This window comes from Burkholderia sp. Bp9099 (assembly GCF_003857805.1).
GTDB lineage: Bacteria > Pseudomonadota > Gammaproteobacteria > Burkholderiales > Burkholderiaceae > Burkholderia.
Window position 1 is genome coordinate 54296 of sequence record NZ_QTPU01000015.1, and the last position, 56611, is coordinate 110906.

Genomic DNA, 56611 nt, shown 5'->3' on the forward strand with positions numbered 1-56611 from the left:
TCCTGGCAGGTGAGCCATGCGAAGCGAACGCGGTGGTTGGCCTCGTCGGCATCCGGAGCCGTGCGCGCGACGCCGGTGGCACTCACGTCGCCGCCGGCGACGAACCGGTAGTGGTACGTGAGATTCGGTGCGAGCTGCGTTACCTTCGCGCGCACGGTGAAGTCATAGGTGGCGCGTGCTCCCAACGGGACGCTGGCGACGAGCGTCGAGAAATCCGGCCGCGTCGATACTTCGAGTCGTAACGGGATCGTGTGCGCGACGCCTTTCGCGCGGTGCCGCGCGTTCTCGGCGACGGGCACGCAGCGCGTCCAGAACACGACGGAGCGATCGCGCGGATCACCGCTGGCGACGCCTTGCGGGAACCGATACCTGCCCTTGCGCGCGGTGCCGGCAGATCGGGCCGACAGCGGAACGACGAGCGTACCGGTGGCTGCCGCAACCGTGAAAAAGGTCGACGACTTGAGGAAATGGCGGCGATCCATCGATCCTCCCGATCGACATACCAAGGATGCCAGGAGAGGAGCGTCGCGACGCAGCAGTACGCGATCGCGTCGCTCGCCCTGCAATCCGGAACATCGGCACGACGTTGCCGTCAGGCGGCGAATACGACTTCGATGTGCCCTTCGACTTCGGACTGACGGTCAGGCCCGACGACGATCTGCACGTCGCGTCCGAGCTTCGCCAGACATTCGAGCATCTTCGTTTCGCTCACGCCGCGAAACTGCCCGCGCAGCATGTTCGACAGCTTCGGCTGCGTCATGCCGAGCAACCGGGCCGCCTGCTGCTGCGTCCATTTGCGTGCCTTGATGATCTCCGCGATCTTGGCGGCGAGTTGAGCCTTCACGCGCATTTCGTCGGCATCGCGCATGCCCAGATCAGCGTAGACGTTCCCGCTGCCCGGTTCGATTTCGATCATCGTCTTGCTCCTTGTGCGTGTGCTTCGGCTGCTTTCAGGCGTGCGCGGACGAGATCGCCGTCCGGCTTCGGCGTCGCGATGCCGCACGATGATTTCTTCTGGAAGCAGTGCAGCACGTAGACGCTGCTCCCGAGCTTCACCGTGTAGACGGCGCGGTACGTGCCGTTGTCTTCCGATTCCACGATCTCGAGCACGCCGGCCGATCCGAACCCTCGCAACGGTTTCGCCTGCTCGTGCTTGCGTCCGGTCTGCGCCAGATAGAGCGCATAACCGAACGTGTCCTGCACGGCTTCGGGCATCGCTTTGAGGTCCTTGCGCGCCGAACCGAGCCAGTACAGCGGTTTGATGTACGGATCCATCGATGAATTTATCCCTATTTGGGTATATTTTCAAGGTGCGCGCAGGAACCCGGTGCGACCGTTCGCATGCGGTGTGAGGGCGGGGCAGGCTGGAGGTGAACGCCGACGGGCGATGCCGGCGGCACCGCGGTGCGTGTTGACGAAGGCGAGCGCGCGCGTGATCTTCCGGCCGATGGCCGTTCCTTCACATCTTTGCGTCGCGGGGAGGCCGGGGCAATTCAGCCGTTCGACAGAGGGCGATCGATTTGGGGCGATGACGGCGGGAAGCGGGTTGTTCGTTGCCGAAGAACGGCGATCGTACGTGCGTGCGTGTCGCGCCGGACGATCAATCGTCCTTGCCCCATCGCCACCCGGGCTTCTCGCCCTTGAGCCAGCAAACGGCAGTCAGCAGCGCGACCAGTACCACGATGCAGGCACCGTATGCGATCGGCGATTGGTGCGGCGGCACCAGCCACGCGCTCGCGATGATCCCGGTCGCGAACAGCAGCAGCACGACCCAACCTTGCCATGCGACAGGCAAACCCCATCCCCAGCCGTTGCGCTTCGCGGGAAACCAGATCTTCTTGCCGTTCGAGGTCATGCGTCCTCCTTCGATCAATGAACGCGGCGTAGCGCCAACGGCGCGGTGAAGTCGAAGTCGTGCATCACCAGGCGTTCGGTACGGTTCCCACCGCCACCAATGCTATCCTCTCGTCCGCTCATCCAGCGTCACCCAGCGAGATTCAATCATGACCCGACTGATCAAGCGCGCGTCCGCCGAGGCGCGCGCGTTCAAAAAACGCAAGCCGTCCGCCTACAACGGCTCCGAACAGCTCCAGCCGCCGCGCGTGAAGCGCCGCCCGGAGATCGACGAACACGACGACGTGCCCGTCCTCGACGCACCGCGCAAGCCGCGCTTCGCGCCCGTCACGTTCTCGGAAGAGCGCGGCGTGCGCTTCCTGCACTTCGGTACCGAATGGGTGCAGGGCGCGATGCGGATTTCGAAGCCGCTCGCCATCGAGCTCGAATACGCGCAGCAGATGATGGCGTGGCTGCTGTTCCTCGAAACGCCCGAGCGGATCGTCCAGCTCGGGCTCGGCACCGGCGCGCTGACGAAGTTCTCGCACCGCTTCCTGCCGCACGCGAAGGTCGAGGCCGTCGAACTGAACCCGGCCGTGATCGTCGCCGCACGCACGATGTTCGCGCTGCCGCCCGACGACGCACGCCTCGTCGTGCACGAAGCCGACGCGTGGGACTTCGTCAACGATCCGGCCAACCGCGGCACGACGGGCGCACTGCAGATCGACCTGTACGACGCGACCGCACGCGGCCCGGTGCTCGACAGCGTCGCGTTCTATCGCGCGGTGCGCGGCTGCCTCGCCGACGCGGGCATCGCGACGATCAACCTGTTCGGCGACCATCCGAGCTTCGTGCGCAACATGAAGCACCTGAACGCGGCGTTCGACCATCGCGTGATCGCGCTGCCCGAAGTGCACGACGGCAACCGGATCGCGATCGCGTTCTCGGGCCCCGCGCTCGACGTGTCGTTCGCGCAGCTGGAAGCCCGCGCGAAACTGATCGAGGACACGCTGAAGCTGCCCGCGCGCAAGTGGGTGAAAGCTTTGAAAGAAACGATCGGCGCACGCGAATCCTCGTTCGCGATCTGACGCTCATGCGCCGGCCGCATGCCGGTGCAACCGCATGACTGGGGGCGGATCACCTCGGGTTCGCCCCCGCTTGACCGCGCGTTCGCGGCTCCTATACTGGCGCGAAGCCAGGGGAGCCGCAGCTTACCCGTTTTGCCGCTCCTCTCGCCGCCGCACCCGCTTGACAAGATCGATAACCGGGAAAGATGAGGAGACGTCATGGCTCACGATGCCGACGCCAATCGGGCCGCCAAGCGCTGGCTCTGGCTGCTGGTACTACCGCTGATCGCGATGGTGTGGGTACCGTCGTACAGCAAGATCGAACCGCAATGGTTCGGATTTCCGTTCTTCTACTGGTACCAGCTCCTTTGGGTCTTCATTAGCGCGGTGATTACCGCGTTCGTCTATTTCAAGACCAAGAACGCGTGGAAGGCGAGCGGCCCGCAGGGAGGTGCGCGATGAATCTCGGCGCGACCTTCGTTTTCGTGCTCCTGTTCATCGGTGTCACGATCATCGGTTTCCTGGCCGCCAACTGGCGGCGCGGCGATCTCGCCCATCTCGACGAATGGGGCCTCGGCGGCCGCCGCTTCGGCACGATCGTCACGTGGTTCCTGCTCGGCGGCGACCTCTACACGGCCTATACGTTCGTCGCGGTGCCCGCGCTCGTGTTCGGCGCCGGCGCGATGGGCTTCTTCGCGCTGCCGTACACGATCCTGATCTACCCGTTCGCGTTCGTCGTGTTCCCGAAGCTGTGGAGCATCGCGAAGCGTCACGGCTACGTGACGGCCGCCGACTTCGTGAACGCACGCTACGGCAGCCGGATGCTCGCGCTCGCGATCGCGGTGACGGGCATCCTCGCGACGATGCCCTACATCGCGCTGCAGCTCGTCGGCATCGAAGTCGTGATCGGCGCGCTCGGCTTCGACACGACGGGCTTCGTCGGCGACCTGCCGCTGATCATCGCGTTCGCGATCCTCGCCGCGTACACGTACACGTCGGGGCTGCGCGCGCCCGCGATGATCGCGATCGTGAAGGACATCCTGATCTACATCACGATCGCCGCGGCGGTCATCGTGATCCCGGCGAAGCTCGGCGGCTTCGGCCACATCTTCGCGAGCGTGCCGCCCGCGAAGCTGCTGCTGAAGGCGCCGGACGCGGCGAGCCTGAACGGCTACAGCGCGTACGTGACGCTCGCGATCGGCTCGGCGCTCGCGCTGTTCCTGTATCCGCACTCGGTCACGGCGATCCTGTCGTCGTCGTCCGGCAACTCGATCCGCCGCAACATGGCGATGCTGCCCGCGTACTCGTTCGTGCTCGGCCTGCTCGCGCTGCTCGGCTACATGGCGCTTGCAGCGGGCGTGAAGGACATGCCGCAGTACGCGCCGTACTTCAAGGCGTTCGGCCCGAACTTCGCGGTGCCCGCGCTGTTCCTCGAGTATTTCCCGTCGTGGTTCGTCGGCGTCGCGTTCGCGGCGATCGGCATCGGCGCGCTGGTGCCGGCGGCGATCATGTCGATCGCGGCCGCGAACCTCTATACGCGCAACATCCACCGCGAGTTCATCAACCGCGACATGACGCACGACCAGGAGACGCACGTCGCGAAGCTCACGTCGCTGATCGTGAAGGTCGGCGCGGTCGCGTTCATCCTCGGGCTGCCGCTCACCTATGCGATCCAGCTGCAGCTGCTCGGCGGGATCTGGATCATCCAGACGCTGCCCGCGATCGTGCTCGGCCTTTACACGCGGCTGCTCGACCATCGCGGCCTGCTGGCCGGCTGGGCGGCAGGCATCGTGTGCGGCACGTGGATGGCGGTGTCGCTGAAGCTCGCGAGCTCGATCTTCACGATCCACCTGTTCGGCCTCGCGATTCCCGGCTACGCGGCCGTGTGGTCGCTGGTCGTGAACCTGGTGGTGGCGGTGGCGGTGAGCGTGCTGGTGCGCGCGATGGGCATGGCGCATGCGGAGGATCGCACGCGGCCGGAGGACTATCTCGACGTCGTCGAGGGTTGATGCGGGCGGCGCGGCCGCGTGTCGCGGGCCGCGCATCGCGCAGCGGCAACGACGCCCGTCACTGCGAAGTGGCGGGCGTTTTCGCGGGTGTCAGCCCTGCGCGCGTTTCACGAGATCCTCGCGTTGCGACAGGTCTTCGACGTTGACCATCCAGTGCACGCCGAAACGGTCCTTCGCCATCCCGAAGCCGAGCGCCCAGAATGTCTTGCCGAACGGCATCGTCACTTCGCCGCCGTCGGCGAGCGCATTGAACAACTTCTGGCCTTCCTCGACCGTCGCCGGGTTCAGCGACAGCGAATAGCCGGCATGCGCGGCGCCGGCCGGCTGGCTGCAGTCGCCGTCCGAGCACATGATCATCGAGTCGCCGATCGTGAAGCTCGCATGCATCACCTTGTCGGCCATCTCGGGCGTGATCGCGTGTTCGGGATTCGGCGGCGCATCCTTGAAGCGCATCTTGAACATCGTCTTCGCGCCGAGCGCCTTTTCGTAGAACTGAAGGGCCTCTTCCGCGCGGCCGTAGAACGTCAGATACGGTTGGACTTGCATCGTTGTCTCCTGTTGACCGGGCCGGCGTGTCGGTGCCGGCGCGGGTACTTCCAAGATTGACCGGGAAGAGCACGCCGGGATGCGGCCGGCGCACTCGTGACGTGGATTGTAGTGCGCGCGTCTGACGATGGAATGAAAAATAAAAACGGCCGCGAACACGCGGTTCGCGGCCGTTCGTCACGCTGCTGACGGCTGTTGTCAGGGTTGCTGACAGTTCAACTGCCGGCCGTCACGTCAGGTGCGGCGTGGTTCAGCGCAGCCCGTCGATCAGCTTTTCGAGCTTCACCGCATCGGCGGCGAACACGCGGATGCCTTCGGACAGCTTTTCGGTCGCCATCGCTTCGTCGTTCAGCTGGAAGCGGAACGACGCCTCGTCGATCGCGACGCGCTCGGTCGGCTTGTCCTGCAGCGCGTCCGGCGACAGCTTGCGCGCCACCGTTTCGGTGCTGTCGTGCAGCTTCTGCAGCAAATCGGGGCTGATCGTCAGCAGGTCGCAGCCCGCGAGCTCGGTGATCTGGCTCGTCGTGCGGAAGCTCGCGCCCATCACTTCGGTGTTGTAGCCGAACGTCTTGTAGTAGGTGTAGATGCGGCGCACCGACTGCACGCCCGGATCGTTCGCACCGCCGTTCTTCGCTTCATCCCAGTCGGCGCCGGCCTGCTTCTTGTACCAGTCGTAGATGCGGCCGACGAACGGCGAGATCAGTTGCGCGCCGGCTTCCGCGCACGCGGCGGCCTGCACGAGCGAGAAAAGCAGGGTCATGTTGCACTTGATCCCTTCCTTCTGCAGCACCTCGGCCGCGCGAATGCCTTCCCACGTCGACGCGAGCTTGATCAGGATGCGCTCGCGGCCGACGCCGGCGGCCTCGTACAGTGCGATGAGTTCGCGACCCTTGTCGATCGAGCGCTGCGTGTCGAACGACAGGCGCGCATCGACCTCGGTCGACACGCGGCCCGGAATCAGCTTCAGGATCTCGGTGCCGAATGCGATCAGCAGGCGGTCGATGATGAAATCGGTGCTTTCGTTGCGATGATCGCGGACGGTTTTCTCGAGGATCGGCTTGTACGCGTCCTTCTGGACGGCCTTCAGGATCAGCGACGGGTTCGTGGTCGCATCCTGCGGCTTGTATTGCGCAAGCTGCTGGAAATCGCCCGTGTCGGCGACGACGGTCGTGTACTGCTTCAGCTGGTCGAGTGCGGTAGTCATGGCGATTCGGAAGAAGGGCGCGGCGCGCCGGGTTCTCACGGGCCGCGCGAGCGCGGCGGCGAAGCGAGGCGGCGCCGGGCGCCGCCTTCGATCCATCATTTTAGGCCCGATTCGTGTCGGGCACGTTTTGGCGGGTCCGGCGCCTGCCGTGGCGGGCGTCGCGCCGCATCACGCGGGGCGACGCGCGTTCAGGATCACCTGCGTGACGATCCCCGCGACGAGGCCCCAGAACGCCGAGCCGATCGACAACAGCGTCAGACCCGACGCGGTGACCATGAACGTGACGAGCGCGGCTTCGCGCTGCTTCACGTCCTGCATCGCGTTCGCGAGCCCGCTCATGATCGAGCCGAACAGCGCGAGCGCGGCGACCGACACGACGAGCGCCTTCGGCAGTGCCGCGAACAGCGCGGCGATCGTCGCGCCGAAGATCCCGGCGATCAGGTAGAACGTGCCGCACCACACGGCGGCCGTGTAGCGCTTCGCGTGATCCTCGTGCGCTTCGGGGCCCGTGCAGATCGCCGCGGTGATCGCCGCGAGGTTCACGCCGTGCGAGCCGAACGGCGCGAGCAGCAGCGACGCGAGGCCGGTGGACGCGATCAGCGGCGACGACGGGGTCGAATAGCCGTCCGCGCGCAGCACCGCGATGCCCGGCACGTTCTGCGACGCCATCGCGACGACGAACAGCGGAATGCCGATGCTGACGATCGACGCGATCGAGAACGCGGGCATCGTGAACACGGGTTGCGCGAGCGCGATGTGGAAGCGGCTGAAGTCGAGCAGCCCGAGGCCGCCGGCCGCCACGGTGCCGACGAGCAGCGTCGTGACGATCGCGTAGCGCGGCGCGAGCCGCTTGACGATCAGGTAGGTGAAGAACATCGCGAGCACGAGCGCGGTCTGGAACTGCGCGGCGCGGAAGATCTCGATGCCGATCTCGAACAGGATGCCCGCGAGCAGGGCGGCAGCGATGCCGGCCGGAATGCGCCGCATCAGCGTGTCGAACAGCCCGCTCAGGCCGACCGCGGTCAGCAGCAGTGCGCACACGACGAACGCGCCGATGGCTTCGGGATACGGTACGCCGGGCAGCGACGCGATCAGCAGCGCGGCGCCGGGCGTCGACCACGCGACCACGACGGGCGCGCGAAAGCGCAGCGACAGGCCGATCGTCGTCAGCGCCATGCCGATCGACAGCGCCCAGATCCACGACGAGATCTGCGCGTCGGTCAGGTGCGCGGCGCGGCCGGCCTGGAACATCAGCACGAGCGAGCTCGTGTAGCCCGTCATCATCGCGACGAAGCCGGCGACGAGCGCCGAGACGGACGTATCGGTGAAAAAGCGGCGGCCGCCGGCGCGGCCAGCGCTCTCGGTGGGCGAAGGGTTCATGCTATCTCCGGGGGAGGCCGCCTGGACGCGGCCTTCGTGTCTGCAGGGTGGGTTCGTTACTTGCTGAGTGCGCGCATCGCGGTTTCGAGGCCCGCGAGCGTGAGCGGGTACATGCGCTGACCGAGCACGTCGCGAATGATCGAGACCGATTGCCGGTATTCCCATAGCCGCTCGGGCTCCGGGTTCAGCCAGGCATGGTGGGGGAACTGGTCGGCGAGGCGGCGCAGCCAGACGGCGCCGGCTTCCGGATTGTTGTATTCGACCGAGCCGCCGGGTTGCAGCACCTCGTACGGGCTCATCGTCGCGTCGCCGACGAAGATCAGCTTGTAGTCGGGCGTGAACTTGTGCAGCACGTCCCACGTCGCGGTGCGCTCCGCGTGGCGGCGGCGGTTGTTCTTCCACAGGTGGTCGTACACGCAGTTGTGGAAGTAGTAGAACTCCAGGTGCTTGAACTCGGCCTTCGCGGCCGAGAACAGCTCCTCGGTGCGCTTGATGTGGTCGTCCATCGAGCCGCCGACGTCGAGCAGCATCAGCACCTTCACGTTGTTGTGGCGCTCGGGCACCATCCGCAGGTCGAGCCAGCCGGCGTTCGCGGCCGTGCTGCGGATCGTGCCGGGCAGGTCGAGCTCCTCGGCCGCGCCTTCGCGCGCGAAGCGGCGCAGGCGCCGCAGCGCGACCTTGATGTTGCGCGTGCCGATCTCGACGGAATCGTCGTAGTCGCGATAGGCGCGCGCTTCCCACACCTTGACCGCGGTGCGGTTGCCGTTCGACGGGCCGCCGATGCGCATGCCTTCGGGGTTGTAGCCGCCGTGCCCGAACGGCGACGTGCCGCCGGTGCCGATCCACTTGTTGCCGCCTTCGTGGCGTTCCTTCTGCTCGTCGAGCAGTTCCTTCAGGCGCTCCATCAGCTTGTCGAGGCCGCCCATCGCTTCGATCTGCGCCTTTTCCTCCGGCGACAGCTCGCGCTCGAGGCGTTTCTCGAGCCAGTCGAGCGGAACGTCGAACGCCTCGGAAGGCAGGGCGGACACGCCGTGGAAATACGCGCCGAACGCCTGGTCGAACTTGTCGAAGTACTGCTCGTCCTTGACGAGCGTCATCCGCGCGAGGAAGTAGAACGCGTCGATCGACGGCGAGATCAGCCCGGCCTTCAGCGATTCGAGCAGCGTCAGGTATTCCTTCACCGAGACGGGCAGCTTGGCTGCGCGCAGCGCGTAGAAGAAATTGAGCAGCATGGCCGGGCCTTCGCGGGTGGGTTACCGGTTGTGCCGGTTCATGTAGACGAGCCGCTCGAGCAGGCTCAGATCCTGCTCGTTCTTCAGCAGCGCGCCCGCGAGCGGCGGCACGATCTGCTTCGCGTCGACGCCGCGCAGCGCGTCGGCCGGGATGTTCTCGGCGAGCAGCAGCTTCAGCCAGTCGAGCAGCTCGGACGTCGACGGCTTCTTCTTCAGCCCCGACACGGCGCGCAGCTCGAAGAAGCTCTCGAGCGCCGCGCGCAGCAGTTCCTCGCGGATGTCCGGGAAGTGGACCGCGACGATCTGCTGCATCGTCGACGGATCGGGAAACTGGATGTAGTGGAAGAAGCAGCGGCGCAGGAATGCGTCGGGCAGCTCCTTCTCGTTGTTCGACGTGATGATCACGAGCGGGCGGTGCTTCGCGCGCACGGTCTCGCGCGTCTCGTACACGTGGAATTCCATCCGGTCGAGCTCGCGCAGCAGGTCGTTCGGGAATTCGATGTCGGCCTTGTCGATCTCGTCGATCAGCAGCACGCTCGGGTGCTCGGCGTCGAACGCCTGCCACAGCACGCCCTTCACGATGTAGTTCGCGATGTCCTTCACGCGCGCGTCGCCGAGCTGCGAGTCGCGCAGCCGCGACACGGCGTCGTATTCGTACAGGCCCTGCTGCGCCTTCGTCGTCGACTTGATGTGCCACTGCAGCAGCGGCATGTCGAGCGCGGCCGCCACTTCCTCGGCGAGCATGGTCTTGCCGGTGCCGGGCTCGCCCTTGATCAGCAGCGGGCGCTGCAGCGTCAGCGCGGCATTGACCGCGAGCTTCAGGTCGTCGGTGGCGACGTAGTGCGAGGATCCTTCGAAACGCATGGCGGCGCTCTTTCCTGGTCGCAAAAAAACCCAGTATAAGTCAGAAGGGCTGTCCGGTTGGGCCGGGGCCGCGTATCGTTGCGGGGCTGCGGCGGGGCGGACCGGGGCGCCGTATGGACGCATTCCCCGCCGACGCGGTACAATCTGGCCGTTTTTTTTGGCCTGCGTGGCGACCGACAAGCAAAACGGCGCGGGCCGTTGCCGCTTCGGCGCCAGTTTCCCCTCAAGCTAGGTTACAAGAGCTATGAACAAATTCGTCGGCAAACACGTCGTTGTCGCAGCGCTCGTGGCGCTCGCGGGCAGCGCGCAGGCGGCCGGTGTGGTCGGCAACCCGAAGGACGGGGCAAGCAAGGCCGCCATGTGTATCGGTTGCCACGGCATCCAGGATTACCGCGCGGCGTATCCGGAGGTCTACCGGGTGCCCGTCCTCGGCGGCCAGAACCAGCAATACCTCGAGAACGCGCTGAAGGCCTACCGCAAGAAAGATCGTCACTTCCCGTCGATGAACGCGATCGCCGGTTCGCTGACGGACCAGGACATCGCGGATCTGGCGGCTTACTACGCCGTCCAGAAGGCCGACACGAAGGACAATCCCTACAAGTAAAGCGCGCGCCGCCGATCTGACCGGCGGGACAGGAGCATTCATGAACAACGCATTCAAGACGGCGGCGGTTGCACTGGCGGCCGGCCTCGCGATCGGTACCGCGCATGCGGCGGACACCACGAAGGGCAAGGAGCTGGTCGAGTCGCACAACTGCGCGGCCTGCCACGGCGCGCAGCTGAACAAGCCGATCAACGCAGAATATCCGCGCCTCGCGGGCCAGCACGCCGACTACCTCGTGTGGGCGATGCGCCAGTACCAGATGGGGCTGACGAACCCGCTGCTCGGTCGCAACAACGCGATCATGCAGGCGCAGGTGCAGAACCTGTCGGTCAGCGACATGAAGGACATCGCGGCCTACATCGAGTCGCTTAAAGAGACGGATCTCGTCTTCAAGAAGTAAGCGCGCCGGACCTTGCCGGTCCGTGCAGCCGGAATACCCCGCCGCGGCGGGGTATTTTTTTGTCCGCGGCGCTCAGTCGCGCGACGCGCGGCGCAGGATGCGCTGCAGGTACGCGTCCGTATCGGGCGGCGTGCCGGTGCGCTGCGCTTCCCAGATCGTCTCGCCGAGGCACTCCATGATCATGTGCTGCGCCTCGTGGGTCGAGTCGAGCTTCGCGGCCAGCTTGTCGTGCGCGGCGCGAATGCCGGGCGGCTGGTCGATCGACAGCTGCTCGCTGATCGCGAGGTGCATCGACAGATGCAGGAACGGGTTCGTGCGGCCTTCCTCGGGCGTGTAGTTGCGCGCGGCGGCGCCGTCGGCGTCCGCGAGGTCGTCGTGGTATTCCGGATGCTCGACGATCCAGTCGGCTGCCATCGCTTCCAGCGGCGTCAGGATCTCGCCGGCGCGCTGCTTGCGCCAGGTCTCGGTGAAAAAGCGACGGACTTCGTCGCGACTCGGATTGAACATGGTGGGGAAACGTCGTGATTCGGGCGGCGTCATGCCGCGTCGCGCATTGTACGCCGGGTCGGCGCGCGGCGCTGGCGGCGGGTGGGGCCGGCGGGGCGCTTGCGGCGCGCAGCGGATGCATCGGGCACATCAGGCATATCAGGCATATCAGGCATATCGGGAGATCGGGAGATCGGGCATCGGGCATCGGGCCGATAGGTGCGGGCCGGCGCGGCGCCGGCCGCCGCGCAACGGGTAAGCGCGGGCTAGGCTGCCGGCCGCCGCGCCGCTACACTCCGACGATTCCCGTCGTCGCGCTCGCACCGCTCCATCATGTCCGCCACCGTCCGCTCATCGTCCGCCGCGCTACAGGGCGCGCTCTATGTCGCGTTGTCCGCCGCCGCCTTCGGCGCGATGGCGATCTTCGGCCGCTATGCGTATGCGGCCGGCGTCGACGTGCTCGGGCTGCTGATCGTGCGCTTCGCGATCGGCGGCGCGATCCTTGCCGCGATCGCGCGGCACCGCCGCGTCGCATGGCCGCGCGGCCGCACGCTCGCGCCGCTCGTGGCGATGGGGGCGCTCGGCTACGTCGGGCAGTCGTTCTGCTATTTCAGTGCGCTCCAGCATGCGCAGGCGAGCCTCGTCGCATTGCTGCTGTACCTGTATCCGGCCTTTGTCACGCTGCTGGCCGCATGGTGGCTCGGCGAGCGCCTCACGCGCGCGAAGGCGGTCGCGCTCGTGCTCTGCGTCGCGGGCTCCGCGCTGATGGTCGGCGGCGGCCACGGCGAGCCGCTCGGCATCGCGCTCGCGCTGGCCGCCGCGGTGATCTATTCGCTGTACATCGTCGGCGGCACGAAGGCGACGCGCGGCGTCGATCCGCTCGCGACGACCGCCGTCATCTGCCTGTCGGCGACCGCGACGCTCGTCGCGATCGCGATCGTGCGGACCGCGGCGTTCGGTGCGCCGCCGCGCTGGCCGGCGACGGCTGCCGGCTGGGCGTCGATGCTCGCGATCGCCTTGGTGTCGACGGTCGCCGCGATGCTCGCGTTCTTCGCCGGGCTCGAGCGGCTGGGGGCCGCGCGCACGTCGATGCTGTCGACGCTCGAGCCGGTCGTGACGGTCGCGCTCGCGGCGCTGCTGTTCGGCGAGGCGCTGTCGCCGTTGCAGTGGATCGGCGGCGTCGCGATCCTCGCGGCCGTGCTCGCGCTCGTGCGCGCGGGCGGCGCGGCGGCCGACGACGCGACGGCGACGTCCAACGCATAGCAGGGCAGGGACAAGCCGCGGGCGCCGCAATGGCGTCCGCTGGTCGTGCCGCGCGCTGCCCGCGCGCACGAGCGGCACGAGCGGCCGCGTGCAGTGCGTCAGCCGCGGCTGACGCTCACTCGTTCGGCGGCGGCGTCTTCGGCCGGAATTCGCACAGCGGCTCGATCACGCAGTGCCAGCATTCGGGCTTGCGCGCCTTGCACACATAGCGTCCGTGCAGGATCAGCCAGTGATGCGCGTCCTGCAGGAATTCCTTCGGCGTGAACTTCTCGAGCGCGGCCTCCACGGCCCGCACGTCCTTGCCCGGCGCGAGCCCCGTGCGGTTCGCGACGCGGAAGATGTGCGTGTCGACCGCGATCGTCGGCTGGCCGAACGCAGTGTTCAGCACGACGTTCGCGGTCTTGCGGCCGACGCCTGGCAGGCTCTCGAGCGCTTCGCGATCGGCCGGCACCTCGCCGTCGTAGCGCTCGAGCAGGATGTTGCACGTCGCGATCACGTTCTTGGCCTTGGTGCGGTACAGGCCGATCGTCTTGATGTAGTCGGCGACGCCTTCTTCACCGAGCGCGACGATTTGTCGCGGGGTGTTCGCGACCGGGAACATCTTGCGCATCGCCTTGTTGACCGACACGTCGGTCGCCTGCGCGGACAGCATCACCGCGATCAGCAACTCGAACGGCGTCGTGTATTCGAGCTCGGTGGTCGGATGCGGATTGAGGCTTTGCAGCGTTTCGTAGATCGCGTGTCGTTTCGTGGCGTTCATGGACGGTTCTTGTCGGGCGGCGCGGACGGGCCGTTCCGGTCGTCGTGGTTCGGATCGTCGCGGGTGTCGCCGGCGGCCTCGGCGTCGCGCTGCGCCTGCTGTTCGGCGAGCCGCTTGCGGCGGGCTTCGGCCGCGTCGATCTGCGCCTGCACGGCCGCGCTCACGCCTTCGGTGTTCTTCGGCCCGGCGCCTTGCCCGGACAGTTCTTCCTTCTTCTTGCGTGCGCGTTCGAGCGCGGCGGCGATGATCGCGCGCTTCTTCGCGTCGGCGTCGTCGGCCGGGGCAGCGCCCGGTGCGCCCGGCTGTTCCGCGGCCGGCGCAGCCTTGGCCGCGCCGGCGCCGGCGCTGGCCGCGCGGCGGGCGGCGGCGCGCGCCTCGGCGGCCTCGCGTTCGCGACGCTGGCGCGCGAGCCGGCGGTCGTGGCGCTCGCGCGCGGCGTCCGCCTGTTCCTGCGACCACGCGTCCCAGCCGGTGCGCTCGTCGGTCACGGGGACCATCGCGATGCAGTCGACCGGGCAGGGCGGTACGCACAGGTCGCAGCCCGTGCACAGCGATTCGACGATCGTGTGCATCTGTTTCGGTGCGCCGATGATCGCGTCGACCGGGCACGCCTGCATGCACAGCGTGCAGCCGATGCACAGGCTTTCGTCGATGAACGCGACGGCGCGCGGATGCTCGGCGCCGTTGACGGGATTCAGCGGGATCACGGGCTTGCCGAGCAGGCGCGCGAGGCGTGCGATGCCTTCGGCGCCGCCGGGCGGGCACTGGTTGTAGTTCGCGTCGCCGGCGGCGATCGCTTCGGCGTACGGACGGCAGCCGTTATAGCCGCACTTCGTGCATTGCGTCTGGGGAAGCAGATCTTCGATGCGATCCGCGAGGGTCTTGGAATCAGTCACGGTGACAACGGGCGCAGCAGCGCCGAATGGCTCTCGGCCGCGTCTGGCGCGGCCGGAAAGGTTTGCCAAACCTTGATTATCGCCGATTTCCCGCATTGCGCTGGACGCTGTCTGTGCGCATAATCGAACCGCTTTTTTGCAGGGGCTCAGCAGGAGGGCGGCCGCATGCGGCGCGCTCGTTCCAGGGCAGCCGGCGCCGAGGCGGTGGGGGTGCCGGTCCGGATCAGGATCACGCGGCTCACATAGCAAAACGCCACCATGAATCAGCCAAAAATCAAAAGAGATCCTGAAGGTACACGCCGCCGCATCCTGATGGCGGCAGCCGAAGAGTTCGCGGGTGGAGGGCTGTTCGGCGCACGTGTCGACCAGATCGCGCGCCGGGCCGAGACCAACGAGCGCATGCTCTATTACTACTTCGGCAGCAAGGAGCAGCTGTTTACGGCCGTGCTCGAACACGCGTTCTCCGCGCTGACCGAGGCCGAGCGCGTGCTCGACCTGGATGGCGTGGCGCCCGTCGAGGCCGTCACGCGGCTCGCGCATTTCGTGTGGGACTACTACCGCGATCATCCCGAGCTGCTGCGGCTCATCAACAACGAGAACCTGCACGAAGCGCGCTACCTGCACAAGTCGACGCGGATCCGCGAGATGATGTCGCCGATCGTCGCGAAGCTCGGCAACGTGCTGATGCGCGGCCAGAAAGCCGGGCTGTTCCGCAGCGACGTCGATCCGCTGCGCTTCTACGTGACGCTGTCGGGGCTCGGCTATTACATCGTGTCGAACCGCTTCACGCTCGCCGCGACGCTCGGCCGCGACTTCAGCGAAGCCGACGAGCGCGCGGAGATGGTCAGGATGAACACCGAGTTGCTGCTCGCGTATCTGCTGCGGCGCTGAGTCGACGAACCGTCGAACCGACGCGCCGATGAACCGACGCGTCGATGAATCGATGAGTCGCCGCGAGCGCGACCGCCGGATAAAAAAACGCCGCCGTGCGCAAGCACCGGCGGCGTTTTTGCGTCGGGACGCGGTGCGTCAGGCGGCCTTGCGCGCCCGCGCGGGCTTGGCGCGCGTGCTGCCTGCGCGTTTCGCGGCAGGTGCGGCCTTCGCGACGGCCGTCCTGGCGGGTGCGACCGTCACGGCCGGCGCTTTCGGGCGAGTGCGCTTCGCGGCGGTGGCGCGCGCCGTCGTTTCAGGCTGCGGCGTGGCGGCCGGCACGGCGCCGATCGTGGTCGCGTCCTGTGCATCGGGAGGCAACTTCGTCGTGCCGTTCTTCGGTTCCGGCGCATGCTCGCGGATGAAGTCGCGCAACTGCGGATAGATGATCGTGCGCCAGCGGCGGCCCGAAAAGATCCCGTAGTGACCGCACTTCTCGGCGGTCAGGCTGCGGCGGTCGTCCTGCGGGATGCCCGTGCACAGCTCATGCGCGACGTGCGTCTGGCCGCTGCCCGAGATGTCGTCGAGTTCACCCTCGATCGTCATCAGCGCGGTGTGCTTGATGTCCTGCGGACGCACGCGCTCGCCTGCGACATCCCACGTGCCTTCCGCGAGCCGGAATTCCTGGAACACGACGCGGATCGTCTCGAGGTAGTACTCGGCCGCCATGTCGAGCACCGCGTTGTACTCGTCGTAGAAGCGGCGGTGCGCCTCGGCGTCGTCCTCGTCGCCGCGCAGCAGGCTCTGGTAGAAGTCCCAGTGCGATTGCGCGTGACGTTCCGGGTTCATCGCGACGAAGCCCGTGTGCTGCAGGAAGCCCGGATACACGTGGCGGCCTTCGCCCGGATAGTTCGCGGGCACCGTGTGGATCACGTTGTTCTCGAACCACGCGGTCGAGTGTTGCGTAGCCAGCGAATTCACCGACGTCGGGCTGCGGCGCGCGTCGATCGGGCCGCCCATCATCGTCATCGTGAGCGGCGTGTCCTCGCCGCGGCTCGCCATCAGCGAGATTGCCGCGAGCACCGGCACGGTCGGCTGGCACACGGAGATCACGTGCAGGTTGCGCGCGCCGATGTGGCGGATGAATTCCTGGATGTACGCGATGTAGTCGTGCAGGTGGAACGGGCCGACCTCGACCGGCACCATCCGCGCATCGATCCAGTCGGTGATGTACACCTTGTGATCCTGCAGCAGCGTGCGCACGGTGTCGCGCAGCAGCGTCGAGTGGTGGCCCGACAGCGGCGCGCAGACCAGCACGACCGGCTCGTCCTTCAGCTGCGTGACGGCATCGGCGTCGTCCGAATAGCGCTTGAAACGCAGCAGCCGGCAGAACGGCTTCTCGATGATCGTCTGCTCGACGATCGGGATGTTGTGGCCGTCCTTGACGATCTGGTGAATGTTGAATTCGGGCTTCTCGTAATCCTTGCCGAGCCGGTACATCAGTTCGTACGCGGCGGCCATCCGCGGCGCGCCGGGCATCAGCGAGAACGGGCTGGACGGATTGGCGAACGACTTGGAGGCGGCCTGGGCCCAGGCCGTGAGCGGGCTCAGCATCGCCCGCTGGAATTCGTGCAGTTGGTAAAGCATGCAGACTACTCCCGCTTGGGGGACGGTGCGCAGGGGCGTGTGGCGTCGCGGCGTGCCGTGTGGGTCAGCGACCGGCCATGTTGCAGTGCGGCCGGACAATCGAGTCGATCATATCGGACAACGATCAATGTTGCAATGCAACATTTTTCCGATTTTTCATCAAACGTTTGCGAATTGACGATCTCTGAAGAAGCCGCTCCACCCCCGGTCAGCGCCCCGTCGCCACGGCCGGCGCCGGCTGGCCGGCCGCGCGCGCCATCGCTTCTTCGTGGTGCATCAGGTTCATCGCGGTATGCACGAGCGCCACGTGCGAGAACGCCTGCGGGAAATTGCCGACGAGCCGGCCATCGACCGGATCGTATTCCTCGGCGAGCAGCCCGAGGTCGTTCGACAGCGCGAGCAGCCGGCTGAACAGCCGGTGCGCGTCGTCGATCCGGCCGAGCAGCGCGTAGTTGTCGACCAGCCAGAAGCTGCACGCGAGGAACGTGCCTTCGCCCGGCGGCAGGCCGTCGTCGTACTCGGTCGTGCGGTAGCGCATCACGAGGCCGTCGTGCAGCAATTCCCGCTCGATCGCGTCGACCGTGCCGACGATGCGCGGGTCTTCCGGCGGCAGGAAGCCGAGCAGCGGCAGCAGCAGCACGCTCGCGTCGAGCTCGTCGCTGCCGTAGCTCTGGGCAAACGCCTGTTTGCCTTCATGCCATGCGTTGTCGCACACGTCCGCGTGGATCCGGTCGCGCAGCGCGCGCCAGCGGTCGAGCGACGCGGGCAGCCGGAACATCTCCGCCGACTTGATCGCGCGGTCGAACGCGACCCACGCCATCACCTTCGAGAACGTGAAGTGGCGGCGGCCGCCGCGCGTCTCCCAGATGCCCTCGTCGGGTTCCCGCCAGATCTTCTCGAGATGGTCGAGCAGCGAGCACTGGACGGACCACACCGTGTCGTCGGCCTGCAGGCCGCCCACGCGCGCGAGGTGCAGCGCGGCCATCACTTCGCCGAACACGTCGAGCTGGAGCTGGTTCGCGGCGCCGTTGCCGACGCGCACCGGTTTCGAATCCTGGTAGCCGGGCAGCCAGTCGAGCTCCATTTCCGGCAGCCGGCGCTCGCCCGCGATCCCGTACATGATCTGGATCTGCTCGGGCGAGCCGGCCATCACGCGGCCGAGCCACGTGCGCCACGCGCGCGCCTCGTCGTAATAGCCGCCGCGCATCAGCGCGAGCAGCGTGATCGTCGCGTCGCGCAGCCAGCAGTAGCGGTAGTCCCAGTTGCGGTTGCCGCCGATCTTCTCGGGCAGCGACGTGGTCGGCGCCGCGACGATGCCGCCGGTCGGCTCGTACGCGAGCGCCTTCAGCGTGATCAGCGAACGGCGCACGGCGGCCGCGTAGCGGCCCTGCACCTGGCAGCGGCCCGACCATTCGAGCCAGTAGTTCTCGGTGCGCGCGAGCATCGACAGCGGATCGCGCGCGGGCGGCAGCCGCAGGTGCGACGCCGCATAGCTGAGCGAAAACGGCACACGTTCGTCGGCGCTCACCGTGAATTCCGCGAGCGTATGGAGGTTCTTGCCGGTGAGCGGCACCGGCGTGCGCAGCACGACGGTATCGGGGCCGGCGATCGCCTTCATGCCGTCCTCGCGCGTCAGCTGCGTGACCCACGGGATCGAGAAACCGTAGTCGAAGCGCAACACCAGTTCCATGCGCATCTTCATCGTGCCGTGGCGGCCGACGACGATCCGCACCAGTTCGGACCAGCCGTTGCCGGGCGGCATGAAGTCGATCACGGTGACCGCGCCGTCGGCGCTTTCGTAGTCGGTTTCGAGGATCAGCGTGTCGCCGCGATAGCGGCGCGTCGTGTGCGTGATCGCGGCGTCGGCGGCCGGCGCGAGCAGCCAGCGGCCGTGCTCGGGCGTGCCGACCAGCGCCGCGAAACAGGCGCCCGAATCGAAGCGGGGCCAGCACAGCCAGTCGACGGAGCCGTCTTTCGAGATCAGCGCGGCAGTGTGGCCGTCGCCGACGAGGGCGTAGTCTTCGATCAGGGCGGGCATGGGCAAGCGGTCCTTGGATATTCGAGTTCACGATGCAGGGCTGCGGCGCCCGGGCTTCACGCGCCGGCGTCGCGCCCCGTATACTCGCCCGGGCGGCGGAGCGCATGAACGGCCGGCGTTTCGTCCTATCTCAACACTTGAAGCGACTCGATGCAAGGAGGATTCAATGCCCAACCGTTTACGCGAGCGTGACGCGCGCGCTTCGACACGAGGGTTCCCGCTTAGGTTCGCTCACTGGATGAAAGGTTTCGCGCTCGTGCTTTCCTTGTCCGCGACCCACGCCTTCGCACAACAATCGCCGGCACCGGCCGACGGCGTCTACAACCTGCTCGTCGGCACCTATACGGGGCACGGCAGCGACGGGATCTACGTGTACCGCTTCGATACGAAAACGGGCAGCATCGCGCCCGTGTCGTCGGCGAAGACCGTGAATCCGTCCTACCTGTTGCCGAGCCGCGACGGTCGCACCGTCTACGCGGTCAACGAACTGCCCGGCGACAACGGGCCAGCCGCGCAGCGCGGCGGCATCAGCGCGTTCGGCTTCGATCCGAAGACGGGGGCGCTCACGTTCATCGACCGCGTGTCGTCGGAAGGGAACGATCCTTGCTATCTCGCGCTGTCACCGGACGGCAAGTACCTCGTCACGGCCAACTACTCGGTCGCGGCCGATCCGGGCGGCAGCTTCGCCGTGTTCCCGATCCGCGACGGCGGCGCGGCCGGCCCGGCCGTGCTGACGGTGCATCACGAGGGCACGGGGCCCGTGAAGGGGCGCCAGGATGGCGCGCACGTGCACTCGACAGTGTTCTCCCCCGACGGCCGCTACCTGTTCGTGCAGGACCTCGGCGCGGACAAGCTCTACGGCTACCGCTACACGGTGGACGGCAGCCGCGGGCTGATCAGCCCGACCGACACGCGCTACACGCCGGTGAAGGCCGGCTCCGGCCCGCGTCACATGGTATTCGGCGCCGACGGCCGGTTCGCGTACGTGACGAGCGAACTCAACGCGTCGGTCGAGGTGTTCGGCTACCGCGACGGCAAGCTGACGCCGGTCGAGACGCTGCCGATGACGGTGCCGGGCTTCAAGGGCAAGGTCGGCGGCGGCGCGCTCCACCTGTCGCCGGACGGCCGCTTCCTGTACGCGAGCAATCGCGGCGACGTGAACGAAATCGTGATCTACGCGGTGAACCAGGCCGACGGCCGGCTGAAGACCGTCGGGCGCCAGTCGAGCCTCGGCAGGACGCCGCGTGAATTCCTGATCGATCCGACCGGCAAGTGGCTGATCGTCGGCAACCAGGACAGCGACACGTTCTACGTGTTCAGCCGCGACGTCCAAACGGGGCAGCTCGGCGCGAATCCGCAGAAGGTCGTGGTCGGCAGCCCGGTCGACTTCAAGCTGGTGCCGGCGGCGCTGTAAATCGCCGTCCATCAAAAAAGGGCGCTGCCGAGGCAGCGCCCTTGTTCGTCCGGGCGGCCGCTTGCGCGGGGCGCCCGGATCGATCGTCGGCGGCCGTGCTGCCGCCATGCTCAGTCGGCCGCCGCCGGCACGAGCACCTCGCGGCTGCCGTTGATGCCCATCGGCGACACCAGTCCGGCCGCCTCCATCTGCTCGACGAGGCGCGCGGCGCGGTTGTAGCCGATGCGCAACTGGCGCTGCACCGACGAGATCGACGCGCGCCGCGTGCGCACGACGAACGCGACCGCTTCGTCGTACAGCGGATCGGCTTCCGCATCCGGCGCTTCGCCGAACAGGTCCTGCGTCGCACCGTCGGCGGCCGGGCCGTCGAGAATTCCTTCCTCGTACTGCGGCTCGCCGAACTGCTTCAGGTATTCGACGATCCGGTGCACTTCCTCGTCCGCGACGAACGCGCCGTGCACGCGCTGCGGGTAGCCCGTGCCCGGCGGCAGGAACAGCATGTCGCCCTGGCCGAGCAGCGATTCGGCACCCATCTGGTCGAGGATCGTGCGCGAGTCGATCTTCGACGACACCTGGAATGCGACGCGCGTCGGGATGTTCGCCTTGATGAGGCCGGTGATCACGTCGACGGACGGGCGCTGGGTCGCGAGGATCAGGTGGATGCCGGCCGCGCGCGCCTTTTGCGCGAGACGGGCGATCAGCTCCTCGATCTTCTTGCCGGCGACCATCATCAGGTCGGCCAGCTCGTCGATCACGACGACGATCAGCGGCAGCTTCGACAGCGGCTCGGGATCGTCGGGCGTCAGCGAGAACGGGTTGCCGATCTTCTTTTCCTTCGCCTCCGCGTCGCGGATCTTCTGGTTGAAGCCCGCGAGATTGCGCACGCCGACGGCCGACATCAGCCGGTAGCGTTTCTCCATTTCACCGACGCACCAGTTCAGTGCGTTCGCCGCGAGCTTCATGTCGGTGACGACCGGCGCGAGCAGGTGCGGGATGCCTTCGTAGACCGACAGCTCGAGCATCTTCGGATCGATCATGATCAGCCGCACGTCCTCGGGCGTCGCCTTGTACAGCAGCGACAGGATCATCGCGTTGATCGCGACCGACTTGCCCGAACCCGTCGTGCCGGCGACCAGCATGTGCGGCGCCTTCGCGAGATCGGTGACGACCGGGTGGCCGGTGATGTCCTTGCCCATCGCGATCGTCAGCTGCGACGCCGAATGCTGGTACTGGCGCGACTCGAGGATTTCCGACAGGCGGATCATCTGGCGTTTCGCGTTCGGTAGCTCGAGGCCCATGCAGGTCTTGCCGGGAATCGTCTCGACGACGCGGATCGACGTGAGGCCGAGGCCGCGCGACAGGTCCTTCATCAGGCCGACGATCTGGCTGCCGCGCACGCCGAGCGCGGGTTCGATCTCGAAGCGCGTGATCACCGGGCCGGCCGATGCGCCGACCACCGTCACCGGCACCTTGAACTCCTGCAGGCGCTGCTCGATGACCTGGGCCGTCTGCGCGAGGTGTTCCTCGGTGATCGTTTCGACGTCGTCGGACGCGGGCTCGAGCAGGTCGAGCGTCGGCAACTCCACGTTGAACGACGCGGGTGCGTGGAATTCGAACGCGTTCGGGCGCGGCTGGCGCGCGGGCGCGGCCGATGCGTCGGCGGCCGGGGCGCCCGATTCCGCCGGTGCCGGCGGCACGGTGGCCGCGGGAGGCGTTGCGGTCGGAAGCGGCACGGTCGTGGCGGCCGGGATCGTGATGCCGGTTGTCGTGGGCGTCGTGCCGATGTCGGACATCGACCAACTCGCCGGCGCAGCGGCGGGAGCCGGCGGGGTCGTGAACGACGGGGCCTGCGGCAGCGGTGCGGACGCGATGGATTGCGCCGGTGTCGCCGTGTCGACGGATCCGCCCGGCACGGAGTAGGTCGGCAATGCCGAGACCGACGGGGGCGCGGAAGTCGGCGACGCGGCCGGTGCCGTCGCGGCCGGGGCAGCGGCGAAGGAGGCTGGCGCGCCATTTGTCGCGGCAGGCGTGGCGCCGAACGCGGCGGGCGCGGCAACGGCGACCGTGTTCATCGGGGCGAGTGCGCCGGAAGACGGTGTCGGGGCGATGGCAGTGGCAGCGACAGGCGCGGCGCCGGTTGTCGTCTGCGTCGCTCCAGTCGTCGCGGCCGGCACACCGAATGCCGAACCGTCAGGCATGCGGGTGGTCGATGCTGCCGAAGGCGTCGCCGATGCGGTCGACGCTGCGGCCAATGCGCTGCCCGACGAGGCGAAAGACGCGGCGGCAGGCGACACCGGCGTGCGTTGCACAGGTTGCGATCCGGTTGCGCTGAAGGACGTGCCAGTAGATGCAGGCGCCGTGGCGGCTGCCACGGTCGGCGCGGATGCGAAAGGCTGCGCGGTGGCCGGGCCGGAAGCGCCCGCCGCAGACGTCAGGGCGGAAGCCGCAGCCGCTGCGTTTTGCGCGGCCGCAAAAGGTTGTGCCGTTGTCATGCCGGCAAACGCAGGCGCTGCGGCGACAGGCGTGCTGTTCGGCGTGTTCGCGGGCACCGGCGCGGCAGAACCGGATGCGCTGCCGACGGGCGACGACGCGTCAGCTGCCGAGGTCGTCTGCGCACCAGCGAAGGGCTCAGCGGACAACGGCTTCGACCATGATGCGGAGGAGGCAGCGGCGTCGACGGACGCAGGTTGCATGGCCGCGGCGGCCGGTGTCACCGTTGCCGCCGCCGCCGCCGCCGCCGCCGGTGCCGGTGGCGTGGCGCGTTGCATGCCTGCAGGCAACGGAGCGGTTTCGCTACCGTGCTTTGCTGCCGCGTGCCAGACCGTTCCCGTCACGGCGCCGGCCGGTGCCGTGTTCGACGCGGCCGAGGCTGCCGTCGTCGCTGCTGCGACGGGCACTGCATCGGCACGCGGCTGCGTCGGCGTTGCCGCGATCGACGAAGCGGAGAGGGGAGGCGGCGTGACCGGCTGGACCGGCTTCACGACATCCTGCGTCGCGTGCGCGTGTTCTTCAGCGACGACCGATACGGCGGTATCGGCAAGCGCCGGAGCTTGCGATTGGACCTGGCCGGCAATTCCGGCGGCCGTTGCCGCATCCTTCGCATCGACGGTGCGGCCCGTGGCGCTCACGGTCGACGTGACAGCGGCCGAAGGCGTACCGACCGCTGCGCTCGCGGCCACCGACTCATCCGCGTCCGACGGTGGTGCGGCAATCGGGCTTTCATGCGGCGCGCCGAGCCTGGAAACCGGCGGGCTGACGATGTCTTCCCAAGGCGCAAAGTCGATCGGGGCATCGAATGCCGGCGCGGCTGGTGCATCGGCGCCATGCCGATGCTCGCGGTCCGCGTGACGCGTCGGCGCATCGGTTTCGACGCCAGGATCCGGCATGGCATGCCGCACGGCCTCGTCGAACACCGGAGTACCCGTATCGACAGCAGGCACGCGCACGCCCGGCTCGGCCGGCATGAACGCATCCAGCACGATCGGTGAGTCGTCGGATGGCGTCACGGCCTCGTCGAATGCCACGCCATCCGTATCGACAGCAGGCACGCGCATGCTCGGCTCCGCCGGCATGAATGCATCCAGCACGATCGGTGCGTCGTCATAGGCCGGCGCGGCTTCGTGCGCGTCCGGACGGACTGCGTCGCGGGGCGAGGCCTGATGCGCGTCCGCAACGATTCCGGCCGGTACGGCCGTCGACGCCGACGCGGCGACGCTGCCCGCCGCTGCAACCGCGCCGGCCACGGTCGCCGCGGCGGCCGGTGCCGACGACACATCGGCCTGCCGCACACCGTCCAGCGTCGCCCACTGCGCGGTACTGGCTTCGATCGAGCGCAGCGTGTCGTGAACGCTCGGTGCCGGCGTGATCGGCTCCGCGGGCTGTTGCACCCACGCGTAGAGCGGCGCGCGTGCCGGGGCCGGCGGCGCGGGGCGGCGTCGTGCGGCGTCCGGCGACTGGCCGGCGGCGCCGACGCCCGTCACCGGGCGGGCGGGCGTGCGCGGCGGCGTCGCGGCGGCCGGGCGCGGCGTGACCGCGGTGCGCGGCGCGGCCGGTTGCTTCAGCGCGGCTGCGGCCGGTCGCGCGGCGGTCGGTTGCGGCCGAACGGGCTCGAACCCGGCCGGCAGCGGGGCCGGACTCGGGCGCGGCACCTGGCTGTTCGCGGCGGCGCGCGCGAGGCTGGCGGTGCTGCCGGTCGTCGGGGGCGGCATGGCGCTCGTCGCGCCCGGTGCGGGCGGCGGCGGCATGCGATTGGCCGACGTTGGCTTCAGCCAGCCCGTCGGCGCGACCGGCTCGGCGAGCGGACGCGGCGCGGGCTTGCTGCGCGGCTTCGGCCGCGCCTGCGGATCGGGCTTCCACAACGTCGGGCGCGAATACCGGCCGTTTTGCCGCGGCGCCATCGAGTTGACGGTATGGGCGGTGGTCGGCTGCACGATGTCGTCGTCGCGATGCAGCGCGCTGCGCGGCAGGTCGGCAACGCCGCGCACGTCGTCGTCGTCGACGTCGCGCGCGAGCTTGACGCCGAACGACGTGTCGACCCACGCGGCGAACTGCCGCCAGCCGATGCCGGTCAGCCACGGCAGGCCCGCGAAGAACAGCACGACCATCGCGACCGGCGTGCCGATCGGGCCGAGCACATGCGCGAAGCCGTTCGAGAACGCGTGGCCGAGCGCATTCGAGTCGGGGCCCGACAGCGGGCTCGTCAGCGCGCAGGTCGCGACGAACACGGCCGCGAAGCCGAGCCACAGGCGAATCGAGCCGCGGCCGGCGAGTCCGCCGCCGCCGGGCAGCATCGCCTGAACGAGACGCCAGATGAGAAGGAGGAACCAGACGGCGGAGATGCCGAACCAGCCGAAGACAACCGTGTGCATGCTTTGATGAAACAGGAAGAGGGCGGGGAGCGCGGTGCGCGACCCGCCGAGTTTAACCGGCCGACGAACAGGACTCTAAGGCAGTTTGAAGGCGTCGAAGCGCTTCCAGGCCGCGGGACGCATGCGTCCGGGATCCGCGCGCGGCGAAGGCGGCCGATCGGCCTTCGCCCGCGCGCTGCATCAGGGGCTCCGGCGCGTGAAGGTCAGCGTCGCGCCGGCTTCGGTCACGATCTGCAACTGCTGCGGCTCGCGCATCTGCACGCCGGTCTTCCCGATGTGCGCGAGCGCATCGAGGTACGCGTGCTCGAGCTGGCCGCCGAGCGTGTTCGTGCATGCCATGCGCGTGCCGGCGAGCGGCCCGAAGCTCAGCAGGCCGTTCTTCAGCGCATAGGTTCCCGTATAGCGGTTGCAGCCCGAAAAGCCGCTGGCGCGCCGGACGCCCGCTTCGGTGGACAGCGCGAGCTTGATCGGCTCGCCGTTGTCGCCGTGCGGAATCGTGCGCGGCGTGCCGTCGGCGTTCACCCAACTCGTGAGTTCCCAGCTCGTGTCGTCGAGCAGCTGGACGGCGGCGGGGTTGTACGGGTCGGGTGCGGGGGCGGCGGAATCGGGGTGGGTCGGCATCGCGCAGGCGGCGAGAAGCGTGGCAAGCGTCAACGCGCAGAGCGGCGCGCGCAGCGGGCGAAGCAGGCCGGTGCGTGCGCGTGCGGCGGCGGACAGGTGGGACATGAGCCTCGTTCCTCATCGGATTCTGATCAAGGCGTAAGAGTAACGCACCCGCCCCGCGCGAGGCGAGCCGACACTTCGCGCGTGAAAACGTTCGCAATCCGCCCGCGAGCCTCGCGCTGCGGGGGGCGATGCGACGAAACCGGCCGGACCGGCGCGGGTGCGCGTGAGGTGTGCGTCGGGTGTGCGTGTTAACATCGAAGCCGTTTTCGTCCTCCAACAGAACCAGCGGGAAATCACATGCAGATCGGTCAGCGGCTCGGTACGCCGCTCTCACCCTCGGCCACGCGCGTCATGCTGCTCGGCGCGGGCGAACTCGGCAAGGAAGTCATCATCGCGTTGCAGCGGCTCGGCGTCGAAGTCGTCGCGGTCGACCGCTATCCGGACGCACCGGGCCATCAGGTCGCGCATCGCGCGCACGTGATCGACATGACCGACGCCGCCGCGCTGCGCGCGGTCGTCGAGGCCGAGCGTCCGCACCTGATCGTGCCGGAGATCGAGGCGATCGCAACCGATGCGCTCGCGGCGATCGAGGCGGCCGGCCTGGCCGAGGTGATCCCGACCGCACGCGCGACGCAGCTCACGATGAACCGCGAAGGCATCCGCCGTCTCGCGGCCGAGGAACTCGGGCTGGCAACTTCGCCGTACGCGTTCGCCGATTCGTTCGACGCATTCAGCGCGGCCGTCGCGAAGATCGGCATGCCGTGCGTCGTGAAGCCGGTGATGTCGTCGTCGGGCAAGGGACAGTCGGTCGTGCGGACCGAGGCCGACGTGAAGCCCGCCTGGGACTACGCGATGGCGGGCGGCCGCGTGAACCACGGCCGCGTGATCGTCGAGGGTTTCGTCGATTTCGACTACGAGATCACGCAGCTGACCGTGCGCGCGATCGACCCCGCGACGCTCGAGACGCGCACCTACTTCTGCGAGCCGGTCGGGCACGTGCAGGTGGCGGGCGACTACGTCGAATCGTGGCAGCCGCAGCCGATGAGCGCCGTCGCGCTGGAAAAGTCGCGCGAGATCGCGCACAAGGTGACCGAGGCGCTCGGCGGGCGCGGGCTGTTCGGCGTCGAGCTGTTCGTGCGCGGCGACGAAGTCTGGTTCTCCGAGGTGAGCCCGCGGCCGCACGACACCGGCCTCGTCACGCTCGCGTCGCAGCGCCAGTCGGAGTTCGAACTGCACGCGCGCGCGATTCTCGGGCTGCCGGTCGATCCGGCGCTCGGCTCGCCGGCCGCGTCCGCGGTGATCTACGGCGGGCTCGACGAGCGCGGTATCGCGTTCGAGGGCGTGCGCGACGCGCTGGCCGTGCCGGGCGCCGACCTGCGCCTGTTCGGCAAACCGGAAAGCTTCGCGAAGCGGCGCATGGGCGTCGCGCTCGCGACCGGCGCGACCGTCGACGAAGCCCGCGAACGCGCGAAGCGCGCCGCGGCGGCCGTGCGGCCCGTGTCGGCACGCTGACCGGACCAGGAGAGCGCGATGGCGTCGACATGGCAGCGGATCGGACGGCTCGGCAAGCTGGGCGCCGCGCTGGCGCTGGTCGCGAGTCTCGCGGGGTGCGGCCTCGCGGCCGCGCCGTGCCGGGTCGCATCGGCCGGGCTGAAGATCGTGCCGCTCGTCGGCCACGTCGCGGCCGCGCCGACCGACGCGTGCGCCGACGTCATCGATCCCTGACGGGCGAACCCTCGATCCCTAACCAACGACAATCGCGCGTCCCGCGAGGGCGCGCTTCCACCCGTCTCGTGAGAGGAACTGCATGATTCGTCACACCCTTGCCGCGCTCGCGCTGGCCGGCACCGCCGTTTCCGTCGCGCAGGCCGCGCAACTGACCGTCGAGGAGATCGACGCCGATGCGCGCGTGCAGACCCTCTATCAGTGCGCGAACCAGAAACAGCCCGTACGCGTGTCGTACTGGCGCGCGGGCAACGGCCAGAGCTTCGCACTGGTGCCGGTCAACGGGCAGCAGCTGCTGTTCGTCGATACCGTTTCGGCGTCGGGCGCGCGTTACCAGGCCGGACGCTATACCTGGTGGACGAAGGGCAAGGAAGGGACGCTGCGCGACGAGATCGCCGACCAGAACGCGGCACCGCTGCTGAGCGACTGCGTGCAGGTCGAGAAGAAGAAAAAGAAGAAGGGTTGAACGCGGCGCGCGATCGGCTGCGCCGCGCGGGCGTGCCGGTTGCCGCGATCGGTGCGGGCAGCCGGGTTCGACCTCTGACCGGAAGGTGGCGCCGGCGGCGCCCGGGCTCGCCGGCCGCCGGCTGATTCCTCGCGGCAGATGCCCGAGATTCGACCCCGTATTTCCACCATCAGCCGATCGAGATAGCCCGATCGCACGACGCATCCGCCCCGCGCCGGCCTGCCGGCGCACGCCGCGAGCCGCCGCCGGGGCCGTTCGCGGCGTTGTCACGGACAGATTGCTGCGCAGTGCTACAATACGGCCCTTTCCGCCGGCATTCGCGCCGAACGGAGTCCGCACGGCCTGTGGCGCCCGATGTTCGAATTGAACCGGTCCCGAGCGCCAGAGCGGCGCCGCGCGGCGCGCCGCGGCTCCGTCTACTTCCGAAATGTGATGAGCGCAGGCCCGGCCGGCCTGACGCACGAAGTCCCCGCCGCGCCTTTTGAGCGAAACGCCACCATGTCCGATTCTGTCGCCAAGCCAGTCGACGCAACCTTCGATCAATTCGGCCTTGCCGCCGATATCCTGAAAGCCATTGCGGAGCAGGGCTATACGACGCCGACGCCGATCCAGGCGCAGGCCATTCCGGTCGTGCTCGCCGGCCGCGACGTCATGGGCGCCGCGCAAACGGGCACCGGCAAGACCGCGAGTTTCTCGCTGCCGATCCTCCAGCGCCTGCTGCCGCAGGCCAACACGAGCGCATCACCCGCGCGCCACCCGGTGCGCGCGCTGATCCTCACGCCGACCCGCGAACTCGCCGATCAGGTCGCCGCGAACGTGCATGCATACGGCAAGCACACGCCGTTGCGCAGCGCGGTCGTGTTCGGCGGCGTCGACATGAACCCGCAGATGGCCGAGTTGCGCCGCGGCGTCGAGATCCTGATCGCGACGCCGGGCCGCCTGCTCGACCACGTGCAGCAAAAGACAGCGAACCTCGGGCAGGTGCAGATGCTCGTGCTCGACGAGGCCGACCGGATGCTCGACATGGGCTTCCTGCCGGACCTGCAGCGCATCCTGAACCTGCTGCCGAAGGAACGCCAGACGCTGCTGTTCTCGGCCACCTTCTCGCCGGAAATCAAGAAGCTCGCGTCGACCTACCTGCGCAACCCGCAGACGATCGAGGTCGCGCGCAGCAACTCGACCAACGCGAACGTCACGCAGATCGTCTACGACGTCGCCGAAGGCGACAAGCAGGCCGCCGTCGTGCAGCTGCTGCGCGATCGCGGGCTCAAGCAGGTGATCGTGTTCTGCAACAGCAAGATCGGCGCGAGCCGGCTGGCCCGCAACCTCGAGCGCGACGGCGTGGTCGCGTCGGCGATCCACGGCGACAAGACGCAGATCGAGCGGATGCAGGCCCTCGACGCGTTCAAGCGCGGCGAGATCGAGGCGCTGGTCGCGACCGACGTGGCCGCGCGCGGCCTCGACATCGCCGAACTGCCGGCCGTGATCAACTTCGACCTGCCGTTCAACGCGGAAGACTACGTGCACCGGATCGGCCGCACGGGCCGCGCGGGTGCGACGGGCGATGCGCTGTCGCTGTGCAGCCCGAACGAGCGCAAGCAGCTCGCCGATATCGAAAAACTGATCAAGCGTCCGCTCGAGGTGCAGACGCTCGCGCTCGACAAGCCGGCGCGCCATCGTCACGACGATCGTGGCGGCGAGCGCGGGGGCGACCGTAGTGAGCGCGGTGATCGCGGCAGCCGTCGCGATCGCGACGAGCATCGCGGCGCGTCGGGGCGTCGTTCGGGCGGGTCCGAGCGCGGCCATCACCGTCGTCACGAGGCGCCGGTCGACGACTTCTTCCTGAAGCCGTACGAACCGTCGGCGCCGGCGAAGCAGCCGGAAGATACGAAGTCCGCGCAGCAGCCCGAGAAGAAGGGGCCGAAGCGTCAGGTCGCCGCGCTGCTGGGCGGCTTCGGGATGCCGCGCAAGCCGTCGGCGTAAGCAGGCGGTTCAGGCGGTCGGTGCGGCGCGCGAGCGCTGCCGCGGAAACGGGTGCATGCGATGAGCATGTGCCCGTTTTTCATTGGGCGAGACGATTCGTGAAGGAGCGGGCGGGATGGGCGGCGACTTGTCGCGTGGGGCGGGGGCAGCCTGCGGGACTACTCCGATGCCGTGTCGCCGGCGGGCGTTCCGTTCAGGCTGCCATCACGCTTGCATGCGACCGGACTCACCGCTGACGGACGCAGGAACACGGTCGACACGAACGGGTGTCCCGCGAGCGCCTCAACCGGCGCGTGGCCCGAAGCGACGCGCCCACGCGTCGGTCGCGGCCGCGTAGAACGCATCGAGCGTATCGATCGACGGATCGCCGTCGGCCCACAGGCCGAGATGCGCGGCGGCGGCGCGCAGCGCCGGCAGCGGATCGTCGCGCTCGAGCGCGATCGCGCCCGTCTGCTTGCTGAGCTTTTCGCCGTTCGCGTCGACGACGACGGGCACGTGCAGGTACGCCGGCGTCGGCACGCCGAGACAGCGCTGCAGGTAGATCTGGCGCGCGGTCGAGTCGAGCAGGTCGGCGCCGCGCACGACGTGCGTGATGCCCGCGTCGGCATCGTCGACCACGACCGCGAGCTGATACGCCCATTGGCCGTCGGCGCGCTTCAGCACGAAATCGCCGACCTCGGTCGCGAGGTTCTGCGCTTGCGTGTGCTGCCAGCGGTCGTCGAACGTGACGAGCGCCGCGTCGCCGTCCGGCACGCGCAGCCGCCACGCGCGGGCGGGCTTGCCGTGCAGGCCGGTGCGGCAGGTGCCCGGGTAGGCGAGCGTCGTGTGGCGCTCGTGCGCGGCACGCAGCGAATCGGCGATTTCCTTGCGCGTGCAGCCGCACGGATAGACGAGCCCCGCGGCGACGAGCCGTTCGAGCGCGGCCGCATAGTCGGCCTCGCGCGTGCTTTGCCACACGGGCGGCTCGTCGGGCGTCATGCCGAAATGCGCGAGCGTCGCGAGGATGTCGTCGGCGGCGCCGGGCACCGTGCGTGGGCCGTCGATGTCCTCGATGCGCACGAGCCATGCGCCACCGTGCGCGCGCGCGTCGAGCCAGCTCGCGAGCGCGCCGACCAGCGAGCCGAAATGCAGCGGGCCGGTGGGCGACGGCGCGAAGCGGCCGCGGTAGCCGTTCATCGGGACGCGGTGCGACGGGCGCTTACGCGGCGCTGGCTGCCTGCGCGCAGGCCGGGCACGACTTGCCGGGCACGTAGCTCGGCGCTTGCTGGGCTTCCGGCGTGACGACCGCGCGGCACGCGAAGCACGTGACGTTCTCGGTCGGCTGCAGTTGCGGGTTCAGCGCGGTGCGGTAGTCGAACACGAAGCAGTCGCCGTGATAGTGCGCGCCGCCGACTTCCTCGAAATACTTCAGGATCCCGCCCTCGAGCTGGTACACGTTCTCGATGCCGATTTCCTTCATGTGGATCGCCGCCTTCTCGCAGCGGATGCCGCCGGTGCAGAACGACACGACCGTCTTGCCCTCGAGATCGGCGCGGTTCGCGTCGATCACTTCCGGGAACTCGCTGAACTTGTCGATCCGGTAGTCGAGCGCGTCGTCGAACGTGCCGACGTCCACTTCGAACGCGTTGCGCGTGTCGAGCATCACGACCGGGCGGCCGGCGTCGTCGTGGCCGCGGTCGAGCCACGCCTTCAGCGTGTGCGCGTCGACCGACGGAGCGCGGCCGAGCTCCGGCTTGATCGCGGGCTTCTTCATCGTGATGATCTCGCGCTTCAGGCGCACGAGCATCCGGCGGAACGGCTGCGAGTCGGACAGGCTCTCCTTGAACTGCAGCGTCGCGAACTTGCCTTCGAACAGCGGATCGTGGCGGAGGTAGTCGATGAAAGCGTCGGTCGCGTCGCGCGGGCCGGCGATGAACAGGTTGATGCCTTCCGGCGCGAGCAGGATCGTGCCGCGCAGGCCGAGTTCGTTGCAGCGGGCGGTGACGAGCGGGCGCCATTGCTCGGTCGCGTCGAGCGACACGAAGTGGTAGGCGGCGAGGTTGACGATGGTCATGGTGGTCCGACGGGAAAACGGCCGCGGCCGTGCGGCGGGCGCACGGCGGCCCCGCAAAAAAGGGTGCGAAGCCGGGGCGGTGATTCGAAAACCCGTATTATCCCGCAAACTGCACGTCTGCCGGCACCCGGCCGTTCGGCCGGCGTCGCGCGCATCGGCCGAACGGCCGGGCGCGGGGATTTTTTGGGCAGCCTGCGCGGCGACGCGGCTACAATAACGCCCATGTCAGATCCCCGCTTCGTCCATCTTCGCGTTCACTCCGAATTCTCGATTGCCGACGGCATCGTGCGTCTCGACGACATCGTCAAGGCGGCGGCCGCAGACGGCCAGGGCGCGCTCGCCCTCACCGATCTCGGCAACGCGTTCGGCCTCGTCCGTTTCTACCAGGAAGCCCGCGGCAAGGGCATCAAGCCGATCGCCGGCTGCGACGTCTGGATCACCAATCCGGACGATCGCGACAAACCGTCGCGCCTGCTGCTGCTGGTGAAGGACAAGACCGGCTACCTGAACCTGTGCGAACTGCTGTCGAAGGCGTGGCTCACGAACCAGTACCGCGGCCGCGCGGAGCTCGACGCGAGCTGGCTCGACGGCGAGCTGTCGCAAGGGCTGCTCGCGCTTTCGGGCGCGCAGCAGGGCGATATCGGGCTCGCGTTCGCGGCCGGTAACGAGGAGGCCGCGCGCCGGCACGCCGAGCGCTGGGCGAAAGTGTTCCCGGGCGGCTTCTACATCGAGCTGCAGCGTTACGGCCAGCCGGGCGCCGAGGCGTACATCCAGCAGGCCGCGACGCTCGCCGCGTCGCTGAAGCTGCCGGTCGTCGCGACGCATCCGACGCAGTTCATGACCGACGACGATTTCACCGCGCACGAAGCGCGCGTGTGCATCTCGGAAGGCGACATGCTCGCGAATCCGCGGCGCCAGAAGCGCTTCACGACCGATCAGTACTTCCGCACGCAGGACGAGATGGTCGCGCTGTTCGCCGACCTGCCGTCGGCGGTCGCGAACACGGTCGAGATCGCGAAGCGCTGCAACCTGAAGCTCGAACTCGGCAAGCCGAAGCTGCCGCTGTTCCCGACGCCGGACGGCATGTCGCTCGACGACTACCTCGTCCAGCTGTCGAAGGAGGGGCTCGAGAAGCGCCTCGAACAGCTGTATCCGGATGCGACGGAGCGCGACGCGCAGCGCGACACGTACTACAAGCGGCTCGAATTCGAGTGCGGGACCATCACGAAGATGGGCTTCCCGGGCTACTTCCTGATCGTGGCCGACTTCATCAACTGGGCGAAGAACAACGGCGTGCCGGTCGGTCCGGGCCGCGGCTCGGGTGCCGGTTCGCTGGTCGCGTACGCGCTCGGCATTACCGATCTGGACCCGCTGCGCTACAACCTGCTGTTCGAGCGATTCCTGAATCCGGAACGCGTGTCGATGCCCGACTTCGACATCGACTTCTGCCAGCACGGCCGCGATCGCGTGATCCAGTACGTGAAGGAAAAATACGGCGCGGATGCCGTGTCGCAGATCGCCACCTTCGGCACGATGGCCGCGAAGGCGGCCGTGCGCGACATCGGCCGCGTGCTCGATCTCGGCTACATGTTCACCGACGGCGTCGCGAAGCTGATCCCGTTCAAGCCGGGCAAGCACGTGACCATCGCCGACGCGATGAAGGAAGAGCCGCAGCTGCAGGAGCGCTACGACCACGAGGACGAAGTGCACCAGCTGCTCGACCTCGCGCAGCGCGTCGAGGGCCTGACGCGTAACGTCGGGATGCACGCGGGCGGCGTGCTGATCGCGCCCGGCAAGCTGACCGATTTCTGCCCGCTGTACACGCAGGGCGACGACGGCGGCGTCGTCAGCCAGTACGACAAGGACGACGTCGAAGCCGTCGGCCTCGTGAAGTTCGACTTTCTGGGTCTCACGACGCTGACGATCCTCGACTGGGCCGAGCGCTACATTCGCCGCCTCGATGCGTCGAAGGCCGACTGGTCGCTCGCGCAGGTGCCGCTCGACGATCCGGCGTCGTTCCAGATCCTGAAGAAGGCCAACACGGTCGCCGTGTTCCAGCTGGAAAGCCGCGGGATGCAGGGCATGCTGAAGGATGCGCAGCCCGACCGCTTCGAGGACATCATCGCGCTCGTGTCGTTGTACCGTCCGGGCCCGATGGACCTGATCCCGAGCTTCTGCGCACGGAAGCACGGCCGCGAGAAGGTCGACTATCCGGATCCGCGCGTCGAACCCGTCCTGAAAGAGACCTACGGCATCATGGTCTATCAGGAGCAGGTGATGCAGATGGCGCAGATCATCGGCGGCTACTCGCTCGGCGGCGCCGACCTGTTGCGTCGCGCGATGGGCAAGAAGAAGCCCGAGGAGATGGCCAAGCACCGCGAGATCTTCGCCGAGGGTGCGGCGAAGAACGGCCTGACGCGCGAGAAGTCCGACGAGATCTTCGACTTGATGGAGAAGTTCGCGGGCTACGGCTTCAACAAGTCGCACGCGGCCGCCTATGCGCTGCTCGCGTATTACACCGCGTGGCTGAAGGCGCACCATCCGGCCGAATTCATGGCGGCCAACATGACGCTCGCGATGGACGACACCGACAAGGTGAAGATCCTGTACGACGACTGCGTCGTGAACAACCTCGCCGTGCTGCCGCCGGACATCAACGCATCGCATTACCGATTCGAGCCGGTCGCCGAAGCCGACGGCAAGCGCTCGCGCACGATCCGCTACGGTCTCGGCGCGGTGAAGGGCAGCGGCCAGAACGCGATCGAGGAGATCCTGCGCGCCCGCGACGAAAAGCCGTTCACCGACCTGTTCGACTTCTGCGAGCGGATCGACCGGCGCGTCGTCAACCGCCGCACGGTCGAGGCGCTGATCCGCGCCGGCGCGTTCGATTCGCTGAACGCGAACCGCGCGCAGCTGATTGCGTCGGTGCCGCTCGCGATGGAAGCGGCCGACCAGGCCGAAGCGAACGCGATGCAGGCCGGGCTGTTCGACATGGGCGCCGAGTCGCCGCACGCGCATGCGCTCGTCGACGAACCCGCGTGGGACGACAAGCGCCGCCTGCAGGAAGAGAAGGGCGCACTCGGCTTCTACCTGTCCGGCCACCTGTTCGACGCGTATCGCGACGAAGTGCGCCGGTTCGTGCGGCAGAAGGTCGGCGACCTGAAGGAAGGGCGCGACAAGCTCGTCGCGGGCATCATCGCATCGCTGCGCACGCAGATGACCCAGCGCGGCAAGATGCTGATCGCGCTGCTCGACGACGGCTCGGGCCAGTGCGAGATCACGATCTTCAACGAGCAGTTCGAGGCGAACAAGGCGCTGTTCAAGGAAGACGAACTGCTGATCGTGCAGGGGCAGGCGCGCAACGATGCGTTCACCGGCGGCATCCGCTTCACGGCCGACACGGTGATGGATCTCGAACGCGCGCGTAGCCGCTACGCGCAGGCGGTGCGGCTCACGATGAACGGCAATGCGGATGCGGCGGCGCTGCGCCGCGTGCTCGAGCCGCACGTGTCGAAGGACGATTCGGCCGCGCCCGCGGTCGAGGTACCCGCGCCGCGCGGCGGCGGGCGCGACGGCGGGCGTCGCCCGCAGGCGCCGCTGCCGAACGGGCTCGCGGTCCAGGTTCACTACAGCAACGCGCGCGCGCAAGGGGAAATGCGTCTCGGTGACGCGTGGCGCGTGAAGCCGAGCGACACGCTGCTCGCGGAGTTGCGCGCGACGTTCGACGGCAGCATCGTCGAAATCACTTACTGACGGTCCCCGCCGGACGGTCGTTGCCTGCGCGGCCCGTCGCATCGCCATCGTGCGGTGCGGCGGGCCGTTTTCATGTCGGCGGATGCTTGGGGCCGTCATCCGGACGCTATACAATCCGTCGCGCGACGCCGATACGGCGCCGGTTGCGGTCTGTCCGCCGGCCGGCGGCGACATCGCGCGCGCGAATCAGACGGGGACGGTTCCGCGCGGCACGCGATGCGTCGCGGTGCCGCGAGCGACCACGCGACGAAGCCGGCACGGTAAAGAACGCCAGGATGCCGGCTGGTGCGCGACGATAAAAAATCGACAGCATCACAACAACGATGGCCAACGGGAAACCGACGGGGCGGATCCTCGTGATCCGGATTGATTTTCTGGGCGACATGCTGTGCACGACCGCTTTTCTCGGCGCGCTGAAACAGCGCTGGTCGGGCAAGGAGCTGCACGTGGTCGCGAACCGCTACAACGCGGCCGCGCTGGCCGGCAACCCGGACGTGCACACGGTCCATACCTACGTGTACAGCCGTCAGTGCGAGCGCAACGACCGCCCCGGACGGATGCGCGCGTTCTTCGACCGGCTGCGGCTCGTGCGCCGGCTGCGCCGCCTGCGGTTCGACCTCGTGGTCGTGCCGAACGGCGGCATGCATCGCAGCAGCATCCGGTTCGCGCGGCAGCTCGGCGTGAAGGATTGCCGCTGGCACGATGCCGATTCCGAATTCGACGACCGCAAGCCCGACCATGTCGCGTCGCGGCCGATTTGCCATGAAGCGCTGTCGGGATTCCGGCTCGTGCCCGAACTCGGCCGCGCCGATCTCGACGGTCTCGTGCTGTCCGTCCACCCGGACCGTGCGCTGCAGGACACGTGGTATCGGCTGCTCGGGCCGCGCACGAAACCGCGCGTCGGGCTGTTCGTGTCGAACAAGGCGGCCGAGCGGCGCTGGCCGGCCGATCGATGGCGCGACCTCGGCCGACGGCTCGCACCGTTCGCCGACGTGATCGTGTTCCGCGATTCCGCCGTGTCGGCCGAGGCCGACGCCGACCGCGACGCGTGGCGGGACGTCAACGCCCGGCATGTCGCGCCGTCGTCGGTCGTCGAACTGGTGGCCGCCGCGAGCCTGCTCGACGCGATCGTGTCGGCCGACAGCGCCCCCGTGCATCTCGCGTCGGCGCTCGGCGTGCCGGTCGCCGCGCTGTTCGAGGACCGCCCCGAGAAATACCGGCGCTGGCATCCGCTCGGCGTGCCGCACATGATCCTGCGGGCCGGCGCGACGGTCGACGCGATCGGCATCGACGCGCTCGAGCGCGCGGTGCTTCATCTGTTGACGCAGGCCGGACAGCTCGACGACGCGATGGGGGGTGCGATGCCGCTCCCGGCCGCGACGCTCGCGGCACCCGCGGCACCCGCGGTCGGCGCGATCGTTTCGTAGCCCCCGGAAGGCCGGCGGCGCCTGCATTGCCGGCACCGCCATCGGACGCGCAAACGGGGCCACGCGGCGCGGCGGCGGCAGGCCCCGCCGTGCGTCGTTGCCTGCCGTGTTGCCAACCGCCGGCGACCGGCGACCGGCCACCACCCACCGCCCACCGCCCACCGCCCACCGCCCACCGCCCACCGCCAACCGCCAACCGCCAACCGCCAACCGCGGCACTTCGCCGACGCCCGCACCCGACGCCACGCCACCGGCCGCAAAATCCTGTACATTGCGAGCCTTGTCCAGCCAGCTAGACGGAACGATCGCCGTGGCCCTGTTTTCTTCCGCCCGCCCGCCCCGAACCATCCTCGTCGCAGCCCCGCGCCGTATCGGCGACGTGCTGCTGACGACGCCGCTCGTGCGTTCGCTGAAGGCGCGCTGGCCCGATGCGCAGATCGACATGCTGGTGTTTCGCGGCACCGAGGGCGTGCTGGAGCACAACCCCGACGTGCGGCGCGTGATCGTCGTCGCGCAGCGCGCGGGGTTCCGCGAGCGGCTGCGCGATGCGCTGTCGATGTGGCGCCGCTACGATCTCGCATGCGCGGCACTGAGCTCCGACCGGCCGCGCTTCTACAGCTGGTTCGCCGGCCGCAAGCGCGTCGGTCTCGTCGATCCGAACCGCGTCACGTGGCTGACTCGAATGATGCTGAACGGCATCGCGATCAATCATCACGAGTCCGCGCATACGGTCGTCAGCACGCTCGCGCTCGCGCCGGTGATCGGCATCGAGCCCGTATCCGAGGTGGTCGCGCCGGGCATCGGCGACGATCCCGCGCGGCGCGCGCGTTTCGACGCGTGGCTCGCCGAATCGCCGGCGATCCGCGACGGCAAGCCGCTCGTCGTGCTGCATCCGTATCCGATGTTCCGCTACAAGCAATGGCGGCTCGAGGGCTGGGTCGAGATGATCGAATGGCTGCGCGCGCAGGGGTTTGCGATCGCGCTGTCGGGTGGCCCGGCCGATCGCGAGCGCGAGTACGCGGAGCAGGTCGCGGCCGAGGCGGGCGGCGACGTGCTGAACCTGGTCGGCCGCCTCACGTTCGGCGAAAGCGCGGAGCTGGTGCGGCGCGCGCGGCTGTTCATCGGGCCCGATACGGGCGCGACGCACGTTGCGGCCGCGACGGGCACCGACACGATCGCGCTGTTCGGTCCGTCCGATCCGGTGCGCTGGGGGCCGTGGCCGCAGCACTGGCCGGCGACCGAGAACCCGTGGGCGCTGCGCGGCTCCGCGCGGCACGGCAACGTATGGCTGCTGCAGGGCGAGGGCGATTGCGTGCCGTGCCGGCACGAAGGCTGCGAGCGCCATGTCGACAGCCACAGCGACTGTCTCGTCAATCTCGGCACGCAGCGCGTGAAGGCGGCGGCCGCCGAGATGCTCGGACTGAATCCGCCGGGCGCCGCCGACGCGGTCGTCGACACGTCGCGACTGCACCGCGCGCGCCCGGCCTGACGCGCGAAAGCGGTACGTTTCCTGAGTCGAAAAGCGGGGAGTGGCGACGCGGCGCCGCCGCGCGGCCGTGCTTCCGACAAGCGGCACGCATGCGCCGCCACTGAAGCCACTGAAGCCGTAGTAGCCGTAGAAGCCGAACCGGCGGCAGGCGGCAACGCGCGCTGCCCGCCGGCCCGGCGGATGATGCGTTACGCGCTGCGCCGGATCGCCGACGTTTCGCGCGGCAGCGCTTCCGTGCGCGTGCCGCAGCCGAGCAGGATCCCGGCAAGCAGCACCAGCAGGTGACCTTCGGCGAAATCGAGCAGCAGCGAATTCGCAAGGCTGCCGATCGCGAAGATCGCGAGCCACCCGAGCAGCACATGCCGCGAGCGCGGGTCGAGCGCGCGGCTGCCGCGCGCGATCTGCACGATCAGGTTCACGAACAGCAATACGCCGAGCGTGCCGAGCTGCACGGCCATCAGCAGGTATTCGTTATGCGGATTCGACGTGAGCTGGCCTTCGGCAGCCGTCTTGCCGGCCGTGAGCTTCTCGAACTCGAACTCGAGGCCGCCGGCGCCGTAGCCGATCACCGGGCGCTGGCGATACAGCTCGAGCCCCTTCTTGTACCACTCGAGACGCAGCCCGGTCGACGTGACCGCATCGGTCTGCCGATACTGCTGCACTTCCGACACGACCTTCACGAGCCGGCCGTTGTGCACCGTGCACGCGGCGACGACGAGCGCGACGCCGGCCAGGACCAGCGCCCCGGCGGCGAGCCCCGCGCGCAGCGCCGACTGGCGGCGCAGCAGCAGCACGAAGCGCACCGCGACGACGAGGATCAGCAGCAGCGCGATGACCTGCCCGGTGCGTCCCTGCAGCATCACGAACACGTTGATCAGCGACCATGCGGCCACGGCGGCATACGCGGCACGCGACAGCGCGGTGCGGGCCGACAGCGCGAGGTCGGCCGCCTGGTAGAACAGCAGCGCGCCGAACATGCCGGCCGCGATGTGGTTCTTGAACACCCAGGCGCGCGACAGCGGCAGCTCGCTCGAATGCGCGGGCCCGATCGCGGTCAGCCCGAGATAGTTGGTGGTCGACAGCAGCAGGATCACGCACAGCGTGCCGAACCAGGCGCGCCGCACGATCGGCGCCCAGTTCGAATGGCGGAAGGCCAGCACGGCAAACGGCAGCAGCAACAGCTTGTCGTACTTGGCGACCCAGTTCCACGCCTTCGGGTGCGGCGCGACCGTATAGGTGACGCTCGCGGCCAGTGCCGCGAGGATCAGGAGCGCCGCGAGCGACGCCGGTTCGGCGACGAACGTGCGCAGGTCGCGCCAGAATTCGGGGGAGATGACGAGCGCGGCCGCGAACAGCCCGCAGAACACGTTGGTCAGCGCGGTCGAGACGGGCACCATGCAGAGCGCGACGACGGCGAAGGCGCGGGCGGCGGTCAGGCGCCGCGAGGCGGGAGCGGAAAACGAAAGCATCGGAACCTGTCGAATGGACGAATGCGGCATGCGGGCACCGTGCTGCGCGCCGCGCGTCCCGGCGGCACCGCGCGGGACGAAGCGCGCAGTATACGCGAAGCCGCGGGCGTTTCCGTGCCGTTTCCGGGGTCGGGTCAGCTGAACGCGCGCTTGATCCGCGAGCGCAGCAGCGCACGCTTGAGGCGCCCTTCGACGGCCGGCGTGTCGAGCGCGACACGCGCGCCGGCCGGCTCGCCGCGATGCAGGTAATAGCGGTCGAACGTGGCCTGCGTCATGCCCCATTTGTTGAGGAACTGGCGGCGGCCGTCGTTCTTGACGATCTTGCCGGTGCTCTTCTGCTGGAAGTGATAGACGAGGCTGTCGCCCACGCCGAGGAAGATCCGGCAGCCGGCGTCCCAGAATTTCATCGAGAAGTCGTTGTCGCTGCTCATCCCCGGCGACAGCTCGCTGCTGTAGCCGCCGATGCGGTTCCACCAGTCGCGGTGCACGAGCGTCGGCGGCCAGGTCGAGCCGAGCCAGTCCGCGCGCGCGAGCCGCGGCGTGGCCGCGACGAGGCCGGCCGCGTCGAACTGTTCGGCGTCGCGGCCGAAGTTGCTGACGACGACGCACGGGTTGCGCGTGTCGACCGGCTCGACCATCGTGCCGGACAGCATGAACAGGTCGGTCGGCATCTGCTCGATGCGCCGCACGAGCGCCGCGTCCCAGCCCGGGCAGCAGTACATGTCGTCGTTCATGTAGACGACGTAGTCGCGCGTCGCGCGGGCGGCGGCCAGGTTCACCGCGTGGCAGATGCCGATGTTGGCCGGCGACGCGGTGTGCTCGATGCCTTCGCTGCGCACCCAGTCGAGCGTGCCGTCCGCGCCGTCGTTCACGTGCACGATGATCTGGTGGTCGTACGCCGAATGACGGCGCAGGCTGTCGACGACGAGCTTGAGGTACGGCAGGTTGTTCCAGGTCGGGATGATGATGGAGAACATGGCGGTCGGATTCGGTGGTCGTCGTATCGGCGGCGCGCAGCGCTGCGCCGTGTGCTCGGGCGCGCATGGCGCGCGGGCAGCCCGGCATTGTAACGCCGGGCCGGCCGCATGCCGGCGGCGTCAGGGTGGCGGCAGGGCGGGCGCGGTCAGCGGGCCGCTTCGTGGCCGAGCTTCAGGAACCGGTAGTAGACGGTTTCCGCGTTGAACACGGCGATCATGAAGCCCGCGCGGCCGTCGAGAAACCCGCGCCGCAGCACGTAGGTCCGCACGAACGCCCATGCGCCGCGCGCGAGCGCCTTGCCGAAGCCGCCGCGCTGGCCGGCCGCGCGGCGCTGGCGCGCGCCGGCCGTCGAATACGCATCGAGCTTGCGCACGACGGTTTCGAAATCCTCGTATGAATAGTGCATCAGCTTGCCCGGCAGCCGCTGCGCAGGGGTGTCGAAGACGAGCCGCTCGTGCACCAGGTCGTCGGAGAAGCGGGCGGTGCCGCGCCGGAACAGGCGCGGCACCCAGTCCGGATACCAGCCGCTATGGCGGATCCACTGGCCGCAGAAGCTCGACAGCCGGTCGAGCGCGTAGACCTGCGCGGCCGGCGTGCGGATGGCCGCGCGGATCGACTGCGCGAGTTCCGGGCTGACTACCTCGTCGGTGTCGAGCGACAGGATCCAGTCGGTGTCGAGCGCGTCGAGCGCGCGGTTCTTCTGCGGGCCGAAGCCCGGCCAGTCGCGCTCGACGATCACGCGCGCGCCGTGCGCGCGGGCGATCTCGACCGTATCGTCGGTGCTGCCGCCGTCGATCACGACGACGTCGTCGGCGAAGGTCAGCGCGTCGAGGCACTGCGCGAGCCGCGCGGCCGCGTTGAGGGCGATGAGGGCGACGCCGAGGGTGGGTTCTGCCATGAAATCGTCGAAAAGGCGGAGAAAACGGTGAGCGGCAGTATACCCGCGCGCAGGCAGGAGGCCGCTTCGGCGACGGCCATGCCGGCGGGGGCGGTCCAGCTATAATGTTGGGCCTTTTTCGGCACCCGCCGGACGGGGCGAATTCCGGGCAGTCACGCCCCGGGCGCCGCGTCGCGGCTCAAGAAGGATTGCCTTGGAAACCCAGAACACTCTTCGCAAACCGATGGACGGCACCGGTACCTCGCCGCTCACGGTCCTCAAGCGCCTGTGGCCGTACATCCGGCCGCTCATCGGCATCGTGCTGCTCGCCGTGATGACGATGGGCGTCGTCGCGGCCACGGAAGCCGGGATCCCGGCGCTGCTCAAGCCGCTGCTCGACCACGGCTTCGGCTCGCACGGCAGCGACAGCGCGAAATGGTACGTGCCGATCGCGGTGATCGGCCTCGCGCTCGTGCGCGGCGTGTCGCAGTACACGTCGAATTACCTGCTCAACTACGTATCGAACCGCATCCTGCTGCAACTGCGGCTCGAGATGTTCCAGCGGATGCTCCACACCGGCGCGTCGTTCTTCCAGCGCGAGACCGCGAGCACGGTGATCAACGCGATCGTGTTCGAGGTCAACCAGATCCTGTCGGTGCTGACCGGCGTGATGGTCACGCTCGTGCGCGACTCGCTGACCGTGGTGTTCCTGCTCGGCTACCTGTTCTACCTGAACTGGCGGCTCACGCTGATCGTCGCGGTGATCCTGCCGGGCATCGGCTGGCTCGTCAGCAAGATCAACCGCCGCCTGCGCCGCCTGAACCGCGAGCACCAGACGCTGACCAACGAGCTGTCGTACATCGTCGAGGAGACGGTCGGCGGCTACAAGGTCGTCAAGGTGCACAACGGCGAAGCGTACGAGATGGACCGCTTCACGACGATGAGCAAGCGCCTGCGCGGCTACGCGATGCGCATGACGATCTCGGGCGGGCTCGCGCAGCCGCTGACGCAGTTCCTCGCGTCGATCGCGCTCGCGGTCGTGATCACGATCGCGGTCGTGCAGTCGACCAACGACCAGACGACGGTCGGCGGTTTCGTCGCGTTCGTCACGTCGATGCTGCTGGTGATTTCGCCGCTCAAGCACCTGATCGATGTCAACCAGCCGCTGCAGCGCGGGATGACGGCCGCCGAGCTGATCTTCGGGCTGATCGACGAGCCCGCCGAGCCGCAGGGCGGCGGCCGGGCGCTCGCGCACGCGCGCGGCGAGATCGAATTCCGCGACGTGTCGTTCGACTACGGCGCCTCCGAGCGGCCGACGCTCGACCGCATTTCGTTCAAGGTCGCGCCGGGCGAGATGATCGCGCTCGCGGGGCCGTCCGGCAGCGGCAAGACGACCCTCGTGAACCTGCTGCCGCGCTTCTTCGATCCGACTGGCGGCGCGATCCTGGTCGACGGCGTGCCGGTGGCCGACTACGACATCCACGCGCTGCGCGGCCAGATGGCGATGGTCAGCCAGGACGTCGTGCTGTTCAACGACACGATCGCCGCGAACGTCGCGTACGGGCAGACGCCCGACCGCGCACGCGTGCAGGCGGCGCTCGAGGCCGCGAACCTCGCCGACGCGGTCGCCGCGATGCCCGACGGGCTCGACACGCTGGTCGGCGGCAACGGGATGCGACTGTCGGGCGGTCAGCGGCAGCGGCTCGCGATCGCGCGCGCGATCTACAAGGACGCGCCGATCCTGATCCTCGACGAGGCGACTTCCGCGCTCGATTCGGAATCCGAGCGTCACGTGCAGGCCGCGCTCGAGCGGTTGATGGAAGGGCGCACGACGCTCGTGATCGCGCACCGGCTGTCGACGATCGAGCGCGCGGACCGGATCCTCGTGCTCGAAGCCGGCAAGATCGTCGAAGAGGGCAGCCACGAAGAACTTCTGCGCCACGGCGGGCTGTACGCGCACCTGCACCGGATCCAGTACCAGCAGCAGGCGGCGTGACACAAAGTCGGGTCGCACCCGTGTGCTAGTCTTGATCGGGCAAGTCCAGTTGTTTCCGGTTCGACGTGACAACACGGAGGGAAGGACGATGAGGAAGATGCACGGGATGATGCTGGCCGCGCTGGTTGCGGCGAGTTTCGCCGCGCCGGTCGCGATGGCGCAGGGGCACGGCAACGACGACAACCACGGTGACCACGGCAATCACGGCATGCACCGCGGCCACGGCCCGAAGCACATGCCGCCCGGCCAGGCGATGCATCGCGACGACGACGTACCGCCGCGCTGGGCCGACCAGCCGCGCCGCGACTGGCACAAGGGCGACCGGCTCCCGGACGAATTCCGCGATCGCCAGTACGTGGTCGACGACTGGCGCGGCTATCGGCTGAGCCCGCCGCCGCGCGGCTATCACTGGGTCGGCGTCGGCGGCGACTATCTGCTCGTGCAGATCGGCTCGGGCATCGTGCTGCGGGTCGGTCCGTAACACCGGCCACACCTGCCGCCGCTCATCGCTTCATCCGGTTGCCGGGGCGTGCGTCCCGGCAACCGCGTCACTTGTCCTGGTCCGACTTCGCCGCCCGGCGGAACCAGCGTCGCTCGATCCGCGACATTGCCCAGCACACCGCCAGCGCGCAAACGGTGCCGAGCGCGACTTCCCCGAGCCGCATCAGCGGAATGTCCCACAGCGGGCCGTTACCCGGAAACAGCAGCACGATCGTCGCGGTGACGCCGCCGAGACGCGCCGCGCTGCCGACGTTCAGGCACCAGCAGCCGACGATCGTGATCGCGACCGCGATCGCATAGGCGACGAGGCGATCGCCGCCGAGCGCGGCCCCCGCGAAGCCGACCACGCCGCCGATCATCGCGCCGATGAACTGGTCGCGCGACAGCGACATCGTGTCCGAATAGTTGTGCTGCGTGACGGCGATCGCGGTGATCGCCGCCCACACGGCCTGCTCGGTGTGCAACGCGCGGCCGATCGCGTATGCGAGGCACGCGCCGCACACGGCCTGCAGCGCCATCAGCGCGCCTTGCGTGAGGCGTTCGCCGAAAGTCAGCCCCTTGAACAGATCGAAGATCGACTGCTGGATCTGTTGGCGGGCTTCGTTGAGGGTCCTGATCGTATCCATCGTGTCGGCCAAGAAGCGGGGCGGCGGTGCGTGTGTCAGTGCGCCTGTTCGGACGAGGCGGCGGCCGGCGTGCCCTCGGGTGCGTCGCCGTTCTCGACGCGCGTTTCGGGCATCGCGAGCCAGACGAGCAGGACCGCGAGCGCGCCAGCAGCGGCGAGCCCGAAGAAGCTGATCGCATTGCCGAAGTGATCGGCGACATAGCCGGCCACGGCCGTGCTGAGCGTCGCGCCGATCCCGGCCGCGAGCCCGAACAGCCCGATGCACAGGTTGTAGCGGCCCTTGCCGCCCGCGACGTCGGCCGCGATCAGCGGCAGCATCACGCCGAACACGGCCGCGCTGATGCCGTCGAGCATCTGCACCGGCACGAGCAGGTACGGGCTGCTCACGCCGGCGAACAGCAGCGCGCGCACCGGCAGCGCGGAGAAGCCGAGCAGCAGGATCGGCCGGCGTCCCCAGCGTTGCGAGGAACGGCCGACCCACGGCGACAGCATCGCGACGATCGCCTGCGGCACGATGATGCACGCGGCGATCACGAGCTGCACGTTCTCGCCCATCCCGGCCGTCACTTCGCCGGCCGCGAGGTTGAGCATCGCCGCGTTCGACAGGTGGAACAGCACGACGCACGCCGCGAAGATCAGCATCCGGCGATCGCGCAGCAGTTCGAGCAGTGTCTCGCGGTGCTCGCCTTCGTCGTGATCGTCGGGTTTCGACGATTGCGGGATCACTTCGTGGGTCGGCTGGATCATCGCGAGCGCGAACAGCGCGGGCAACGCCAGCACGGCGGTCAGCCAGAACACCGCGCGCGCGGAGAAATACTCGCCGGTGAGCCCCATCAGGCCCGCCGCGACCGCGCTGCCGATCGACGCCCAGCGTGCGTTGCGGCCGAGCCGGTCGCCGAGATCGGCACGGCCGACCAGCGAGAACGAGATCGCGGCCATCGCCGGCACGAGCATGCAGCTCGCGAAGCCGTGGAACACCTCGGCCGCGATCACCGGCACGATCGTCGGGCTCGACGCGAGCAGCACCGCGGACAGGATGATGGCCGCGATCGCCCACGCGGCCGCGCCTTTCTTGTTCTTCAGCGCATCGACGGCCGCGCCGCCCGGCACCTGGCTGACCATCGCGCTGATCGTGCCGATCGACAGCACCATGCCGATCTCGCCCTGCGTCCACTTGTGCGACGCGAGGTAGGACGCGATGAACGGACCGAACCCGGTTTGAACGTTTGCAACGAAAAAGTTGAGCCAGTCGAGGGACCGCAGACTGCGCACGCTGACGGAATGCTTGATCGTCATCGGGTGGCACTCGCAGACGAAGCCGGCACCGGTGCCGGGGCAACGGGCGGGAAGACCGCGATGATCGGCTTGTCGGCCGCGTAGGGCGGCGACGCCTTGATCTGCGCATCGTTCAGGTCGAGCTGCGGATGCAGCGCCTTGTCGCGCGTGACGAAGCGCAGCGCGCCCCAGCTCGCGGCGATCGAGCGGCGGTCGGTGTTGACGAGCCCGCCGAGGTCGAGCACGACCGCCTGCGGCTGCGCGGCGCGGTCGATCAGCACGTCGACGATGCGGCCGATCTTCGTGCCGTTCGGGCGCTCGACATCGCTGTCGAGCATCGGCAGTCGCGTCGCGGGCGACGCCGCGGCCGAACCCGACAGCGGCACGGCCTTCGGCCGCGCGGCCGGAGGCAGGTCGCCCGACGGCACGTCGAGCACGATCGGCTCCTGTTTGCCGCCCGGCGTGAAGCGGAACACGTTCCACGGGAAGATGACCTTGCGGTCGCCGACACCCATGAAGCCCTGCAGGTTGACGATCATCTCGCGCGGCTTGCCGCTCGCGTCGGCCACCATGTCGACCGCGCGGCCGATCACCTTGCCGTTGCGGCGCGCGACCTCGCTGTCGAGCAGCGCATGGATCTGCGTGCGGTCGAGCGGGCGCGTCGCGACGATCGGGGCGGGCGGTGGTGGCGGAGGCGTCGGTGTTTCGGGGCGCTGCACGGGTTTCGGCCGCGTCACTTCGCGGTGCGGTTTCTTCGGTGCTTCCGGCGCTTCCGGCTGCGTCGGCGCCGGCACGGGCGGCATCGTCAGCGGTTCGCCGGCGGTTTCCTCGACGGGCTCGACGAGCGCTTCGCTGATCGGCGCGGGCGGATTCTGCGTCGGCAGCAGCCCGCAGCCGGACAGCAGCGCGGCGGCGAGAACGAGGAAGACCGTCGAGGACGGGAACGACATGCGGGATGCGGGAAACGGAAATCCGCCGCTCATTGACACTCACTCCATGGGTCGGGGGCCGGGCCCGGAGGCGCGCGGCTGGCGATGGATGGCGGGTGCGGGCGGCGCACCACGCGAGGTGAGAGTTTAACGTGTCTTCCTTTCAGGGCCGATTTCGATGGCTTGCTGGAGGCGGACTGTCGGGGAAAGGTAGGGATCGGCGGCCGTCGCGTCGCAGTCGGGCGACGGGGAAGGCCGGCGGATGAGGGGCGGCTCACACGGGTGCCGCCCCGGCCCGCCGCCGTCGTGGCGGGCAGGCGCGGGCGCTGCATGAAGCAGGGAGAAAACGGAGCGTCAGGCGTCCGGATACCACGCGTCGGTGAATTCGCTGACCCGGACGTCGGTCAGCTCCGGACGTGCGGCCAGCCACGCCCGCACGTTCTCGCGGTCGGCGTCGGTGGTCGTGCCGCGCGGCGCGCCGGAGATCACGTAGGCGCCGATCCCTTCGTCAGCGGAGGCGACGGTCAGCAGCCCGTTCGCTTCGACGAAATCGATGAATGCATCGATCAGCTGGCCACGTTCGAGGTCGGACAGCTCGTTGCGGTATTGCGCGGCCGCGTTGAACGCGAGTTCCTGGAACTCGGCGATGTGGAGTTTCTTGCGCTGGCGGCGGTTGTGGCGTTGGCTCATGGTGTGTGGTGAGTGAATGTGAGGTGGGAAAGGATAGCGCGGCGGCCGCTGCGGGCACTGTCCCGACGTGCCGCGCGGTCCGGCCGGTCGCGAAAGGGGCGAGCGTTGCGTCGTCGCGATATCGTGCTGTCGCGCGGCCGATCAGAAAACCATCGTTGAACAATCGATCGACTTGGCTTTCGCGGTGCGGCTCGGCCGGCGGCTGATTGCACGCGTGACCGAATGATACAGGGATGGCGAGCGTCTTCGGCTTTGCCAGGGCCGGCGGCTTCGAGTCGAGCGATACGAACCAGCGAATCGGCGAAATGCAAAAAGCCCGCTTGCTGTCGCAAAGCGGGCTTCGATGTTTGGTTGCGGGGATAGGATTTGAACCTATGACCTTCGGGTTATGAGCCCGACGAGCTGCCAGACTGCTCCACCCCGCGGCGCGAATTATAGTGACACTGCTGCGGTGCGTCAAATGCTCAGTGACCAAAGTTGAAATCAAGCGGCCGTGCTTCGCTCGCCAGCGGGCGCTTACGTTGCCCGAGCCCTCGAAGCTCGGCGTGCCAACTGATATTTGTGCTCGATGCCCGCGGCAAGGGTGGGGGCGATCTCCCGATTCGGAGATCGCCGCGCATGACCTTACATCAGCACGATATCGTACTGTTCCTGGCTCAGGTTCGACTCGACCTGCAGCGACACCGGCTTGCCGATGAAGTCGATCAGCATCGCGAGATGCTGCGACTCCTCGTCGAGGAACAGGTCGATCACCTGTTGCGCGGCGATCACGCGGAATTCGCGCGGATTGAACTGGCGCGACTCGCGCAGGATCTCGCGCAGGATGTCGTAGCACACCGTGCGCGACGTCTTCACCTGGCCCTTGCCCTGGCAGGTCGGGCACGGCTCGCATAGCACGTGCGCGAGCGATTCGCGCGTGCGCTTGCGCGTCATCTCGACGAGCCCGAGCTGCGAGAAGCCGTTGACCGTCACGCGCGTGCGGTCGCGCGACAGCGCCTTCTTCAACTCGGACAGCACCGCGTCGCGATGCTCGGCGTTCTCCATGTCGATGAAGTCGATGATGATGATCCCGCCGAGGTTGCGCAGCCGCAGCTGCCGCGCGATCGTATGCGCGGCCTCGAGGTTGGTCTTGAAGATCGTGTCGTCGAAGTTGCGCGCGCCGACGTAGCCGCCGGTGTTCACGTCGATCGTCGTCATCGCCTCGGTCTGGTCGATCATCAGGTAGCCGCCCGACTTCAGGTCGACGCGGCGCGACAGCGCGCGCTGGATCTCCGTCTCGATGTTGTACAGGTCGAACAGCGGCCGCTCGCCGGTGTAGTGATGCAGCTTCGGGCTCACCGCCGGCGTGAATTCGTTCGCGAATTCCGCGAGGCGCTGGTACGTCTCGCGCGAATCGACCTGGATGCGCGTCGTGTCGTCGTTCGCGAAATCGCGCAGCACGCGCTGCGCGAGATCGAGATCCTGGTACAGCAGGCTCGTCGCCGGCAGCCGCTGCGCCTGGGCCACGATGGTCGTCCAGGTCTTGCGCAGGTAGGCGACGTCGCCGGCCAGTTCGTCGGAGGTCGCGTCCTCGGCGATCGTGCGCACGATGTAGCCGCCTTTCTCGTCCGACGGGATCACGGCGGTCAGCCGCGCACGCACGGCCTCGCGCTCGGCCTCGCTCTCGATCTTCTGCGAGATGCCGATGTGCGGCTCCTGCGGCAGGTAGACGAGCGTGCGGCCCGCGATGCTGACCTGCGTCGACAGTCGGGCGCCCTTCGTGCCGATCGGATCCTTGATCACCTGGACCATCAGCGTCTGGCCTTCGAACACGGTCTTCTCGATCGGCTGGTGCGGCGCGCCCGACTGCGGCTCGCCCGCGAGGCGCGGATGCCAGATGTCGGCGACGTGCAGGAACGCCGCGCGCTCGAGACCGATGTCGATGAACGCCGACTGCATGCCGGGCAGCACGCGCACGACCTTGCCGAGGTAGATGTTGCCGACCCGCCCGCGCGACAGCGTGCGCTCGACGTGAAGCTCCTGCACCGCGCCTTGCTGGACGAGTGCGACCCGCGTTTCCTGCGGCGTGAGGTTGATCAGGATTTCTTCGTTCATGGTGCGATTCAGAAGGCGACGCGCGCGGTGCGCAGCAACGCGGCAGTCTCAAAAAGGGGCAGACCCATGATACCCGAATGGGAACCGTCGATTCGCTCGATGAATTCGGCCGCGCGTCCCTGGATCGCGTAGGCGCCCGCCTTGCCGAACGGTTCGCGGGTGTCGACGTAGCGCTCGAAGGCGTCGCGCGGCGCGGCCGAAAAGCGCACCGACGAGCGCGACAGCGCGGGCGGCAGCAGTTCGCCGTCGGCGCCGACCACCGCGACGGCGGTCAGCACCTCGTGTTCGCGGCCTGCGAGGCGTGTCAGCATCGCGAGCGCGTCGTCGGCATCGGCCGGCTTGCCGAGGATCGCGCCGTCGATGGTCACCGTGGTGTCCGCAACCAGCACCGGCGCGGCTGGCTTGCCGCTGGCGACGAGACGCGCCCGCGCGGCCTCCGCCTTCGCGACGGTCACGCGCTGCACGTACGCATCGGCGGCTTCGCCGGGCAGCTCGGCTTCGAGCGCCTCCGCGTCCTCGTCGGGGCGCGGCAGCAGCAATTCGAAGCGCACGCCGATCTGCTGCAGCAGCTCCTGGCGGCGCGGGCTTTGCGAAGCGAGGTAAAGGGTCGGGAAAAGGGCAGGGGGCGTGCTGGACGGCATGGTGTCGTTATCTCGTTGAGCGCGCGCGGCGCGCGTCCCGAGGACGGCACGTCATGCGCGATGGTAGGGGTGATTCTGCGTGATGCTCCACGCGCGGTAAAGCTGTTCGGCGAGCAGCACGCGCACCATCCCGTGCGGCAGCGTCATGCTCGAGATGCGCAGCAGCAGGTCGGCGCGCGCCTTGAGTTCCGGATCGAGCCCGTCGGCACCGCCGATCACGAACGCGACGTCACGGCCGTCCTGCTGCCAGCCGGGCAGCGCCTGCGCGAGCTGCATGGTGGTCCAGTCGCGGCCGCGCTCGTCGAGCGCGACGATGCGCGCGCCCTTCGGCAGCGCGGCCTCGATCTTCTGCCGCTCGGCCGCCATCACGCTTTCCGCGCTGCGGCCGCCCGAACGCAGTTCGGGCTTGATCTCGCGCAGTTCGATGCGCAGCTCGGGCGGCATCCGCTTCGTGTATTCGTCGAAGCCGGACGCGATCCAGCCGGGCATCTTGTGGCCGACCGCGAGGATGAAAAGCTTCATCGGGACGACTCGCTGCGGCTCAGCGGCGGCGGGCAGCCGTCTTGCGCGCCGGGCGTGCGGGCGCTTCTTCCTCGTCGTCCTCTTCTTCGCTGGCGGTAGCGAGACCGTTCGGACCCTTGCCGCCGCCGAGCTTCATCCGCACGGGCTTGTCGCCCCAGATTTCCTCGAGGTTGTAGTACTGGCGCAGCGCCGGTTGCAGGATGTGCACGATCGCGTCGCCGCAGTCGACCAGCACCCATTCGCCGGTGTCTTCGCCCTCGGAGCTGACGATGTCGCCGCCGGCTTCCTTGACCTTGTCGCGCACGCTCGACGCGAGCGCCTTGGTCTGGCGGTTCGACGTGCCCGACGCGACGATCACGCGGTCGAACAGTTCGGTCAGGTGGCTGGTGTTGAACACCTTGATGTCTTGCGCCTTGATGTCTTCGAGAGCGTCGACGATCACGCGCTGCAGTTTGCGGATATCCATGGAATCAGGAATGGTAGAGACGATGTTGAAGAATATAGGCCCAGACGGCGGCCGGCACATGCTCGGCCGACGCATCGGGCATTTGCGCGTGACGCGCGATGCATTCGCGCAGGTGTGCGCGGATGTCGGTTGCGGCGATATCGAACGCCAGCGTCGTGTCGATCAGCAGGTGGCCGGCCGGCGTCGCTTTCAGCACGTCGGCACCGGCCTGCCGCCGCGCGATTTCCTGCGCGACGTCCGGCGGCGCCGCGCCGAGGTCGAAGCCCGGGCGCGTCGACGCGCACACGTGCGCGTAGTCGAACAGCTTGCGCCAGTCGCGCCACGTGTCGAGCCGCACCAGCTGGTCGGCGCCGATCAGCAGCGCCAGCGACGCATCGGGGCCGATCCGCTCGCGCCAGCGTGCGAGCGTCTCGACCGTATAGGTCGGCCCCGCGTGCTCGATCTCGTCGGTCGCGACGGTGACCGTCACGCCGGGCAGCGACAGCGAGCCGGCAGCGGCGCGGGTCATCGCGAGCCGATGTTCGGCGGCCGACACGTCGCGCTTCTGGTACGGCTGCCCGGCGGGCAGCAGCGCGAGTTCGGTCAGGCCGAGCACGTCGGCGAACCGGCGCGCGAGCGCGAGGTGGCCGTCGTGGATCGGGTCGAACGTGCCGCCCAGCAGGCCGATACGACGTGACAGCGGCTGCGGGGCGGGGCGGGTGGTGGTGTCCAGAAAAACGTGTCCTGTTCTTGAGGCGGCGGGGCGCGGCGGGCTCAGACCCAGTCGCGCGGCACGAGGAACTCGCTCAGGCGCGCTTCCGGCGAGCCCGGCTCGGGCTGCCAGTCGTAACGCCAGTGCGCGACCGGCGGCATCGACATCAGGATCGACTCGGTCCGGCCGCCGCTTTGCAGCCCGAACAGCGTGCCGCGGTCGAACACGAGGTTGAATTCGACGTAGCGGCCGCGCCGGTAAGCCTGGAAGTCGCGTTCGCGCTCGCCGTACGGCAGCGCGACACGGCATTCGACGATCGGCAGGTACGCGTTCAGGAACGCGTCGCCGACGCTTTGCATCATCTCAAACGAGCGTTCGAATCCGGGCTCGGAGAAATCGTCGAAGAAGATCCCGCCGATGCCGCGCGTCTCGTTGCGGTGCTTCAGGAAGAAATACTCGTCGCACCACGTCTTGAAGCGCGGGTAGAGCTCGGCGCCGAACGGATCGAGCGCGTCCTTGCAGGTCTGGTGGAAATGCCGCGCGTCGTCCTCGAACGGATAAACCGGTGTCAGATCCATGCCGCCGCCGAACCAGAAGATCGGCGCCTCGCCGGGCTTCGTCGCGATCAGCATCCGCACGTTCATGTGCACGGTCGGGCAGTACGGGTTGCGCGGATGCAGCACGAGCGACACGCCGAGCGCCTCGAAGCCGCGGCCGGCCAGCTGCGGGCGCGCGGCGCTCGCCGACGGCGGCAGCGCATCGCCGGCGACGTCGGAAAAACCGATCCCCGCGCGCTCGAACACGCGGCCGCCTTCGAGAATCCGCGTGCAGCCGCCGCCGCGCAGGCGTTCCTCGGGCCCGCGCTGCCACGCGTCGGTCGCGAGCGGCGTGCCGTCGAGCGCGCCGAGCGCGTCGGCGATGCGTGTCTGCAGGCCCTGGAGATACGTGCGCACGCGCGCCACGTCGTAGGTCGAATCGGTCATGTCTGGACTGGCTGCCCCCGCGCGAAGCGGGGGCCGTAAAAAAGGCATCTGCCGGGCATTCTATCGAACCCCGGCAGAGGAGGCCGCCGTTTGCGACGGCAAAGCGGCGGTCAGGGTGTTACGTGCTCTTGCGATTCAGCGCGCGGAAGCCGATGTCGCGGCGGTACTGCATGCCTTCGAAATTGATCTGGTTGATCGTGTCGTACGCATGCTGCTGCGCTTCGCGCACCGAATCGGCGAGGCCGACCACGCACAGCACACGGCCGCCGGACGTCGTCAGCTTGTCGCCGTCGAGCGTCGTGCCCGCATGGAACGTCACGGCCTGCTCGGTCTCGGCCGGGATCCCGTTGATGCGGTCGCCCTTGCGCGGCGCGTCCGGATAGCCGTGCGCGGCCAGCACGACGCCGAGCGCGGTGCGGCGGTCCCAGTCGAGCTCGACCGTGTCGAGCGTGCCCGCGATCGCCTGTTCGACGACCTTCGAGAAATCGCTCTTCAGGCGGGCCATGATCGGCTGCGTCTCGGGGTCGCCCATCCGGCAGTTGAATTCCAGCGTGCGCGGATTGCCTTCCTTGTCGATCATCAGGCCCGCATACAGGAAGCCCGTGAAGCGGATGCCGTCCTTCTCCATCCCGCGCACCGTCGGCATGATGATTTCGCGCATCACGCGTGCGTGCATCTGCGGCGTGACGATCGGCGCGGGCGAGTAGGCGCCCATGCCGCCCGTGTTCGGGCCGCGGTCCTCGTCGAGCAGGCGTTTGTGGTCCTGGCTCGAAGCCAGCGCCAGCGCGTGCTTGCCGTCGACCATCACGATGAAGCTCGCTTCCTCGCCATCGAGGAATTCCTCGATCACGACGCGCGCGCCGGCGTCGCCCAGCTTGTTGCCCGACAGCATCATGTCGACCGCGGCATGCGCTTCTTCCAGCGTCATCGCGACGACGACGCCCTTGCCGGCCGCGAGGCCGTCGGCCTTCACGACGATCGGCGCGCCTTTCGCGTCGAGGTACGCGTGCGCGGCGGCCGCGTCGGAGAAGGTTTCGTAGTCGGCGGTCGGGATGCCGTGGCGCTTCATGAACGCCTTCGCGAAATCCTTCGAGCTTTCGAGTTGCGCGGCTTCGCGGGTCGGGCCGAATACCTTGAGGCCGCGCGCGCGGAACAGGTTGACGATGCCGGCCGCGAGCGGCGCTTCCGGCCCGACGAGCGTGAACGCGACGCCTTCGCTTTCCGCGAAATCGGCCAGCGCGTCGAGCGACGTGATGTCGACGTTCTTCAGACGCTCGTCCTGCGCCGTGCCGCCATTGCCGGGCGCGACGTAGACCATCTGGACGCGCGGCGACTGCGCGAGCTTCCACGCCAGTGCATGTTCGCGACCGCCGGAACCGACGACGAGTAGTTTCATGGGATTCCCCGCAGACTAGAAAACAGGGCGGCCGGCACGCTCAGGCGCGCCGGCCGCGAAATCGGTCGGGCCGCCGTCGCAACGCTGCGCACGGCGGCCGGCATCTCATTCCTCGACGATGACGGCGTTCGTATACACCTCCTGCACGTCGTCGAGGTTCTCGAGCGCGTCCAGGAGCTTCTGCATCTTCGCCGCATCGTCGCCGGTAAATTCGACTTCGTTCTGCGGCTTCATCGTCACTTCGGCGAGTTCGGCCTTGAAGCCCGCGGCTTCGAGCGCGTCCTTCACTGCCGAGAACGCCTGCCAGTCGCACAGCACTTCGATCGAGCCGTCGTCGTTCGTGCTGACGTCGTCCGCGCCGGCTTCGAGCGCCGCTTCCATCAGCGCGTCTTCCGACGTGCCGGGCGCGAACAGGAACTGGCCGACGTGATCGAACATGAACGCGACCGAACCGTCGGTGCCCATGTTGCCGCCGAACTTCGAGAATGCGTGACGGACTTCCGCGACCGTGCGGGTGCGGTTGTCGGTCAGCGTGTCGACGATGATCGCCGCGCCGCTGATGCCGTAGCCTTCATAACGGATTTCTTCGTAGTTCGCGCCGTCCGCGCCGCCGACGCCGCGGTCGATCGCGCGCTTGACGTTGTCCTTCGGCATGTTCGCGTCGGCCGCCTTGTCGACCGCGAGACGCAGGCGCGGGTTCGAACTCGCGTCGCCGCCGCCGAGGCGGGCCGCGACCTGGATTTCCTTGATCAGTCGGGTCCAGATCTTGCCGCGCTTCGCGTCGGCTGCTGCCTTCTTATGCTTGATGTTGGCCCATTTCGAATGACCAGCCATACCTTTCTCCGTGCCCGGGCGCGCTGCGCGGGCGATTGTGCCAATGTGTCGTTGAATCGGCGGCCGTCTGGGCGGGCATGAAGCCGCGGGGCCGCGCGTGTCGAGTGGAACGTGATTTTATCACGCGGCGACCGTCGCTTCGGGGCCGCCGCGCATGGCCGAACGGCCGGGCGGGCCGTTGCGGCGTGCCGGGCCGCGCGGCCCGGCGTCGTCGTATGTCAGTTCTTGGTGCCGAACAGGCGGTCGCCCGCGTCGCCCAGGCCCGGCACGATGTACGCATGCTCGTTCAGGTGCGAGTCGAGCGACGCGACGAACAGCTTCACGTCCGGGTGCGCGTCCTGGAACACCTGCACGCCCTCGGGCGCGGCGACCAGCGCGACGAACATGATGTTCGCGGCCGGCACGTTGCGGCGCTTGAGCACGTCGACCGCGTGCACGGCCGAATAGCCGGTCGCGACCATCGGGTCGCACAGGATGAAGATGCGATCCTCGAGATCGGGCAGGCGCACCAGGTATTCGACCGGGCGGTGATCTTCCGCGCGGTACACGCCGATGTGGCCGACGCGCGCGGACGGCACCAGGTCGAGCAGGCCGTCCGACATCCCGATGCCGGCGCGCAGCACGGGCACGATCGCGAGCTTCTTGCCCGCGATCACCGGCGCGTCGACCGCCACCAGCGGGGTTTCGACCCGCTTGGTCGT

Annotated in this window: 51 protein-coding genes, 1 tRNA gene and 1 pseudogene (2 of these 53 cut by a window edge); 17 read left to right on the plus strand and 36 right to left on the minus strand. The window is 68.5% G+C overall.

Translation table 11 applies throughout. The features are described 5' to 3' along the window. The 4 genes from DIE17_RS18930 to DIE17_RS18945 all read right to left on the minus strand — a co-directional run. Positions 1-482: the 5' end (the start) of an alkaline phosphatase gene (locus DIE17_RS18930; RefSeq protein WP_124521599.1), read on the minus strand. Its footprint begins 1321 nt before the window's first position; only the first 482 of its 1803 coding nucleotides appear in the window; its start codon is at positions 480-482; its stop codon lies off the left edge, out of view. Positions 483-592: 110 nt separating this feature from the next. Continuing rightward, positions 593-916: a helix-turn-helix domain-containing protein gene (locus DIE17_RS18935; RefSeq protein WP_039319579.1), complete on the minus strand. Its 324-nt coding sequence runs from the start codon at positions 914-916 to the stop codon at positions 593-595. Beyond that, on the minus strand, positions 913-1275 hold the full coding sequence (locus DIE17_RS18940) for a type II toxin-antitoxin system RelE/ParE family toxin (RefSeq protein ID WP_044846435.1): 363 nt from the start codon (positions 1273-1275) through the stop codon (positions 913-915). The genes DIE17_RS18935 and DIE17_RS18940 overlap by 4 nt, the downstream gene beginning before the upstream one ends. Before the next feature lie 325 nt (positions 1276-1600). Further along, positions 1601-1855, minus strand: a complete 255-nt coding sequence (locus DIE17_RS18945) for a hypothetical protein (RefSeq protein ID WP_124487184.1) — start codon at positions 1853-1855, stop codon at positions 1601-1603. Positions 1856-2003: 148 nt separating this feature from the next. Between DIE17_RS18945 and DIE17_RS18950 the strand changes: the two genes are divergently transcribed. The 3 genes from DIE17_RS18950 to mctP all read left to right on the plus strand — a co-directional run bounded on the left by DIE17_RS18950 (position 2004) and on the right by mctP (position 4909). Further along, a complete protein-coding gene (locus DIE17_RS18950; protein WP_124487185.1) occupies positions 2004-2921 on the plus strand; it encodes a spermidine synthase in 918 nt (305 codons plus the stop codon). A 198-nt stretch (positions 2922-3119) separates the two neighbouring features. Then, on the plus strand, positions 3120-3362 hold the full coding sequence (locus tag DIE17_RS18955; RefSeq protein WP_011657556.1) for a DUF3311 domain-containing protein: 243 nt from the start codon (positions 3120-3122) through the stop codon (positions 3360-3362). Continuing rightward, positions 3359-4909 (plus strand): monocarboxylate uptake permease MctP, encoded by a 1551-nt coding sequence (gene mctP / locus DIE17_RS18960; protein ID WP_044846438.1) that lies wholly within the window; start codon positions 3359-3361, stop codon positions 4907-4909. Before DIE17_RS18955 ends, mctP begins: the two co-directional genes overlap by 4 nt. A 90-nt stretch (positions 4910-4999) precedes the next feature. On the opposite strand, the gene DIE17_RS18965 is transcribed toward mctP, so the two are convergent. The 5 genes from DIE17_RS18965 to DIE17_RS18985 all read right to left on the minus strand — a co-directional run bounded on the left by DIE17_RS18965 (position 5000) and on the right by DIE17_RS18985 (position 10135). Continuing rightward, positions 5000-5455 (minus strand): VOC family protein, encoded by a 456-nt coding sequence (locus tag DIE17_RS18965; protein ID WP_124487186.1) that lies wholly within the window; start codon positions 5453-5455, stop codon positions 5000-5002. 250 nt (positions 5456-5705) lie between these two features. Next, on the minus strand, positions 5706-6659 hold the full coding sequence (gene tal / locus DIE17_RS18970; RefSeq protein WP_044846440.1) for a transaldolase: 954 nt from the start codon (positions 6657-6659) through the stop codon (positions 5706-5708). A 168-nt stretch (positions 6660-6827) separates the two neighbouring features. Next, a complete protein-coding gene (locus DIE17_RS18975) occupies positions 6828-8039 on the minus strand; it encodes a benzoate/H(+) symporter BenE family transporter (RefSeq protein WP_124921216.1) in 1212 nt (403 codons plus the stop codon). A 56-nt stretch (positions 8040-8095) separates the two neighbouring features. Then, entirely contained in the window at positions 8096-9271 is a 1176-nt protein-coding gene (locus tag DIE17_RS18980) for a VWA domain-containing protein (RefSeq protein ID WP_124521601.1), read from the minus strand. A 21-nt stretch (positions 9272-9292) separates the two neighbouring features. Further along, the gene (locus DIE17_RS18985; protein ID WP_124487188.1) at positions 9293-10135 is read right to left on the minus strand and encodes a MoxR family ATPase; all 843 of its coding nucleotides are present in this window, start codon (positions 10133-10135) and stop codon (positions 9293-9295) included. Positions 10136-10379: 244 nt separating this feature from the next. On the opposite strand from DIE17_RS18985, the gene DIE17_RS18990 reads away from it, so the two are divergent. Then, on the plus strand, positions 10380-10739 hold the full coding sequence (locus DIE17_RS18990) for a c-type cytochrome (protein WP_011352793.1): 360 nt from the start codon (positions 10380-10382) through the stop codon (positions 10737-10739). Positions 10740-10779: 40 nt separating this feature from the next. Further along, a complete protein-coding gene (locus DIE17_RS18995; protein WP_011885615.1) occupies positions 10780-11139 on the plus strand; it encodes a c-type cytochrome in 360 nt (119 codons plus the stop codon). Between the two features lie 72 nt (positions 11140-11211). On the opposite strand, the gene DIE17_RS19000 is transcribed toward DIE17_RS18995, so the two are convergent. Then, positions 11212-11679, minus strand: coding sequence for a DUF1841 family protein (locus DIE17_RS19000; RefSeq protein WP_374692714.1), 468 nt, complete (start codon positions 11677-11679; stop codon positions 11212-11214). Between the two features lie 279 nt (positions 11680-11958). On the opposite strand from DIE17_RS19000, the gene DIE17_RS19005 reads away from it, so the two are divergent. Further along, complete coding sequence (locus DIE17_RS19005) at positions 11959-12888, plus strand: DMT family transporter (RefSeq protein WP_124487189.1); 930 nt, start codon at positions 11959-11961, stop codon at positions 12886-12888. Positions 12889-13003: 115 nt separating this feature from the next. Here DIE17_RS19005 and nth read toward each other — a convergent pair whose 3' ends face one another. Together nth and rsxB are read right to left on the minus strand one after the other, a co-directional pair. Beyond that, the gene (gene nth, locus DIE17_RS19010; RefSeq protein WP_124921217.1) at positions 13004-13648 is read right to left on the minus strand and encodes an endonuclease III; all 645 of its coding nucleotides are present in this window, start codon (positions 13646-13648) and stop codon (positions 13004-13006) included. Beyond that, positions 13645-14640 carry an electron transport complex subunit RsxB gene (gene rsxB / locus DIE17_RS19015; protein ID WP_124521603.1) on the minus strand — a complete coding sequence of 332 codons (996 nt, stop codon included), beginning with the start codon at positions 14638-14640 and terminating at the stop codon, positions 13645-13647. The genes nth and rsxB overlap by 4 nt, the downstream gene beginning before the upstream one ends. 162 nt (positions 14641-14802) lie before the next feature. On the opposite strand from rsxB, the gene DIE17_RS19020 reads away from it, so the two are divergent. Beyond that, positions 14803-15435, plus strand: a complete 633-nt coding sequence (locus tag DIE17_RS19020) for a TetR family transcriptional regulator (RefSeq protein WP_044849194.1) — start codon at positions 14803-14805, stop codon at positions 15433-15435. Positions 15436-15573: 138 nt separating this feature from the next. On the opposite strand, the gene DIE17_RS19025 is transcribed toward DIE17_RS19020, so the two are convergent. After that, positions 15574-17061 (minus strand): polyhydroxyalkanoate depolymerase, encoded by a 1488-nt coding sequence (locus DIE17_RS19025; protein WP_124487192.1) that lies wholly within the window; start codon positions 17059-17061, stop codon positions 15574-15576. 208 nt (positions 17062-17269) lie between these two features. Next, a complete protein-coding gene (locus DIE17_RS19035) occupies positions 17270-19099 on the minus strand; it encodes a glycoside hydrolase family 15 protein (RefSeq protein WP_044849192.1) in 1830 nt (609 codons plus the stop codon). Between the two features lie 166 nt (positions 19100-19265). Here DIE17_RS19035 and DIE17_RS19045 point away from each other — a divergent pair, with 166 nt between their 5' ends. After that, the gene (locus DIE17_RS19045) at positions 19266-20513 is read left to right on the plus strand and encodes a lactonase family protein (RefSeq protein ID WP_124521605.1); all 1248 of its coding nucleotides are present in this window, start codon (positions 19266-19268) and stop codon (positions 20511-20513) included. Positions 20514-20623: 110 nt separating this feature from the next. Here the strand turns inward: DIE17_RS19045 and DIE17_RS38430 are convergent, their stop codons facing one another. The 3 genes and pseudogenes from DIE17_RS38430 to DIE17_RS19055 all read right to left on the minus strand — a co-directional run bounded on the left by DIE17_RS38430 (position 20624) and on the right by DIE17_RS19055 (position 26107). Next, positions 20624-20887, minus strand: a complete 264-nt coding sequence (locus DIE17_RS38430) for a DNA translocase FtsK (protein WP_409364700.1) — start codon at positions 20885-20887, stop codon at positions 20624-20626. Further along, a pseudogene (locus DIE17_RS19050) lies at positions 20884-25381 on the minus strand (DNA translocase FtsK); the annotation flags it as partial. The gene DIE17_RS38430 and the pseudogene DIE17_RS19050, both read right to left, overlap by 4 nt. A 180-nt stretch (positions 25382-25561) precedes the next feature. Next, the gene (locus DIE17_RS19055) at positions 25562-26107 is read right to left on the minus strand and encodes an META domain-containing protein (RefSeq protein WP_124487195.1); all 546 of its coding nucleotides are present in this window, start codon (positions 26105-26107) and stop codon (positions 25562-25564) included. Between the two features lie 237 nt (positions 26108-26344). On the opposite strand from DIE17_RS19055, the gene purT reads away from it, so the two are divergent. From purT to DIE17_RS19080, 4 genes are all read left to right on the plus strand, one after another. Then, positions 26345-27559, plus strand: a complete 1215-nt coding sequence (gene purT / locus DIE17_RS19060) for a formate-dependent phosphoribosylglycinamide formyltransferase (RefSeq protein ID WP_044844728.1) — start codon at positions 26345-26347, stop codon at positions 27557-27559. Between the two features lie 18 nt (positions 27560-27577). After that, positions 27578-27772 carry a DUF6726 family protein gene (locus tag DIE17_RS19065; RefSeq protein ID WP_044844727.1) on the plus strand — a complete coding sequence of 65 codons (195 nt, stop codon included), beginning with the start codon at positions 27578-27580 and terminating at the stop codon, positions 27770-27772. A gap of 82 nt (positions 27773-27854) precedes the next feature. Further along, complete coding sequence (locus DIE17_RS19070) at positions 27855-28238, plus strand: MliC family protein (RefSeq protein ID WP_124522465.1); 384 nt, start codon at positions 27855-27857, stop codon at positions 28236-28238. A gap of 432 nt (positions 28239-28670) precedes the next feature. Then, a complete protein-coding gene (locus tag DIE17_RS19080) occupies positions 28671-30221 on the plus strand; it encodes a DEAD/DEAH box helicase (protein WP_124487198.1) in 1551 nt (516 codons plus the stop codon). A gap of 282 nt (positions 30222-30503) precedes the next feature. Here DIE17_RS19080 and gluQRS read toward each other — a convergent pair whose 3' ends face one another. Continuing rightward, entirely contained in the window at positions 30504-31397 is an 894-nt protein-coding gene (gene gluQRS, locus DIE17_RS19085) for a tRNA glutamyl-Q(34) synthetase GluQRS (protein WP_124487199.1), read from the minus strand. Between the two features lie 22 nt (positions 31398-31419). Continuing rightward, positions 31420-32274 (minus strand): sulfurtransferase, encoded by an 855-nt coding sequence (locus DIE17_RS19090; protein WP_044844723.1) that lies wholly within the window; start codon positions 32272-32274, stop codon positions 31420-31422. Between the two features lie 222 nt (positions 32275-32496). On the opposite strand from DIE17_RS19090, the gene dnaE reads away from it, so the two are divergent. The 3 genes from dnaE to DIE17_RS19110 all read left to right on the plus strand — a co-directional run bounded on the left by dnaE (position 32497) and on the right by DIE17_RS19110 (position 38943). Next, positions 32497-36027: a DNA polymerase III subunit alpha gene (gene dnaE / locus DIE17_RS19095; RefSeq protein ID WP_124487200.1), complete on the plus strand. Its 3531-nt coding sequence runs from the start codon at positions 32497-32499 to the stop codon at positions 36025-36027. Between the two features lie 323 nt (positions 36028-36350). Then, on the plus strand, positions 36351-37454 hold the full coding sequence (locus DIE17_RS19100) for a glycosyltransferase family 9 protein (protein WP_124522467.1): 1104 nt from the start codon (positions 36351-36353) through the stop codon (positions 37452-37454). 310 nt (positions 37455-37764) lie between these two features. Continuing rightward, complete coding sequence (locus DIE17_RS19110) at positions 37765-38943, plus strand: glycosyltransferase family 9 protein (protein WP_124522469.1); 1179 nt, start codon at positions 37765-37767, stop codon at positions 38941-38943. A gap of 188 nt (positions 38944-39131) precedes the next feature. Here the strand turns inward: DIE17_RS19110 and DIE17_RS19115 are convergent, their stop codons facing one another. From DIE17_RS19115 to DIE17_RS19125, 3 genes are all read right to left on the minus strand, one after another. Beyond that, a complete protein-coding gene (locus DIE17_RS19115) occupies positions 39132-40412 on the minus strand; it encodes an O-antigen ligase (protein ID WP_124487203.1) in 1281 nt (426 codons plus the stop codon). A 134-nt stretch (positions 40413-40546) separates the two neighbouring features. Beyond that, entirely contained in the window at positions 40547-41389 is an 843-nt protein-coding gene (locus DIE17_RS19120; protein ID WP_044844717.1) for a glycosyltransferase family 2 protein, read from the minus strand. Positions 41390-41535: 146 nt separating this feature from the next. Beyond that, the gene (locus tag DIE17_RS19125) at positions 41536-42288 is read right to left on the minus strand and encodes a glycosyltransferase family 2 protein (protein ID WP_124487204.1); all 753 of its coding nucleotides are present in this window, start codon (positions 42286-42288) and stop codon (positions 41536-41538) included. A 223-nt stretch (positions 42289-42511) separates the two neighbouring features. On the opposite strand from DIE17_RS19125, the gene msbA reads away from it, so the two are divergent. Together msbA and DIE17_RS19135 are read left to right on the plus strand one after the other, a co-directional pair. After that, positions 42512-44263 carry a lipid A export permease/ATP-binding protein MsbA gene (msbA, locus tag DIE17_RS19130; protein ID WP_260426288.1) on the plus strand — a complete coding sequence of 584 codons (1752 nt, stop codon included), beginning with the start codon at positions 42512-42514 and terminating at the stop codon, positions 44261-44263. Between the two features lie 88 nt (positions 44264-44351). Continuing rightward, positions 44352-44744: an RcnB family protein gene (locus DIE17_RS19135; RefSeq protein ID WP_124487206.1), complete on the plus strand. Its 393-nt coding sequence runs from the start codon at positions 44352-44354 to the stop codon at positions 44742-44744. Positions 44745-44811: 67 nt separating this feature from the next. Here DIE17_RS19135 and DIE17_RS19140 read toward each other — a convergent pair whose 3' ends face one another. From DIE17_RS19140 to upp, 14 genes are all read right to left on the minus strand, one after another. Further along, the gene (locus tag DIE17_RS19140; protein WP_044844713.1) at positions 44812-45390 is read right to left on the minus strand and encodes an aromatic acid exporter family protein; all 579 of its coding nucleotides are present in this window, start codon (positions 45388-45390) and stop codon (positions 44812-44814) included. 35 nt (positions 45391-45425) lie between these two features. Further along, positions 45426-46685 carry an MFS transporter gene (locus DIE17_RS19145; protein ID WP_124487207.1) on the minus strand — a complete coding sequence of 420 codons (1260 nt, stop codon included), beginning with the start codon at positions 46683-46685 and terminating at the stop codon, positions 45426-45428. Then, a complete protein-coding gene (locus tag DIE17_RS19150) occupies positions 46682-47647 on the minus strand; it encodes a PRC-barrel domain-containing protein (RefSeq protein ID WP_124487208.1) in 966 nt (321 codons plus the stop codon). The genes DIE17_RS19145 and DIE17_RS19150 overlap by 4 nt, the downstream gene beginning before the upstream one ends. Before the next feature lie 300 nt (positions 47648-47947). Continuing rightward, positions 47948-48283, minus strand: coding sequence for a YggL family protein (locus DIE17_RS19155; RefSeq protein ID WP_044844709.1), 336 nt, complete (start codon positions 48281-48283; stop codon positions 47948-47950). A gap of 348 nt (positions 48284-48631) precedes the next feature. Further along, positions 48632-48708: transfer RNA gene (locus tag DIE17_RS19160), tRNA-Met, on the minus strand. Positions 48709-48907: 199 nt separating this feature from the next. Next, positions 48908-50377 (minus strand): ribonuclease G, encoded by a 1470-nt coding sequence (gene rng, locus DIE17_RS19165; RefSeq protein WP_124487209.1) that lies wholly within the window; start codon positions 50375-50377, stop codon positions 48908-48910. 8 nt (positions 50378-50385) lie between these two features. Next, positions 50386-51018 carry a Maf family protein gene (locus tag DIE17_RS19170; RefSeq protein ID WP_124487210.1) on the minus strand — a complete coding sequence of 211 codons (633 nt, stop codon included), beginning with the start codon at positions 51016-51018 and terminating at the stop codon, positions 50386-50388. Positions 51019-51069: 51 nt separating this feature from the next. Then, positions 51070-51540 carry a 23S rRNA (pseudouridine(1915)-N(3))-methyltransferase RlmH gene (rlmH, locus tag DIE17_RS19175; protein WP_044844705.1) on the minus strand — a complete coding sequence of 157 codons (471 nt, stop codon included), beginning with the start codon at positions 51538-51540 and terminating at the stop codon, positions 51070-51072. Between the two features lie 19 nt (positions 51541-51559). Further along, positions 51560-52006: a ribosome silencing factor gene (gene rsfS, locus DIE17_RS19180; RefSeq protein WP_044844704.1), complete on the minus strand. Its 447-nt coding sequence runs from the start codon at positions 52004-52006 to the stop codon at positions 51560-51562. Between the two features lie 4 nt (positions 52007-52010). After that, entirely contained in the window at positions 52011-52718 is a 708-nt protein-coding gene (locus DIE17_RS19185; protein WP_082088490.1) for a nicotinate-nucleotide adenylyltransferase, read from the minus strand. A 41-nt stretch (positions 52719-52759) separates the two neighbouring features. Further along, the gene (gene hemF / locus DIE17_RS19190; RefSeq protein ID WP_124487211.1) at positions 52760-53680 is read right to left on the minus strand and encodes an oxygen-dependent coproporphyrinogen oxidase; all 921 of its coding nucleotides are present in this window, start codon (positions 53678-53680) and stop codon (positions 52760-52762) included. A 118-nt stretch (positions 53681-53798) separates the two neighbouring features. Beyond that, positions 53799-55076, minus strand: a complete 1278-nt coding sequence (gene purD / locus DIE17_RS19195; protein WP_124487212.1) for a phosphoribosylamine--glycine ligase — start codon at positions 55074-55076, stop codon at positions 53799-53801. Positions 55077-55181: 105 nt separating this feature from the next. Then, a complete protein-coding gene (locus tag DIE17_RS19200; protein ID WP_044844700.1) occupies positions 55182-55910 on the minus strand; it encodes a YebC/PmpR family DNA-binding transcriptional regulator in 729 nt (242 codons plus the stop codon). 218 nt (positions 55911-56128) lie between these two features. Next, positions 56129-56611: the 3' portion of a uracil phosphoribosyltransferase gene (gene upp, locus DIE17_RS19205; protein WP_006478229.1), read on the minus strand. The gene runs 168 nt beyond the window's last position; 483 of the gene's 651 nt are visible here — the last part of the coding sequence; its start codon lies off the right edge, out of view — the gene reads right to left on this strand; its stop codon occupies positions 56129-56131.

Bases quoted from the DNA above. Each gene is read 5' to 3' on its own strand.
- DIE17_RS19065 (WP_044844727.1), top strand. From the start codon at position 27,578: ATGGCGTCGACATGGCAGCGGATCGGACGGCTCGGCAAGCTGGGCGCC.
- DIE17_RS18965 (WP_124487186.1), bottom strand. From the start codon at position 5,455: ATGCAAGTCCAACCGTATCTGACGTTCTACGGCCGCGCGGAAGAGGCC.
- DIE17_RS19080 (WP_124487198.1), top strand. From the start codon at position 28,671: ATGAGCGCAGGCCCGGCCGGCCTGACGCACGAAGTCCCCGCCGCGCCT.
- purT (WP_044844728.1), top strand. From the start codon at position 26,345: ATGCAGATCGGTCAGCGGCTCGGTACGCCGCTCTCACCCTCGGCCACG.
- hemF (WP_124487211.1), bottom strand. From the start codon at position 53,680: ATGACCGATTCGACCTACGACGTGGCGCGCGTGCGCACGTATCTCCAG.
- DIE17_RS18995 (WP_011885615.1), top strand. From the start codon at position 10,780: ATGAACAACGCATTCAAGACGGCGGCGGTTGCACTGGCGGCCGGCCTC.
- DIE17_RS19140 (WP_044844713.1), bottom strand. From the start codon at position 45,390: ATGGATACGATCAGGACCCTCAACGAAGCCCGCCAACAGATCCAGCAG.
- DIE17_RS19045 (WP_124521605.1), top strand. From the start codon at position 19,266: ATGCCCAACCGTTTACGCGAGCGTGACGCGCGCGCTTCGACACGAGGG.
- DIE17_RS19090 (WP_044844723.1), bottom strand. From the start codon at position 32,274: ATGACCATCGTCAACCTCGCCGCCTACCACTTCGTGTCGCTCGACGCG.
- rsfS (WP_044844704.1), bottom strand. From the start codon at position 52,006: ATGGATATCCGCAAACTGCAGCGCGTGATCGTCGACGCTCTCGAAGAC.
- DIE17_RS19025 (WP_124487192.1), bottom strand. From the start codon at position 17,061: ATGCTTTACCAACTGCACGAATTCCAGCGGGCGATGCTGAGCCCGCTC.
- DIE17_RS18935 (WP_039319579.1), bottom strand. From the start codon at position 916: ATGATCGAAATCGAACCGGGCAGCGGGAACGTCTACGCTGATCTGGGC.
- DIE17_RS19020 (WP_044849194.1), top strand. From the start codon at position 14,803: ATGAATCAGCCAAAAATCAAAAGAGATCCTGAAGGTACACGCCGCCGC.
- DIE17_RS18985 (WP_124487188.1), bottom strand. From the start codon at position 10,135: ATGCGTTTCGAAGGATCCTCGCACTACGTCGCCACCGACGACCTGAAG.
- DIE17_RS19135 (WP_124487206.1), top strand. From the start codon at position 44,352: ATGAGGAAGATGCACGGGATGATGCTGGCCGCGCTGGTTGCGGCGAGT.
- DIE17_RS18945 (WP_124487184.1), bottom strand. From the start codon at position 1,855: ATGACCTCGAACGGCAAGAAGATCTGGTTTCCCGCGAAGCGCAACGGC.
- DIE17_RS19005 (WP_124487189.1), top strand. From the start codon at position 11,959: ATGTCCGCCACCGTCCGCTCATCGTCCGCCGCGCTACAGGGCGCGCTC.
- DIE17_RS19170 (WP_124487210.1), bottom strand. From the start codon at position 51,018: ATGCCGTCCAGCACGCCCCCTGCCCTTTTCCCGACCCTTTACCTCGCT.
- rlmH (WP_044844705.1), bottom strand. From the start codon at position 51,540: ATGAAGCTTTTCATCCTCGCGGTCGGCCACAAGATGCCCGGCTGGATC.
- mctP (WP_044846438.1), top strand. From the start codon at position 3,359: ATGAATCTCGGCGCGACCTTCGTTTTCGTGCTCCTGTTCATCGGTGTC.
- DIE17_RS19200 (WP_044844700.1), bottom strand. From the start codon at position 55,910: ATGGCTGGTCATTCGAAATGGGCCAACATCAAGCATAAGAAGGCAGCA.
- DIE17_RS19000 (WP_374692714.1), bottom strand. From the start codon at position 11,679: ATGACGCCGCCCGAATCACGACGTTTCCCCACCATGTTCAATCCGAGT.
- gluQRS (WP_124487199.1), bottom strand. From the start codon at position 31,397: ATGAACGGCTACCGCGGCCGCTTCGCGCCGTCGCCCACCGGCCCGCTG.
- DIE17_RS19070 (WP_124522465.1), top strand. From the start codon at position 27,855: ATGATTCGTCACACCCTTGCCGCGCTCGCGCTGGCCGGCACCGCCGTT.
- DIE17_RS19055 (WP_124487195.1), bottom strand. From the start codon at position 26,107: ATGTCCCACCTGTCCGCCGCCGCACGCGCACGCACCGGCCTGCTTCGC.
- DIE17_RS19125 (WP_124487204.1), bottom strand. From the start codon at position 42,288: ATGGCAGAACCCACCCTCGGCGTCGCCCTCATCGCCCTCAACGCGGCC.
- DIE17_RS19155 (WP_044844709.1), bottom strand. From the start codon at position 48,283: ATGAGCCAACGCCACAACCGCCGCCAGCGCAAGAAACTCCACATCGCC.
- DIE17_RS19100 (WP_124522467.1), top strand. From the start codon at position 36,351: ATGGCCAACGGGAAACCGACGGGGCGGATCCTCGTGATCCGGATTGAT.
- DIE17_RS18950 (WP_124487185.1), top strand. From the start codon at position 2,004: ATGACCCGACTGATCAAGCGCGCGTCCGCCGAGGCGCGCGCGTTCAAA.
- nth (WP_124921217.1), bottom strand. From the start codon at position 13,648: ATGAACGCCACGAAACGACACGCGATCTACGAAACGCTGCAAAGCCTC.
- DIE17_RS19145 (WP_124487207.1), bottom strand. From the start codon at position 46,685: ATGACGATCAAGCATTCCGTCAGCGTGCGCAGTCTGCGGTCCCTCGAC.
- rsxB (WP_124521603.1), bottom strand. From the start codon at position 14,640: ATGCGGGAAATCGGCGATAATCAAGGTTTGGCAAACCTTTCCGGCCGC.
- tal (WP_044846440.1), bottom strand. From the start codon at position 6,659: ATGACTACCGCACTCGACCAGCTGAAGCAGTACACGACCGTCGTCGCC.
- DIE17_RS19035 (WP_044849192.1), bottom strand. From the start codon at position 19,099: ATGCCCGCCCTGATCGAAGACTACGCCCTCGTCGGCGACGGCCACACT.
- DIE17_RS18940 (WP_044846435.1), bottom strand. From the start codon at position 1,275: ATGGATCCGTACATCAAACCGCTGTACTGGCTCGGTTCGGCGCGCAAG.
- dnaE (WP_124487200.1), top strand. From the start codon at position 32,497: ATGTCAGATCCCCGCTTCGTCCATCTTCGCGTTCACTCCGAATTCTCG.
- DIE17_RS18955 (WP_011657556.1), top strand. From the start codon at position 3,120: ATGGCTCACGATGCCGACGCCAATCGGGCCGCCAAGCGCTGGCTCTGG.
- DIE17_RS18980 (WP_124521601.1), bottom strand. From the start codon at position 9,271: ATGCTGCTCAATTTCTTCTACGCGCTGCGCGCAGCCAAGCTGCCCGTC.
- DIE17_RS18975 (WP_124921216.1), bottom strand. From the start codon at position 8,039: ATGAACCCTTCGCCCACCGAGAGCGCTGGCCGCGCCGGCGGCCGCCGC.
- rng (WP_124487209.1), bottom strand. From the start codon at position 50,377: ATGAACGAAGAAATCCTGATCAACCTCACGCCGCAGGAAACGCGGGTC.
- DIE17_RS18990 (WP_011352793.1), top strand. From the start codon at position 10,380: ATGAACAAATTCGTCGGCAAACACGTCGTTGTCGCAGCGCTCGTGGCG.
- DIE17_RS19120 (WP_044844717.1), bottom strand. From the start codon at position 41,389: ATGTTCTCCATCATCATCCCGACCTGGAACAACCTGCCGTACCTCAAG.
- purD (WP_124487212.1), bottom strand. From the start codon at position 55,076: ATGAAACTACTCGTCGTCGGTTCCGGCGGTCGCGAACATGCACTGGCG.
- DIE17_RS19150 (WP_124487208.1), bottom strand. From the start codon at position 47,647: ATGAGCGGCGGATTTCCGTTTCCCGCATCCCGCATGTCGTTCCCGTCC.
- DIE17_RS19115 (WP_124487203.1), bottom strand. From the start codon at position 40,412: ATGCTTTCGTTTTCCGCTCCCGCCTCGCGGCGCCTGACCGCCGCCCGC.
- msbA (WP_260426288.1), top strand. From the start codon at position 42,512: ATGGACGGCACCGGTACCTCGCCGCTCACGGTCCTCAAGCGCCTGTGG.